General features: G+C 73.6%; 40 protein-coding genes (2 of these 40 cut by a window edge). 11 read left to right on the top strand and 29 right to left on the bottom strand.

Going from position 1 to position 57,671, the window contains the following annotated elements:
- Positions 1–383: the 5' end (the start) of an RNA degradosome polyphosphate kinase gene (locus tag DRB89_RS17800; RefSeq protein ID WP_204357756.1), read on the bottom strand. Its footprint begins 1,948 nt before the window's first position; 383 of the gene's 2,331 nt are visible here — the first part of the coding sequence; the start codon lies at positions 381–383; the stop codon falls past the left edge of the window.
- Between the two features lie 356 nt (positions 384–739).
- Between DRB89_RS17800 and DRB89_RS17790 the strand changes: the two genes are divergently transcribed.
- Positions 740–1,210, top strand: a complete 471-nt coding sequence (locus DRB89_RS17790; RefSeq protein WP_162688624.1) for a hypothetical protein — start codon at positions 740–742, stop codon at positions 1,208–1,210.
- 165 nt (positions 1,211–1,375) lie between these two features.
- Here the strand turns inward: DRB89_RS17790 and mshD are convergent, their stop codons facing one another.
- Complete coding sequence (gene mshD / locus DRB89_RS17785; protein WP_112449312.1) at positions 1,376–2,308, bottom strand: mycothiol synthase; 933 nt, start codon at positions 2,306–2,308, stop codon at positions 1,376–1,378.
- A gap of 225 nt (positions 2,309–2,533) precedes the next feature.
- Between mshD and DRB89_RS17780 the strand changes: the two genes are divergently transcribed.
- On the top strand, positions 2,534–4,357 hold the full coding sequence (locus tag DRB89_RS17780; RefSeq protein WP_112449313.1) for a 5'-nucleotidase C-terminal domain-containing protein: 1,824 nt from the start codon (positions 2,534–2,536) through the stop codon (positions 4,355–4,357).
- 61 nt (positions 4,358–4,418) lie between these two features.
- On the opposite strand, the gene DRB89_RS17775 is transcribed toward DRB89_RS17780, so the two are convergent.
- The 3 genes from DRB89_RS17775 to DRB89_RS17765 form a co-directional block, all read right to left on the bottom strand.
- Entirely contained in the window at positions 4,419–4,679 is a 261-nt protein-coding gene (locus DRB89_RS17775) for a DUF397 domain-containing protein (protein ID WP_112449314.1), read from the bottom strand.
- Positions 4,639–5,487 carry a helix-turn-helix transcriptional regulator gene (locus tag DRB89_RS17770; RefSeq protein ID WP_112449315.1) on the bottom strand — a complete coding sequence of 283 codons (849 nt, stop codon included), beginning with the start codon at positions 5,485–5,487 and terminating at the stop codon, positions 4,639–4,641. Before DRB89_RS17770 ends, DRB89_RS17775 begins: the two co-directional genes overlap by 41 nt.
- A gap of 100 nt (positions 5,488–5,587) precedes the next feature.
- Complete coding sequence (locus DRB89_RS17765; protein ID WP_343234531.1) at positions 5,588–6,472, bottom strand: alpha/beta hydrolase; 885 nt, start codon at positions 6,470–6,472, stop codon at positions 5,588–5,590.
- Positions 6,473–6,544: 72 nt separating this feature from the next.
- Between DRB89_RS17765 and DRB89_RS17760 the strand changes: the two genes are divergently transcribed.
- On the top strand, positions 6,545–7,114 hold the full coding sequence (locus tag DRB89_RS17760) for a TetR/AcrR family transcriptional regulator (RefSeq protein WP_112449317.1): 570 nt from the start codon (positions 6,545–6,547) through the stop codon (positions 7,112–7,114).
- 75 nt (positions 7,115–7,189) lie between these two features.
- Positions 7,190–8,155: a phosphatidylinositol-specific phospholipase C gene (locus DRB89_RS17755; protein WP_239516205.1), complete on the top strand. Its 966-nt coding sequence runs from the start codon at positions 7,190–7,192 to the stop codon at positions 8,153–8,155.
- On the opposite strand, the gene DRB89_RS17750 is transcribed toward DRB89_RS17755, so the two are convergent.
- The 4 genes from DRB89_RS17750 to DRB89_RS17735 all read right to left on the bottom strand — a co-directional run bounded on the left by DRB89_RS17750 (position 8,135) and on the right by DRB89_RS17735 (position 12,339).
- The gene (locus DRB89_RS17750; protein WP_112449318.1) at positions 8,135–9,628 is read right to left on the bottom strand and encodes a HAMP domain-containing sensor histidine kinase; all 1,494 of its coding nucleotides are present in this window, start codon (positions 9,626–9,628) and stop codon (positions 8,135–8,137) included. The two genes, DRB89_RS17755 and DRB89_RS17750, sit on opposite strands and share 21 nt — an antisense overlap.
- Positions 9,625–10,356: a response regulator transcription factor gene (locus DRB89_RS17745; RefSeq protein WP_112449319.1), complete on the bottom strand. Its 732-nt coding sequence runs from the start codon at positions 10,354–10,356 to the stop codon at positions 9,625–9,627. Before DRB89_RS17745 ends, DRB89_RS17750 begins: the two co-directional genes overlap by 4 nt.
- 52 nt (positions 10,357–10,408) lie before the next feature.
- Entirely contained in the window at positions 10,409–11,431 is a 1,023-nt protein-coding gene (locus DRB89_RS17740) for a trypsin-like peptidase domain-containing protein (protein WP_112463337.1), read from the bottom strand.
- 416 nt (positions 11,432–11,847) lie between these two features.
- Positions 11,848–12,339: a DUF1269 domain-containing protein gene (locus DRB89_RS17735; RefSeq protein ID WP_112451093.1), complete on the bottom strand. Its 492-nt coding sequence runs from the start codon at positions 12,337–12,339 to the stop codon at positions 11,848–11,850.
- Between the two features lie 288 nt (positions 12,340–12,627).
- On the opposite strand from DRB89_RS17735, the gene DRB89_RS17730 reads away from it, so the two are divergent.
- Positions 12,628–12,978, top strand: a complete 351-nt coding sequence (locus DRB89_RS17730; RefSeq protein ID WP_239516204.1) for a hypothetical protein — start codon at positions 12,628–12,630, stop codon at positions 12,976–12,978.
- Between the two features lie 101 nt (positions 12,979–13,079).
- Here the strand turns inward: DRB89_RS17730 and DRB89_RS17725 are convergent, their stop codons facing one another.
- The 4 genes from DRB89_RS17725 to DRB89_RS17710 all read right to left on the bottom strand — a co-directional run bounded on the left by DRB89_RS17725 (position 13,080) and on the right by DRB89_RS17710 (position 19,189).
- Positions 13,080–14,339 carry an arginine deiminase gene (locus DRB89_RS17725; RefSeq protein ID WP_112451095.1) on the bottom strand — a complete coding sequence of 420 codons (1,260 nt, stop codon included), beginning with the start codon at positions 14,337–14,339 and terminating at the stop codon, positions 13,080–13,082.
- Positions 14,340–14,448: 109 nt separating this feature from the next.
- Positions 14,449–15,909, bottom strand: coding sequence for a basic amino acid/polyamine antiporter (locus DRB89_RS17720; RefSeq protein ID WP_112451096.1), 1,461 nt, complete (start codon positions 15,907–15,909; stop codon positions 14,449–14,451).
- A 51-nt stretch (positions 15,910–15,960) separates the two neighbouring features.
- On the bottom strand, positions 15,961–17,493 hold the full coding sequence (nhaC, locus tag DRB89_RS17715; RefSeq protein WP_112451097.1) for a Na+/H+ antiporter NhaC: 1,533 nt from the start codon (positions 17,491–17,493) through the stop codon (positions 15,961–15,963).
- A 151-nt stretch (positions 17,494–17,644) separates the two neighbouring features.
- The gene (locus DRB89_RS17710; RefSeq protein WP_239516203.1) at positions 17,645–19,189 is read right to left on the bottom strand and encodes a HEAT repeat domain-containing protein; all 1,545 of its coding nucleotides are present in this window, start codon (positions 19,187–19,189) and stop codon (positions 17,645–17,647) included.
- A gap of 269 nt (positions 19,190–19,458) precedes the next feature.
- Between DRB89_RS17710 and DRB89_RS17705 the strand changes: the two genes are divergently transcribed.
- Complete coding sequence (locus DRB89_RS17705; protein ID WP_162688623.1) at positions 19,459–22,905, top strand: caspase family protein; 3,447 nt, start codon at positions 19,459–19,461, stop codon at positions 22,903–22,905.
- A 94-nt stretch (positions 22,906–22,999) separates the two neighbouring features.
- Here the strand turns inward: DRB89_RS17705 and DRB89_RS17700 are convergent, their stop codons facing one another.
- The 4 genes from DRB89_RS17700 to DRB89_RS17685 all read right to left on the bottom strand — a co-directional run bounded on the left by DRB89_RS17700 (position 23,000) and on the right by DRB89_RS17685 (position 38,423).
- Positions 23,000–26,059, bottom strand: coding sequence for a class I adenylate-forming enzyme family protein (locus DRB89_RS17700; RefSeq protein WP_112463336.1), 3,060 nt, complete (start codon positions 26,057–26,059; stop codon positions 23,000–23,002).
- Between the two features lie 73 nt (positions 26,060–26,132).
- Entirely contained in the window at positions 26,133–29,459 is a 3,327-nt protein-coding gene (locus tag DRB89_RS17695) for a non-ribosomal peptide synthetase (protein WP_112463335.1), read from the bottom strand.
- On the bottom strand, positions 29,456–35,128 hold the full coding sequence (locus DRB89_RS17690; protein WP_112463334.1) for a non-ribosomal peptide synthetase/MFS transporter: 5,673 nt from the start codon (positions 35,126–35,128) through the stop codon (positions 29,456–29,458). The genes DRB89_RS17695 and DRB89_RS17690 overlap by 4 nt, the downstream gene beginning before the upstream one ends.
- A 133-nt stretch (positions 35,129–35,261) precedes the next feature.
- Positions 35,262–38,423, bottom strand: coding sequence for a non-ribosomal peptide synthetase (locus DRB89_RS17685; protein ID WP_112463333.1), 3,162 nt, complete (start codon positions 38,421–38,423; stop codon positions 35,262–35,264).
- A 674-nt stretch (positions 38,424–39,097) separates the two neighbouring features.
- On the opposite strand from DRB89_RS17685, the gene DRB89_RS17680 reads away from it, so the two are divergent.
- On the top strand, positions 39,098–41,209 hold the full coding sequence (locus DRB89_RS17680; RefSeq protein ID WP_239516202.1) for an NB-ARC domain-containing protein: 2,112 nt from the start codon (positions 39,098–39,100) through the stop codon (positions 41,207–41,209).
- A gap of 32 nt (positions 41,210–41,241) precedes the next feature.
- Here DRB89_RS17680 and DRB89_RS44595 read toward each other — a convergent pair whose 3' ends face one another.
- The 4 genes from DRB89_RS44595 to DRB89_RS17660 form a co-directional block, all read right to left on the bottom strand.
- Entirely contained in the window at positions 41,242–41,688 is a 447-nt protein-coding gene (locus tag DRB89_RS44595) for a hypothetical protein (RefSeq protein ID WP_239516201.1), read from the bottom strand.
- A gap of 112 nt (positions 41,689–41,800) precedes the next feature.
- A complete protein-coding gene (locus tag DRB89_RS17670; RefSeq protein ID WP_112451926.1) occupies positions 41,801–42,661 on the bottom strand; it encodes an NAD(P)-dependent oxidoreductase in 861 nt (286 codons plus the stop codon).
- Between the two features lie 130 nt (positions 42,662–42,791).
- Positions 42,792–43,172 (bottom strand): VOC family protein, encoded by a 381-nt coding sequence (locus tag DRB89_RS17665; protein ID WP_112451925.1) that lies wholly within the window; start codon positions 43,170–43,172, stop codon positions 42,792–42,794.
- A gap of 73 nt (positions 43,173–43,245) precedes the next feature.
- On the bottom strand, positions 43,246–45,219 hold the full coding sequence (locus DRB89_RS17660; RefSeq protein ID WP_239516200.1) for an ABC transporter ATP-binding protein: 1,974 nt from the start codon (positions 45,217–45,219) through the stop codon (positions 43,246–43,248).
- 139 nt (positions 45,220–45,358) lie between these two features.
- On the opposite strand from DRB89_RS17660, the gene DRB89_RS17655 reads away from it, so the two are divergent.
- Complete coding sequence (locus tag DRB89_RS17655) at positions 45,359–47,419, top strand: AMP-binding protein (protein ID WP_112451924.1); 2,061 nt, start codon at positions 45,359–45,361, stop codon at positions 47,417–47,419.
- A gap of 53 nt (positions 47,420–47,472) precedes the next feature.
- Here the strand turns inward: DRB89_RS17655 and DRB89_RS44590 are convergent, their stop codons facing one another.
- The gene (locus DRB89_RS44590; RefSeq protein WP_239516199.1) at positions 47,473–49,317 is read right to left on the bottom strand and encodes a GNAT family N-acetyltransferase; all 1,845 of its coding nucleotides are present in this window, start codon (positions 49,315–49,317) and stop codon (positions 47,473–47,475) included.
- Positions 49,318–49,420: 103 nt separating this feature from the next.
- On the opposite strand from DRB89_RS44590, the gene DRB89_RS17645 reads away from it, so the two are divergent.
- Positions 49,421–49,843 (top strand): DUF350 domain-containing protein, encoded by a 423-nt coding sequence (locus tag DRB89_RS17645; protein ID WP_112450635.1) that lies wholly within the window; start codon positions 49,421–49,423, stop codon positions 49,841–49,843.
- Between the two features lie 128 nt (positions 49,844–49,971).
- On the opposite strand, the gene DRB89_RS17640 is transcribed toward DRB89_RS17645, so the two are convergent.
- The 6 genes from DRB89_RS17640 to DRB89_RS17615 all read right to left on the bottom strand — a co-directional run bounded on the left by DRB89_RS17640 (position 49,972) and on the right by DRB89_RS17615 (position 55,717).
- Positions 49,972–51,198: an acyltransferase gene (locus tag DRB89_RS17640; RefSeq protein WP_112450634.1), complete on the bottom strand. Its 1,227-nt coding sequence runs from the start codon at positions 51,196–51,198 to the stop codon at positions 49,972–49,974.
- Positions 51,195–52,238: an alpha/beta hydrolase gene (locus DRB89_RS17635; RefSeq protein ID WP_112450633.1), complete on the bottom strand. Its 1,044-nt coding sequence runs from the start codon at positions 52,236–52,238 to the stop codon at positions 51,195–51,197. The genes DRB89_RS17640 and DRB89_RS17635 overlap by 4 nt, the downstream gene beginning before the upstream one ends.
- 277 nt (positions 52,239–52,515) lie before the next feature.
- Entirely contained in the window at positions 52,516–53,199 is a 684-nt protein-coding gene (locus DRB89_RS17630) for a response regulator transcription factor (RefSeq protein WP_112450632.1), read from the bottom strand.
- Entirely contained in the window at positions 53,196–54,536 is a 1,341-nt protein-coding gene (locus DRB89_RS17625; RefSeq protein ID WP_112450631.1) for a sensor histidine kinase, read from the bottom strand. The genes DRB89_RS17630 and DRB89_RS17625 overlap by 4 nt, the downstream gene beginning before the upstream one ends.
- A 56-nt stretch (positions 54,537–54,592) precedes the next feature.
- Positions 54,593–54,943, bottom strand: a complete 351-nt coding sequence (locus tag DRB89_RS17620) for a MerR family transcriptional regulator (RefSeq protein WP_112450630.1) — start codon at positions 54,941–54,943, stop codon at positions 54,593–54,595.
- Between the two features lie 18 nt (positions 54,944–54,961).
- The gene (locus tag DRB89_RS17615) at positions 54,962–55,717 is read right to left on the bottom strand and encodes an NADP-dependent oxidoreductase (protein WP_343234825.1); all 756 of its coding nucleotides are present in this window, start codon (positions 55,715–55,717) and stop codon (positions 54,962–54,964) included.
- Between the two features lie 218 nt (positions 55,718–55,935).
- Between DRB89_RS17615 and DRB89_RS17610 the strand changes: the two genes are divergently transcribed.
- Together DRB89_RS17610 and DRB89_RS17605 are read left to right on the top strand one after the other, a co-directional pair.
- Positions 55,936–56,916, top strand: a complete 981-nt coding sequence (locus DRB89_RS17610; protein WP_239516198.1) for an AEC family transporter — start codon at positions 55,936–55,938, stop codon at positions 56,914–56,916.
- A 64-nt stretch (positions 56,917–56,980) separates the two neighbouring features.
- Positions 56,981–57,373: a hypothetical protein gene (locus tag DRB89_RS17605; protein WP_112450628.1), complete on the top strand. Its 393-nt coding sequence runs from the start codon at positions 56,981–56,983 to the stop codon at positions 57,371–57,373.
- Here the strand turns inward: DRB89_RS17605 and DRB89_RS17600 are convergent.
- Positions 57,327–57,671: the final stretch of a trypsin-like peptidase domain-containing protein gene (locus tag DRB89_RS17600; RefSeq protein WP_162688622.1), read on the bottom strand. Its footprint extends 597 nt past the window's final position; 345 of the gene's 942 nt are visible here — the last part of the coding sequence; its start codon lies off the right edge, out of view; it ends in the stop codon at positions 57,327–57,329. The two genes, DRB89_RS17605 and DRB89_RS17600, sit on opposite strands and share 47 nt — an antisense overlap.

Genomic DNA, 57,671 nt, shown 5'->3' with positions numbered 1-57,671 from the left:
ATCGCCAGGAAGTTCGCCCGCTCCAGGAGGGGCGTCGTCGGGTCCTCGGCGAGCTCCAGCACCCGCTCGTTGAAGGCGAGCCAGCTGCGCTCCCGGTCGAGGAAGCGGCCCGCGGGCAGCTCACCGGTGTCCTTCTCGTCGTAGGCGTCCAGATCCGCGTCGAGATCCGGTTCCAGATCGACGTGCGGGCGGTGGGCGGCTATGGAGCCGAGGCGCGCGTGTGCGCCCGTGGCCGCGCGCGCGGCGACCGCCTCGGGCGTGGCGGCGGCGGCGGCCACGGACGCGGAGACGTCGGCGGCCGAGGGCGCGGACGGGGACGCGAACTTCTGCGGCGGCTGCTGGGAGGGGACCTCGGTGGGGCCTGCGCTGGGCTTGTGGCTCATGACTCCATTCTTCCGCGCACGCGGCAGGACAGGCGCGTCGGAAGTGTCGGCCGTCAGTCGGAGTCGGGGCTGCATGCGGTCAGCTTCGCGAGCGCGCGTGAATGGGTGGTTAATGGTGTGTGGCTTCCGGGGGCCGGGAGCGTGGCGGGGCCGGGGCCGGGGCCTGTCGGCCCGGGGCCCGCCCCGCAGCCCGGCCCGGGCTGCGCCGGGGCACCTGGGGCTGCGCCGGGGAGTCCCGGGCTGCGCCCGGGCACCTGGGGCTCCGCCCCGCACCCCGCGCCTCACACTCCCCCGGCTACCGCTGGGAGGTGCCCCCTGGCGGGGCTGGATCCGGCCGCGGGCCGGGGTTGGCCGGCGTGGCCGGGCTGGGTTCTGCCGTCGGGTGGAGTGCGGGCCGATCGGCTCGGGCCGCGCGGGGGTGCGGGACGGCAGGGGGTTCGGCGGGCACCGCCCTGCGCAACGCCGCCATCGCCGCGAACAGCACCCCCGCGAGCGACACGCTCAACCTCGCGCCCGGGTGCACGTACGGGCTGACCAGCGAGCTGCCGGCCTTCACGGCGCCGACGGTCGTCAACGGCAGCGGCGCCGTGATCACCCGGGCGGCGGGCACGTTCCGCATCCTGACCGTCGACCGCGGCAGCCTGACCCTGCGGACCACGGTCGTCACCAATGGGGACGCCTCCGGCAGCGCCGTCGCGAACGGCGCCGGCGGCGGGATCGTCGTCACCGGCAACGGCACCCTCACGGTGACGGCGAGCGTGGTCCGCGCCAACGCGGCGGCCTCGCCAACGGAGTGCCGTCCGTCGCCGCCGGGACCGCGGCGCTGAACGCGGCCGGCGTCACCGGCAACACGGCGACCGGCGGGGCCACCGGCGGGATCCACGACAACGGCGGCGCCGTGTCCCTGCGGGCCGCCCGGGTGGTCACGAACACCCCCCGCCGACTGCGTGAGCAGCCCGAACCCGGTACCCGGGGGCCCGCGCGACCGGGTCTCAGCTCTCCGTGCGGTACATCAGGTCGGTCTCGTGGGTGGTGAAGCCCAGGCCCTCGTAGACGGCCAGGGCGGCCGGGTTGTCGGCGTCGACGTAGAGCATCGCCGTCGGCAGGCCGGCCGCCGCCAGGTGGCGCAGGCCGATCGCGGTGAGCGCCTTGCCGAGGCCGCCGCCCTGGGCGCCGGGGCGCACGCCGACGACGTACACCTCGCCGAGCTGCTGCTCGGCGTGGACCTTCGTCCAGTGGAAGCCGACGAGCTCGCCGTCGCGCTCGGCGAGGAAGAAGCCCTTCGCGTCGAACCACGGCTGCGCGATGCGGTCGTTCAGGTCCCGCTGCACCAGCGCGCCCTGCTCCGGGTGGTGGGCGAAGGCGGCCGCGTTGACGGCGAGCCAGGCCGCGTCGTCGGCGCCGGGGACGAAGGTGCGGACCGTCACGCCGGCCGGCAGGGCCGGCTCGGGCAGCGGGGCCGCGTCCGGGCCGAGCGGGCGGCGCAGCTGGCGCAGTTCGCGGAACAGGGTCAGGCCGAGGACCTGCGCGAGGTGGCGGGCGGCGGACTTGCCGCCGTGCGCCCACACCCGGATCCGCTTGCCGGAGGCGGCCAGCAGGGCGCTGCCCAGCGCCCGGCCGTGGCCGCGCCCGCGCATCGAGGGGTGTACGACGAGTTCCGCGGCGGGGGCCTCCACCGGGTCGGTGTCCTCCAGCTGTCCGTAGCCGGCGAGCCGGCCCTTCTCGGTGAGCAGGAAGTGCCGGATCCCCTCGCGCGGGCCGCCGCGCAGCTGGAGGCGGCCCTGCTCGGACACGGCGGTGGTGCCGTCGGTGCGGGCCGCGTCCCCGATCAGGGTGAGGACGGAGTCGGCCTGTTCCTCCGTCAGTTCGTCGAGGGTCTCGATCCGGCGTCCCGGCTCCAGGGCGGCTGCTGCGTCGTCAGTCATGGGGCGAGCCTACGACCACGGCGGGAGCCTGTCCGGGTACGGCCGCCCCGGCCCGCCCGAAGGCCGCCCGCGGGCCGCCCGGCGGCGCTGCGTGCGCGGTCGCGAGGGCGCCGCGTCGTCTGCGTGTAACCAGCTCGATACCCGGTACCCCTGTCGCGCTACGCGCGTTGACTCTAGGCTTCGGCAGACCTCCCAAGATGTATCGCTGTCCACAAAGGGGACTAAATGTCAGCGACGCCACAACGGCACCGCCGAGCCCGCCGGTTGACCCTCACCGCCCTCGCCGTCACGACGGCCGCCGGTGCGATGGTCGCCGCCGCCCTTCCGGCCGGAGCCGCGAGTGGTGGCGGTCACGGCCACGACCACGGCCGTACCGTCGATGTGCAGATGCTGTCGTTCAACGACCTCCACGGCACGCTGGAGCCCCCGCAGGGCTCCTCGGGCACCGTGACCGAGCGTCAGGCCGACGGCACCACCAAGGCCATACCCGCGGGCGGTGTCGAGTACCTCGCGACCGGCCTGCGCGAGGCCCGCAAGGGCCACCCGTACTCCGTCACCGCGGCGGCCGGCGACATGATCGGCGCCAGCCCGATGGTGTCCGGCCTCTTCCACGACGAGCCGACCATCGAGGCGCTCAACGGCCTCGACCTGGACGTCTCCAGCGTCGGCAACCACGAGTTCGACGAGGGCAAGACCGAGCTGCGCCGCATGCAGTACGGCGGCTGCCACCCGGTCGAGGGCTGCTTCGAATACGGCAAGACCTTCGAGGGCGCGGACTTCAAGTACCTCGCGGCGAACGTCGTCGACCAGAAGACGAAGCGTCCGATGATGAACCCCACCTTCATCTGGAAGAAGGGGGACGTGAAGATCGGCTTCATCGGCGTCACCCTGGAGGGCACTCCGGACGTGGTGACCGCCGACGGGGTCAAGGGCCTCACGTTCGGCGACGAGGTCGAGACGATCAACAAGTACGCCAACGAGCTGAACAGGCAGGGCGTGAAGTCGATCGTGGCGCTGGTCCACGAGGGCGGCCTGCCCGCGAGCGGCGCGTACAACTACGACTGCGACGTCCCGGGCGCCGGCGCCGGCATCTCCGGTGCCATCGTCGACATCGCGAAGAACGTCTCGCCGAAGGTCGACGCCCTGGTCACCGGCCACACGCACCAGGCGTACGCGTGCAACATCCCCGACCCGGCGGGCAACCCGCGCACGGTCACCTCGGCCGCCTCCTACGGCCGGCTGTTCACGGACACCACCCTCACGTACGACCGCAAGACCAAGGACATCGTCCGGACGCCGGTCGCCCCGCCGAAGCCGGTGCAGAAGGTCGTCACCCGTGACGTGCCCAAGGCCCCGGACCTGACCGAGCTCATCCAGCGCTGGAACGCGCTGGCCGCGCCGATCGCGAACCGCCCGATGGGCTGGATCGCCGGCGACATCGCGGGCCGCGGCTCGGCGGAGTTCGAGAAGCCGCTCGGTGACGTGATCGCGGACGCGCAGTTGGAGGCCCTGGCCCCGGCGGCGAAGGGCGGCGCGCAGCTGGCCGTCATGAACCCGGGCGGCATCCGCGCCGACCTCGCCTACAAGGCGGCGGGCGCCGAGGGCGACGGTGTCGTGACCTACGGCGAGTCGTACACGGTCCAGCCGTTCACCAACATGATGAACGTGGTCGACCTGACCGGCGCGCAGCTGGTCACCATGCTCCAGCAGCAGGTCAGCGGCACGGTCAACGGCCCGAACCCGAAGATCCTGCAGGTCTCCAAGGGCTTCACCTACACCCTGGACACCACGAAGGCGGGCGCCGACCGCATCGTCGTGGACTCGGTGAAGCTGAACGGCGTGGCGCTCGACCCCGCCAAGACCTACCGGGTCGCGATGAACGAGTTCCTCGCGGGCGGCGGTGACGGCTTCACCGTCCTGAAGGAGCACAAGAACAAGCTGGTGGGCGCGTCCGACCTGGACGTCTTCAACGCCTACCTGGCCGCGCACTCCACGGCCACGGCGCCGCTGGCCGTGCCGGCGGCGGACCGGATCACGGTCGTCAAGTAGTCCGTACGCGCTTACGCGTGAGGGGGGTGGGCCACGGCGGCCCACCCCCCTTCGGCATGTCTCAGAGCGCGCGCACGAACGCCGTGAAGGCGGCCGGGCCGACGGTGAAGGCGGGCCCGCCGGGGTTCTTGGAGTCCCGGACGGCGATCCGGCAGGGCTGGGCGGCGATCTCTACGCAGTCGCCGCCATTGCTGCCGCTGTACGAAGCCTTGCGCCAGGCGGCGGTGCCGAGGGGGGCGCACTCGACGCATTCGCCGCCGTTGCTGCCGCTGTACGAGGACTTACGCCACCGCGCGCCCGTCAGGTTCTGGATGGTGTCCATAGCGTTCCTCCATTACGCGGGCGATCAGCGCGGCCGATTTCCCAGGGGAGAGGGCCTCGGCCTGGAGGCGAGCGTATCCGACGGAACGCTCCCTGATTACTTGAGGATTGGCGGTCATATGCCCGGAGTCGTAGCTCTCGCTGTAGTGAAGGTCCGGGTCGTTCTCGAACCGCAGGACGGTGAATGAACCCATCATTCCCGCGTGCTGACCAGCGGCGAAAGGCAGCACCTGGATGTTCACCCACTGCCGGTCGCGGAGGTCCAACAGGTGCGCGAGCTGGTTCCGCATGACCGCATGGCCACCGATTTCACGGTGCAGGGCGGCCTCGTCCAGCACCACCCACAGCACCGGAGGAGTCCCGCGAGACAGGATGCGCTGCCGGTCGATTCGAGCAGCCACCGGCGCATCGACTGTGTCTGGTTGTTCGACGCCGATGACCGCCCGCGCGTACGCCTCCGTCTGGAGAAGCCCGTACACCAACTGACACTGGTACGTGGAGATGTACTCTGCCTTCGCCTCCATCTCGGCGTACGGCTGGAACCACGTCGGCAGCTGACTGCGCAGGACCAGTCCCACCAGGCGGGAGAACAACCCGCCCGTGTTCAGTGCCGCGTCGAGGCGTTCCGAGAAGTCCCGGGTCGGGACCTTCCGCGCCGTCTCGATCTGGCCGATGAGCGAGCCCGCGCAGAAGATGATGTCCCCCAGCTGCCCCTGTTTCAGCCCGGCGGCCTCCCGCAGGCGGCGCAGTTCCGAGCCGTAGTAGTCCAGCGGGGAGGCGCTGGGATCGAGACTGCGGATGTTGACCATGGAGCGGTCACCCCCAAGTGCACACCGTGCGGCGTTCGTTTCGGTTGTCACCGAGGGTAGTGAGATGACCGCGGCCCGGTGGCGGGAATCCGCAACTCGGTCAGAGGCCCGCGAGGAAGCCGCGGACGGCCGCGGCGAAGCCCTCCGGGTCCTGGAAGGGCACGAAGTGCTCGGTGTCGAGGCCGACGTACGAGGTTCCCGGACGCCGGGAGACCATCGCCTCGGCCTGCTCCGCCGGGAGCACGTCGCTGCGCAGGCCGTGGATCAGTAGCGCCGGGCAGTCGCTCGCCAGCCAGACGTCCCAGCGGTCGCCGTCGCCCTCGGCCACCGTGGCCAGGGTGGCCTGCGGGTGGAACGGCAGCCGCCAGCCGGTGCCTCCCCCGGACTCCGTCCGGGGGGACCCCCCTGGCAGCGGGCGCAGGAACGGCCCGGCCCCCTCGCCGAACGGGCCGAGGGCGGTGATGAGCTCCTCGCGGGTCGGCGCGGTGTACGGCAGGCCGTGCAGGAAGTCCCAGAAGGACGGGCCGTCCTCGCGCGGGCTCCGCACCGGGGCGTCGACGTTGACCAGGGCGGAGACCAGATCGGGCCGGGCGGCGGCGAGGTGGTAGGCGTTGACCCCGCCGAGGGAGAAGCCGAGGACGGGCACCGGGCCGCCGGGGTCCAGGTGTTCGAGCAGGGCCGCGGCGTCGGTGACGTAGCCCGCGCGGCTGTACTCGGAAGCCAGGTCGGAGTCTCCGTGGCCGCGCTGGTCGGGGGCGATGACCCGCCAGTCGTCGCCGAGGGCGGCGGCCAGCGCGGTGAAGTGGGCGCCCTCGGACAGGCCGCCGTGGAGGGCGAGCAGGGGGCGGCCGGCTCCGCCGAAGTCCAGGTAGGACAGGGTGCGGTCGTCGATCTTCAGCTCGTGGCGCATGGCGTCGCTCTCCCCGGTGTGCTGGTCGTTGTGCTGGTCGGTGTGTCGATCATCAGCCTGCCAGGATTTGGGCAAGCGCGCAATACGGTTGTGTAGGGCACTTGCCCAAAAAGAGGGGTCGGACAGAGGCGCGGATACGATCCCGGCATGGGAAATCGCGAGGACCTGCTGGCCGGAGCCCGGCGCTGCCTGGAGGAGACGGGGTACCTCCGCACGACCGTGCGCGACATCGCCACGGCGTCGAAGGTGAGCATGGCCGCGATCGGCTACCACTTCGGGTCCCGCGAGGTGCTGCTCAACCAGGCGCTGTTCGCGGCCATGGACGAGTGGGCCGCCGGCTCCGGCAGGCTCGCGGGGCAGGGCGACACCGCCCGGGAGCGCTACGCCGACACCTGGGACCGCAAGATCCGGGACTTCCGCGAGACGGGCTGGCTGTGGACCGCCTCCGTCGAGGCCTTCGTCCACGCGCAGTCCTCGCCCGAGCTGCTCGCGATCATCGCCGAGGGGCAGCGCCACAACCGCCGCATGGTGGCCGCGCAGCTGCGCGGGGTGCCGCAGGACGAGGTCGCGGAGGAGGACGTACGGGCCCTCGGGTCGGTGCACATCGCGCTGCTGACCGGGGTCATGGTGCAGGTCCTGACCGACCCGGAGCATGCGCCGAACGGGCACGAGATCGCCCAAGGGCTGCGCGCGATGGCGGAGTTGCTCGAAAGCTGAAATCTACCCGTGGGTAGTAATGCGTGGCTCCGCGCGCCATAATCCCGCCACCACTGGGTCGGCAAAGGGGCGGGCATGGGCATGGGCGTGGGTACGGGCGTGGACGCGGGTACGGGCGTGGACGCGGACACGGGCACGGAAGCGCGGCCGGGTCGGGGCGCGGGGCGCGGGGGGCGCGGGTTCCTCGCCGGGGCCGCGGCCGTCGGGGCCGGCGTGGCGCTGGGGGCGGGGGCCGCTCCGGCGTCCGCGTCCACGCGGGCGCTGTCGACCCGGGACTGGATGTCCGGACTCGGCGACTCCACCGCGCTCCAGCGGATGACCATCCCCGGCACCCACGACTCCGGCGCCACCCGGGGCGGGCTCTATGTCGCCTGCCAGAACACCTCCGTCGCCGAGCAGCTCGACTCCGGGATCCGCTTCCTCGACGTCCGCTGCCGGGTGACCGGTGGATCCTTCGCCATCCACCACGGCGCGTACTACCAGAACCTGATGTTCGGCGACGTTCTCGCCGCCTGCTGGAACTTCCTCGCCGCGCACCCCTCCGAGACCGTCCTGATGCGCCTCAAGCAGGAGTACTCGGAAGACAGCAACGCCACCTTCCGGGCCGTATTCGACGACTACCTCGACAACCGGGGCTGGCGGCCGCTGTTCAAGATCGCCGACGCGCTGCCCACCCTCGGACAGGCCCGCGGGAAGGTCCTGCTGCTCCCCGACAACGGCGGCCTGCCCGGCGGCCTGCGCTACGGCGACGGCAACGTCTTCGACATCCAGGACGACTACATGGCGGAGCCCTTCGCCAAACGGGGCAAGATCGAGAACCACTTCCGCAGGTCCGTGTCGCAGCCCGGGAAGTTCTTCATGAACTACACCAGCACGGCCGCGGCCCTGCCGCCTCGCTGGAACTCCGACCGGCTGAACCCGCAGGTGCACTCCTTCGTCGACGGCTCGGAGCTGGCCGGCCGCACCGGGCTCGGGATCGTCCCGATGGACTTCCCCAACACCCGGTCCGGCCTGGTCGCCTCACTGATCCGGCACAACTGACGGCTGCGGCCGGGTCCGCGGCTCGGTCTGCGGGGGCGGCGGGGTCGGGGCTCCCGGGACGCGGAGCACCGCCTCCGTGCCCGGGCCGCCGCGGGCCGGCGCCCGCAGCTCGGCCGTGCCGCCCGCGCGCAGCACCGTACGGGCCACGATGGACAGGCCGAGGCCGCTGCCGGGCAGCGCGCGGGCCGAGGGGGAGCGCCAGAACCGCTCGAAGACGTGCGGGAGGTCCTCGGCCGGGATGCCCGGCCCGTGGTCGCGCACGATCAGCTCGCCCGACCGCAGCGAGACGACGACCGTGCCGCCCGGCGGGCTGAACTTCACCGCGTTGTCCAGGACGTTGACGACGGCGCGCTCCAGGGCGGCCGCCTCGCCGCGCACGTACCAGGGCGCCAGGTCGGAGACGAACTTCAGCTCGGGACCGCGCAGCCGGGCCCGCGACAGCGCCGCGCCCGCGATGTCGTGCAGGGCCACCACGCCCAGCGGGCCGGGCGCGGCCGCGTCCGGCCGCGACAGCTCCTGCAGGTCGCCGATCAGCGAGGCCAGTTCCGTCATCTGCGCCTTGACCGAGGCCAGCAGCTCCCTGCGGTCCTCGGGCGGGATGGCCCGGCCGGTCTGCTCGCTGCGCGCGAGCAGCTCGATGTTGGTGCGCAGCGAGGTGAGCGGGGTGCGCAGCTCGTGCCCGGCGTCCGCGATCAGCTGGGCCTGGCGCTCCTGGGAGGAGGCGAGGGCGGCGGTCATCGAGTTGAAGGAGCGCGACAGCCGGGCGATCTCGTCGTCGCCCTCGTCGGGGATGCGGACCGTCAGGTCCTCGGTGCGGGCGATGTGCTCGACGGCGCCGGTCAGTTCGTCGACCGGGCGCAGCCCCGTACGGGCCACCCACAGGCCGGCGGCGCCGGCGCCGACGACTCCGATGCCGGCGACCAGGACGAGGACCCAGGCCAGGGTGGACAGGGGCTTGTCGATGTCGGCGAGCGGCTTGGCGACCGAGATGCCGAAGAGCGGGGAGTTGGCCGTGACCCGTGCGGGCTGGGTGTAGACGCGCATCTCGACGCCGTCGGCGGTCGTCACGTCGTGGAGCGTGGCGTCGCGGGTGCCCGCGGCGATCTCCTTGTCGATCGCGGTGACCGGCAGGGTCGCGGGACCGCTCACCCAGCAGTGGATGCCCTCGGCCGTCACGATCTGCACGGACGCGTTCAGGTTCCCGGCGATCTCCTGGCCGGGCTGGGTGGTCTGGCCGGGCTGGTTGGTCGGCGCCTTCTCCGGGCACGGGCGGTTGTCGCGGATGACGCGGCTGACCTCCACGGCGGCGTTCGTGGACATCAGGGACCGGTCCAGCTGCTCGCTCAGCTGCGCCCGGACCATCACCCAGGACACGCCGGCGACGGCCGCGACGGCGACCGCCACCGCGACCGTGACCAGCAGGGCGAGGCGCGAGCGCAGGGGCAGCCCGCGGAATCTGGCGGCCGGGCTCATTCGGGGCCGCTCTCGCCCGCGCGCAGGACGTAGCCCACCCCTCGTACGGTGTGGACCAGGCGGGGCTCACCGCCGGCCTCGGTCTTGCGGCGCAGGTACATCACGTAGACGTCCAGGGAGTTGGAGCTGGGCTCGAAGTCGAAGCCCCACACGGTCTTGAGGATCTGCTCGCGGGTCAGGACCTGGCGCGGGTGCGCGAGGAACATCTCCAGCAGGGTGAACTCGGTACGGGTCAGCTCCACCGGGCGGCCGGCGCGGGTGACCTCGCGGGTGGCGAGGTCCATGCGCAGGTCGCCGAAGGTGAGGGCGTCCTCAAGCTCGCCGTCCCCGGGGGCGGGGGCGGCGTAGGAGCTGCGGCGCAGCAGCGCGCGGACCCGGGCGAAGAGCTCGTCCAGCTCGAACGGCTTGACCAGGTAGTCGTCGGCGCCCGCGTCGAGGCCGGTGACCCGGTCGCCGACGGTGTCGCGGGCGGTCAGCATCAGGACCGGCGTGGTGCTGCCGGAGGCGCGCAGTCTGCGGGCCGCCGTCAGACCGTCCATCCGGGGCATCTGGATGTCGAGGATGATCAGGTCCGGGGCGTACGAGGCCGCCTTGTCGAGGGCGTCGAGCCCGTCGACGGCGGTCTGCGTGCCGTACCCCTCGAAGGCCAGGCTGCGGCGCAGGGCCTCGCGCACGGCCGGTTCGTCGTCGACGACGAGGATGCGCTGCTGGTCGCCTTCGGCGGTCATTCAGGTCCCCCAGGGGTGGTGGTCGGTCTCCTACCAGGCTCGCACGGGCGGGCTAGAAGGAGGTCCCGAATCCATTGGTGCCGCTGTTGCCACTGGTGCCGCTGTTGCCGGTGCCGTTGCCCGTGCCGCCGGGGCCGCCCTTGCGCAGGGAGGGCAGGTCGGCCTTGATGGTGTTGACCGGGATGGCGAAGCCGAGGCCGACGCTGCCGGCGGAGCCGCTGTCGCTGGAGGGGGAGTAGATCGCGGAGGGCATGCCCACGATCTCGCCGTTCATGTTGACGAGGGCGCCGCCGGAGTTGCCGGGGTTGAGGGAGGCGTCGGTCTGGATGGCCTTGTAGGAGGTGGTGTCCGTACCGGTGTCCCCGTTGAACTGCTGGCCGCCGTAGGAGAACGGGTAACCGCCCTGCGGGGACTGCTGCTTCTCGGACTTGGGGACGTTCACCTCGCGGTTCAGCGCGGAGACGATGCCGCTGGTGACCGTGCCGGTGAGGCGGTCGGGAGAGCCGATGGCGACGACCTCGTCGCCGACCTTGAGCTTGTCGGAGTCGCCGAGCTTGGCCGGGGTCAGGCCGCTCGCGCCTTCGAGCTTGATGAGGGCGAGGTCCTTGTCCGGGTCGGTGCCGACGATCTTCGCGTTGTACTTCTTGCCGTCGCTCATCGTCACCTGGATCTGGGTGGCGCCGTCGACGACGTGGTTGTTGGTGACGATCTCGCCGTCGGCGGTGATCACGACGCCGGAGCCGGTGCCCTGGCCGGACGAGGTGCGGGTGTCGATGCGGACGACGGAGGGGCTGACGTTCTCGGCGACGCCGGAGACGGTGCCGCTGTTCGACTGCGAGATGGTGCTGCCGTTGACGCCGGTGCCGGTGCCGTTGGTCTTGTTGAGCACCTGCTGGACGGCGGCGGCCGTGCCGCCGCCGATGACCGCGGCGGCGAGGGCGACGGCGGCGAGGAGGGCGACGGGGCGCTTCGCCCTGGCCGGGCCGCGGTGCGGGGGCGGGGCCGCCGGGGCTTCGCCCCAGGTGGCCCAGCCGCCGGTCCCCGCGGGGCTCGCGGGGACGGTCTCGCCCCGGATGACCGGGGGCGATGGCGCTTATACACATCTCCGAGCCCACGAGACAGGCAGAGGAGGCATGGGTGAGGGGGGTGGGGGCACAAGCGTGACGTGCCGCAGTCCCCCCGAGCGGGGCAGGGAAACCAAGGCCTTCAGCCTGCTGCGGCGCGCCAAGCTCCGCGTCGCCACCTTGAGCGACACCGCCTTCGCTTCGGTCGGCGGGAAGCGGGGCGCCCCATCGTGCGCCGCGCCGTGACACATCCGCCCGCGCCCAGTGGGCCGCCATGGCGGACGCCGGCCGTTGCGGCTCTGCAGCGGGACATCGGCCCCCGCATTGCCACCGCCCGACGCCTTCTCCAGCTCGTGGCAGCCGTTCGATGTCGACATCACCTCATGCTCGATGCCGTCCTCACCTGCCGCGACCCGGCAGATCGCACCTATGACTGAGAGCCGGCGAGTTGCTCGGCCAGCTCACTCTCCTCAGCAGTGCCGAGCGAGGTCTTCAACACCGTGCCACCGTGCTGCCGCATGGCCTCGGAGAACCTGTCCTCCGACACGATCATTCCCATGATCGCCACGGCCGCCGATCCAGGATTGAGGAGGTCTTGAACGCGTCGGCGGAATTCCTCATCGACACCTGATTTGCCGAGCTTCCCCAGCAGTCCGCCGACCGCCGCGCCGGCAACGAACCCGACGCCGGGCAGCAGGAACAGCACGCCGAAGACGATGCCCCACACCGCCCCGGCCGCGGCCGACGGACCGATGAGACGGCTCGGCGTGTCCACGTGGGTCTCGCCCCGCACATCCACCGACACCACCGCCAGCCCGCTCACGCTGACGACGTGATCCCGGTGGAGCTCCTGCACGGTGGCGTAGGCCCGCCGGGCCGTCTCGGGGTCCTCGTATCCGATCACCATCAGCTCCGACACGAACGCCTCCCGGTGTGGCGACAGGACCTCAACGCACGCTAAGTCTTCGTGGGGGCTTCAGCATCCCACCACCGCCGTGCGCGGAGACGTCATGGGCCGGAATGCCGATGGAGGGGCGCCGTGGCACGCTGAAACAGGGGATCCAGCCGGTCCGGGGATACCAGGCCGGCTCTGCAACCCAGGGAGATCGAAATGGCCAGTGACGCCGGCGGACCCCGAGCAGGCAGCGCACCCCCGAGTCCCTGGCATGCGCCCACATCCGGGACCACCGTCTTCGCGGCAGCCTTGATGATCTTCGGTGGAGCGATGGCGATCTTCGAAGGGATCGCGGCCATCGCCAAGGACGGCCTGTTCCTCGCGACGCGGCACTACGTGTTCGAGTTCAGCCTCGCGGGCTGGGGCTGGGTACACCTCATCCTGGGTCTGGTCCTCGTCTTCGCCGGCTGCGCCGTCATCAGCGGAGCCCTGTGGGCGCGCTTCTTCGGTGTCTCCATCGCCGGGCTGGGCGCGATCGCCAACTTCCTGTGGCTGCCGTACTACCCCTTGTGGGCCCTTGTGCTCATCGCCGTCAACATCTTCATCATCTGGGCCCTGTGCACGGGTATGCACCGAGAAGCGGACGCGCGCCCGACTGCCTGACCCACCCGGACCCGGCCTTCCCGTCGCGTCCGCTCACGTGGGACCTGCGGTCGGGCGGATCCGACGGGCTGCGCCGCGACGGTGCGACGGTGCCCGGCCCGTCAGAAGGAGACGGCGTCGCGGATGAGCGGGCAGGTCATGCAGTGTCCGCCACCGCGCCCGCGCCCGAGTTCGGCACCGACGATGGTGATGACCTCGACACCGGCCTTGCGCAGCAGCGTGTTCGTCTGCGTGTTGCGGTCGTACGTGAAGACCACGCCGGGCTCCAGGGCGACCGCGTTGTTGCCGCTGTCCCACTGCTGGCGCTCGGAGGCGTACACGTCCCCGCCGGTCTCGATGACCGTCAGCCGGGGGAGCCCGAGGCCCTTGGCCACGACGTCGACGAACGGGCTCGATCCCTCGTCCGTGATCTCTACGCCCACGGGTTTGTCGCTGGGGCGCAGGGAGAAGGTGTGCACCGCGTCCATGATCTTGGGATAGAGGGTGACGATGTCGCGGTCGGCGAACGTGAAGACGGTGTCGAGGTGCATGGCGGCGCGCAGCTTGGGCATGCCCGCGACGATGACGTGCTGGGCGGCGCCGTTCTTGAACAGGGAGGCGGCGACTTGAGTGATGGCCTGGCGGGAGGTGCGTTCGCTCATGCCCATCAGCACGACGCCGTTGCCGACCGGCATGATGTCGCCGCCCTCGAACGTGGCCTGTCCCCAGTTCTGTTCGGGATCGCCCCACCATACGGTGGAGGCCTTGAAGTCGGGGTGGAAGGTGTAGATCGCCTTCATCAGGAGGGTTTCGTCGTGCCGGGCGGGCCAGTACAGCGGGTTCAACGTGACGCCGCCGTAGAGCCAGCAGGTGGTGTCGCGGGTGTAGAGGGTGTTGGGGAGGGGCGGCATCAGGTACTCCCGCGCACCGGTCGCCTCGCGCGCGAGCGCCACGTAGCCGGACCGGAAGTCGTCCGGCAGGTCGGCGGTCGACAGCCCACCGATCAGGAAGTCGGCCAGCTCGCGCGGGGTGAGGGTCTCCAAGAAGGCCCTGGTGTCGTCGAGGAGGCCGAGGCCGACCTCGTTGGCGGTGATCTTCCGGTCGAGGAGCCAGGTCCTGGCCTCGGCAAGGGCCATGGTCTCGGCGAGCAGGCCGTGCAGCTCGACGACCTCGACTCCGCGCTGGGTGAGCTTGTTGACGAAGTCCGCGTGATCGCGCTGGGCGTTCTCCACCCACATGACGTCGTCGAAGAGCAGGTCGTCCGCATTGGTGGGGGTCAAACGGCGGTGCGCGAGCCCGGGTGCGCAGACCAGGACCTTGCGGAGCCTGCCGACCTCGGAGTGGACGCCGAAGGCGGGTCGGGGGGTGCTGTCGGTGCTCAACGCGTTGCGCCTTTCGTTGGATGGACCGGGGATCAGGCAACCTGACCGGGGATCAGGCAACCTGACCGGGGATCAGGCAACCCGATCGGGGACCGGGTTCAGGTGCGGATCACAGCTCGATCCAGCCCACGGCCAGAGCGAGCACTCCCACAAGAGCGCCGGCGATGGAGACGGCACAGATGACGGCCTCGCCGGGGGAGAACAGACGCCGGTTCTGCTCCCGCCGCGCCTTGACGAACAGGAACGTCGCCGGGGCGTAGAGGATGAAGGAGACCAGGACCAACTTGAGCCCGGCGGCGAAGAGCAGGAACGCCGTGTACAGCGTGGCGACCACCGCGATCACCAGTTCCCCGCGCGTGCTCCGCCCGACGGTCTCCTCGCGGCCCGGCCCGAGGGCGACCTTCACGGCGAAGGCCGCGGCGAGCAGGAAGGGGATCAGGCTCAGCGCGCTGGTCAGGTCGAGCGCGAAGTTGAACGCGTCCGCGGAGAACATCGTGACGACCAGGACGACCTGGCTCAGGGACGTGGTCATCAGCAGTGCGGGAACCGGCACGTCCTCGGAGGTGGCCCGCCCCAGGAACCGGGGCATGTCCTTGTCCTTCGCGGCGACGAAGAGCACTTCCGCGGCCATGAGCGTCCAGGCCAGATAGGCGCCGAGGACGGAGACGATCAGGCCGACGCTGACGAAGACCTTGCCCCAGGTGCCGACCGCGTGCTCCAGGACACCGGCCATGGAGGGCTGGCGCAGCTCGGCGATCTCGGCCATCGGCATGATCCCGTAGGACACGATGGTGACCGAGGCGAAGACGGCGAAGACGCTGAGGAATCCCAGGACGGTGGCGCGCCCGACGTCCTCGCGCCGCTTGGCGTGCCGGGAGTAGACGCTCGCCCCCTCGACACCGAGGAAGACGAAGACGGTGGCCAGCATCGTCCCGCGGACCTGGTTGAACAGTGAGCCGGCGTAGTCGGCGCCGCCCCAGTTGGCTGCGAAGACGTCCGTGTCGAGGCAGAACAGCGCGAGGGCGACGAAGACGAGGATGGGCACGACCTTCGCCACGGTCACGATCTTGTTGATCGCGGCCGCCTCTTTGACTCCGCGGCGGATCAGCAGGAAGAACGCCCACAAGCCGACCGAGGAGAGGATGACGGCGAGCAGGGTGTCCCCGTCGCCGAGCGCGGGCCAGATCGCGCCGATCGTCGACATGATGAGCACCCAGTAGGTGACGTTGCCGACGCACGCGCTCGCCCAGTAGCCGAAGGCGGAGAAGAACCCGAGGTACTCCCCGAATCCGGCCTTGGCGTAGGCGTACACGCCCGCGTCGAGGTCGGGCCTGCGCACCGCGAGGGTCTGGAACACGAACGCGAGCATCAGCATGCCCGTACCGGCGATCGCCCAGGCGATCAGGGCGCCCGCAACCCCCGTCTCCTGGGCGAAGCGGCGCGGTAGGGAGAACACCCCGGCGCCGACCATCGAGCCGACCACCATCGCGGTCAGTGTCAGCAGCGTCAACTTGACGGCCGGCTTGCCCGCGGTGGTCGCCGCCGCGTCGTTGGTCTCGGCGTTGCTCATGGCTTCCTTCGTCTACGACTCTCGGTGGTGGGGGCTGCCGCGGGCTGTCGGCTACGGGCCGATGGAGGCCCCGGACCCGGACCCGCCCTCGGAGCCGGTCACCGACCCGGCCTCGGGCGGTGCGATTTTCTCGATCTTGAACCCGGTGATGCCGTAGAGGACGCTCAGGGCCGGGCTGGCGTAGTTGAAGATGGCGAACGGGGCGTAAGTCAGGGTGGGGACGCCGAGCACCGCTCCCATGAACGCGCCGCAGGAGTTCCACGGGACGAGCGCGGAGGTGACCGTGCCGCTGTCGGCGCAGAGACGGGACAGGTTCGTCGGTGCGAGCCCGCGCTTCTCGAACTCCAGACGGAACACCCGCGAGGGCAGAACGAGGGCGATGTACTGGTCACCGGCGACGACGTTCAGGCCGAAGGCGCAGGCGAACACGGTGAGGAACAGTCGGCCGGTGCTCTTCGCCGAGCGGATCAGTGGGTTCACGAGCCGGGCGATGAGGCCGAACTCCTCCAGCACGGCACCGAAGGTGACCGCACCGATGATCAGCCAGAGGGTGAGGAGCATGCTGTCCATGCCGCCACGTGAGAGCAGCTGGTCGATCAGCGGGATGCCGGACTGGATGGAGAATCCGTTCGCCATGGCGAGCCAGATGCCCTTCAGCGACTCGAACACGACGTTTCCGGACCCGGCGACGAAGTCCCGCATCACGGAGGGCTGCAGGAACGCGCCGAGCACGCCCGCGAAGAGGGCCGCGCCGATGAGGGCGAGCGAGGCCGGCACCTTCCTGACCGACAGGAAGGCCAGGAGGGCGAGAGGGAGAAGGTTCAAGGGAGTGATGTGGTAGATGTCGCCGAGGCGGGCGAGCTCGATGTCCTCTCCGACCGGGTTGACCACGTCGGCACCCTTGACCAGGCCGATCACCAGGAAGACCGCGAAGGCGATGACGAACGCGGGCAGTGACGTCCACGCCTGGCGTTTGATGTGCTCGTGGACGTCGACCTTCACCATCTGGGCGGTCAGCACCGTCGTCTCCGACAGGGGGGAGAGCTTGTCTCCGAGGTACGCGCCCGAGATCACCGCACCGGCTGTGATCGCCGTGGACACGCCGATCATGTCCGCGACCCCGACCAATCCCACACCGATCGTGCCCGCGGTCGTCCAGGAACTCCCGATGCTCATGGCGATGACGCCGCAGATGACGGCCGTGGCCGCGTAGTACCAACTCGGTGAGAGCACCTGGATGCCGTAGTACACCAAGGTCGGGATGGTCCCGGAAAGGTTCCACACCCCGATCAGGGCGCCCACCGCCAGGAGGATGAACACCGCGCTGGTGATCGACGAAAGGGCGCGCTGGCCCGCCTGCTGCACCGCACTCCACGGGTGGCCGTTCTTCATCGCCACCAGCGCCGCAGCCATCGCACACAGCACCAGGGCCACCTGGATCGGCCCGTCCAGCGCGTCGAGCCCGAAGAGGGCCAGGGACCCGGCGACCAGTACGGCCAGCACCACCAGGGGCACGATCGAGTCGAGCAGGGACGGCTCGCGCAGCGGAGGGCCCGGTGCTTCGCCTTCTTCCTCGTCCCGCATCCCGGCCCCGTTCGCGCATGGGCATCGGCCATGAGGCCGCACCCCTCCGACGAAGTGGAATATAGCCCCAAATCGGCAGATATCCCGTAACTGGGTGGGTGTCGCGACCTGACGGCCGAAGTCGACCCGCGGGCCTGTCGAGCGAACGGTGCTACAGGCCCGCCCTCGTCAGCAGCCCCTCCATGTGCTTGACGGGAAGGAACGGCGAGGCGGCAGCGGCTTCCGCGACGTCCGCCGTGGAGTCGGTGAGCAACCGCAGCAGAGAGGGGAGCGGGAGGTTGCGGTGGGGCGCGACCGCGTGGCGGACCCGGGGTTCGGGGTCGGAGGCCAGCTTCTCGGCCAGGCCTGGGGGAAGGTCGGGGTCCCGGGGTGCGAAGGAACGGAGCCGGGGTTGAGCGTCAGTGGCGAAGCGGCGCAGGGTTTCTGCGGGGAACGAGAGAACCTCGGCCTTGTCCCACCAGAACGTGTGCTTGTCCCGCCAACGGTAGGCGCGCTCGATCCTCTCGGCGGTCTCGGGATCGACCAGATGGGGGGACGTGCTTGCCATGGTGAGGCGGACGGTCTCCTCCTCGTCGTCGAGCAGTTGAGCCACCGCGTGGACGGGGAGGGTCTCGCTGCCGGCCGCTGAGACTCGGAAGCTGACATAGGGCGAGTCGATGTGCGGAAGCGGATCGGCCGTGACCCAGGGCAGGTCCAGCCTCCGCAGATCCTCTTCGGCCATGCCGTCTCGATGCCACTGCCGGACCGCTTCGGCGTCGGCGTCAGGGCCCGGCCTGGCCATCGAACGCGACAGCTCGTGCACCGAGGCGCAGATCTGCGCGCGCACGTCCTCCGGCGTATCGGGGCGGCCGAAGATGTTCACCCGGACGTTCAGCGCCGGATCGACGGCAAGGGCCTCGAGCACCGACCGGGGCAAGTCGGGATGCCCGGCGAGTTCGGCACGTACCTTGCTGTTCGGATCCTCGGCGAGCTGCCGGAGGGTGTCCGCGCCGAGCGCGGCGTGCATCACCGCGCCCACCCGGGTCGCGGGGTCCGCCAACAGCGCCGGCAGCAGGTCCGACGGCGGTATCGGATGAGGCCAGTCCGCGAAGTAGGTCGAACAGGCCGCGGCGCGGACCTTCGGCTCGGGATCGGTCAGCAGGATCCGGCGGACCGCTTCCGGCGCTTGTGGCCAGTGCGTCGCCAGCGCGGCGCGGATCGCGGGGTCGGAGTCGGAGACGAGGCGGGCCCGGAGGTCGGGCGGCGTGCCACGGCTGTTGGCCAGGTACGTGCGGACCTGCGGATCGGGGTCGTCGATGAGTCGCTCCAGCATCTCCCTCGGCGCGGTGGCGGAGCGGATGACGAGTGCGGACCGCACCGATTTGTCCCGATGGCCGGCCAGAAGGATGCGGAACCGGTCCGGTAGCCGGTCGTTGAGCGCCAGGCTATGCAGGAGCCAGTGGTCGTCGATCGCGATGATCTCGGCGATCAGGTCCTCGGTGAGGTCTGGACGCCCTGCCACTCTCCCGCGATCCCCCTGCCAGGCGAACAGGCGCCGGACCATGGAAGCGGGCAATGCGGGGTTCGCCGCCAAACCGTTCACCACACCGTCGAGGTGGACAGGAGTCAGGTCGTCAGCGTCCATGAAGTCCAGGGTGCCAGGCAGCCGGCCGAGTTGAGGGGTTCCTGGAGCGATTGGCATCCTCGTCGGCTCCATCCGCCAGGACTCCACCCCCGGCGGATGGAGCCGGGAGCGTTCACGACCGCGACCATCAACAGGCTGCGCGGTACGTCCGGCAGCGCCCCGCGCACCTCGCTCTCGTCCAGCACGTAGGCAGGTCGGCCGAAGTCGTCGCCGATTTCGGTGAGGGGAACTCTGTCAACGTGAACGTGACGAACTCCGGCGGACGGCCGGCGTGCTGATCTAGTGTCGATGCGCGGGGAACGGGTGCGCGTACGAGGTTGAGACGGGGAGAGGGGGCGGCCGTGGGCGATGTCGACACGGGGAATGTCGGTGTCGGTTCGGGACGCCGTTACGCGCTCGTGGTGGGCGTCTCGAACTACGCATCGGATCTTCCCGACCTGCCCGGAGCCGTGGAGGACGCCCAGCGGCTGGCCGACCGGCTGGCCTCGATGGGATACGAGCGGGTGCTGGCGGAGATCTCGGCCGATCCCACGTCGGCGGTTCTGCGGCGCGGTATCAGCGAATGGGCCGGCGAGGCCATGCTGGGACCGGACGACGTGGTGGTCGCCTACTTCAGCGGGCACGGCGTCCTGCGCGAGGGCCGGCACTACCTGCTCGGATCCGACGACGAGCCGGACCGGCGGCACTCGGGTCTCGCCGGAGCCGACCTCGTCGGCTTGGTGGCGGACAGTCTGGCGGGGCACTCGCTCACCCTCATCGACACCTGCCACGCAGGCGCCGTGGTGAACGACGTGGCGCAGTGGAGCGCCGAGTTGGGACGTGCCGGGCGTCAAGGAACAGCGAGCTGGGTGCTGACCTCTGCCCGGGGCGCCAAACCCGCATACGGCGGAGTCCTGGTGGACGCGTTGGAGGACGTCTTCGCCAGGCCGTCGGCCGGTCCGCGGCAGCGCTTTCTCGATGTGCGCGAGGTGACGGAACGGGTCAACCGGTACTTCGCCGAGCACGAGGTGCCCCAGCGGGCGGGCCTGGTGGGCCCCGGGGCAGGCGGAGCGGATCCGTTCTTCCCCAATCCCGCCTTCGTGCCCGGGCTTCCGCGCGACGCGCTCGACGTGGCGAGCGTCGTCAGGATCCGGCAGGCGCAGCAAGACCACTTCGAGCCGCGGAGCAGGGGTGTCGCGCATGCCGCGGAACCGGGGGACTTCTTCTTCGGACGCACCGAGGCGTTGACCCGGGTCGCCCAATGGCTACGGTCGCCCCACTCCGGGCGCAGGGCCCTGGTGGTCACCGGAAGTCCGGGTTCCGGCAAGAGCGCAGTGCTCGGCCGGGTGCTGGCGCTCACCGACCCGGACAGTCCCGCCCGCCTGAGCACCGCCCCCGAGGCGCTGCCGCCCCCGGACCTGACCGTCATCCCGCTGCAGGGCCGCGGCAGCACGGCCGAAACCGTCACCGCCGACTTGTCGGCGGTGCTCGACCTGCCGACCACCGACCGGGAAGGCGTCCTCAGGGCGCTGGGTGCGCGGACCGATCCCGTCGTGGTCTTGCTCGACGCCTTGGACGAGTTCGAACCGGACGAGTACCGCCGGGTCGTCGCCGACTTGGTGCGGCCGCTGACCTCCCTGCCGGCGGTCCGGCTGATCATCGGTACCCGCCGGGCTCAACTGGCCGAGCTCGGTGCGCCCGTCGACGTCATCGACCTCGACGCGCCGGAGTTCCGGGACGAGGAAGGCCTCCGGGCGTACGCGTACCACCTCCTGGTCGACGACCGGACCCGACAGAGCGCCGGCCGTCGCCGGGTGTACCGCGAGGCCCCGGCCCGTGCCGCGACCGCCGCCGAGGCCATCGCCCGCGAGGCAGGACCCTCATTCCTCGCCGCGCAGCTGGCGGCACACGCCCTTGTCCATGCAGCGGGCCCGGCGGACTCCGGACCACCGGAGCTGTCACCGGCCCAGCACCTGCCGGATCCCTTCCGTGACGCCCCGGGGTGGTTCGAGAGCTGCCTCGACCGCTTCGGCCCCGACCGGTCGCGGGTCGTACGCCTCCTGCTGCCCCTCTCCTACGCCCAGGGTCCGGGCCTGCCGATGACGCTGTGGCCCGCGATGGCGGAAGCGCTCACGCACGAGCGGTACACGGACGACGATCTGCGCAGGTTTCTCGCACGGGGAAGCGCCCTCGTCACCGAGACCGCGCTCCCGACCGGCACGGTCTACAGGCTCTTCCACCAGTTGCTTGCCGAGCACCTGCAAGGTTCCGGGCAGGACCAGGTCCGGCACCGCCGGATGGTGAGGGCCCTCACGGAACGGGTACCCGTCCTGGCGTCCGGCGAGCGGGACTGGGCCTCCGCGGACCCGTACATCCACGAGCACCTGGCCACGCACGCGGCGGCCGGCCACGTACTGGGCGACCTGCTGCAAGACGCCGGCTACCTGCGCCACGCCGCCCCGGAGCCACTGCTCCGTGCCCTCGCCGACAGCGCGGCCATCGGCCCCGCCCGGCCGCCGGGAGACAGGAGCCCCTCCGCTCCGTCCGGCCCGGACGCTCGCACGGAGGCGGCCGATCAGGCTGCCTCGCACCTCCTGTCCGCCCAGCCGAACGTCCTGGTCGTCGCGACGGAGTGGTTCTCCGCCCACGGCGGCCTGAGCACCCTCAACCGCCATCTCTGCGTGGCCCTCGCCGCCGCGGGCGCCAGGGTCTTCTGCGTCGTCCTCGGCGCCGAGGACTCCGAGGTCGCCGACGCGGCGACGAAGGGCGTCGCGCTCCTGTGTCACCCGGGTGCCCCGGGCGCGCCCGAGTACGGCAGGCTCACCCGCCGCCCCGCACTCCCGCCCGGGGTGGAGCCCGACCTGATCATCGGGCACGCGCGCATCACCGGTCCGGCCGCAGCCCACCTGCATGAGGACTTCTTCCCGGGGGCCCGGCGGCTGCACTTCGTCCACATGGCACCGGACGAGATCGAATGGCACAAGCTCGACGACACCACGGACAAGGCGGATCGAGCGGAGGAGCGCACCGAGATCGAACGCCGGTTGGGCGCTTCCGCCCACCGCGTCGTCGCGGTGGGCCCCCGTCTGCACGCCCGGTTCCGCAACGAACTCTGCGACACCGAAGCGCCGGAGCCCTTGAGGCTCGACCCGGGCTTCGACCTCCCGGGTTCGACCCTGCCGACCGTGCGTACCCCGCCTCCCGGCAGTCCGCACAAGGTGCTGCTGCTCGGCCGGACCGACGACGCCCGGCTCAAGGGAGTCGACCTGGCGGCTCGTGCCTGCGGCTTGGTGCACGACCTGCGCACCAAGGCATCGGCCGAGCCGATCGAACTCGTCGTGCGCGGCGCACCGCGCACGACGGCCGACGTCCAGCAGGACACCATCCGCACGTGGTCGGGCAACCCGGGCCTCCCGGTGGTCGTGCGTGCCTACTCGAGCGAGCCCGGCCGTCTGGAGGCCGACATGATGCGGGCGAGCGTGGTCGTGATGCCCTCACGCTCCGAGGGGTTCGGGCTGGTGGGCCGGGAGGCGATCATCCGCGGCGTACCGATTCTGGTGAGCGCGAACAGCGGACTGGCCCAGCTGCTGCGCGAGCACCTGGGCGACGACGCCGACCACCTGATCGTTCCGATGACCGGGAAGGACGACGAGGACGCCGCGGTGTGGGCCGCACGGATCGAGAAGTGCTTGGTCGACCGGGAAGCCGCCTTCACCCGCATCGCCGCCGCGCGCGGCCGGCTCGCCGCCCGCGTCACGTGGGCCGGCGCCGCCGCGCTCGTACTGGGGGAGGCGCCGCCCCGGGCGTGACGGCGTCGCGGCCACCCCTGCTCCGCAGCTCCCGCCGGAGGCGCCGAAAGCGCGGGGCGAGCGGCGGCTCGCCCGAGGTCGAGTACGTCCCCCGTCAGCCGCAGGCTGTGGTCAGGGCGGCGGTGAACTCCTCGGCCAGTTCGGTGATGACGGGAAGGTCGAAGGCCAGCGCGTTGTACTGCAGCCAGCACCGCAGGGCGCCGTCCGGCTGTTCGACCACGGTCAGCTCGGGCACGCCGCGGTCGCCGCCCGGCAGTGGCCAGGGCACGGTGCTCCCGCGCGGCAGCTCCCAGGGCTCGCAGGCCAGGCCGGGCAGTTGCGCGGGCGCGGCCCACGCCTCGTAGCGGAGCCAGGCCGCGAACGGCACGGACGGGCTGAACTCGGCGAACGGGTACAGCTGGTGGTCCAGGGCCTCGCTGTAGACCGCCCGCAGCCGGTCCACCAGCTCGGCGAAACCGGGTCCCCCGCTCGCGTCCACCCGCAGCAGCAGCGACTGGACGAAGCAGCCCACCGTGCGCTCGGCGTCCGGGCGCGGTCGGCCGGGCACCGGGGTCATCACCACCAGGTCGGGACGGCCGCTGCGGCTCGCCAGCAGTCCGGTCCAGGCCGCCGTGACGGCCAGGAAGGGGGTGGCGCCCAGCTCGGCCGCCCGGGCCCGCAGGGCTTCGGCCAGCGCTGGAGGCACCTCGAACTCGTGGGCCTGGGTGAGTACTTCGTCCACCGTGCGGCGGCCGGCGAACTGCTCGACGGCCTCCGGCGCCCCGGCCAGCGCGGTCCCGAAGTGGGCCCGGGAGGCCGGCCAGTGCGCGTTCGCCCAGTCCACCAACTCCTGGTAGCCCGGGCCCGAGCGGGCCGGCGGGGCCGACCGGCCCCGGCGCAGCGCGGAGTAGAACACCCCGAGGTCGGCCAGCAGCACGCCGACCGACCAGCCGTCGGAGACCATGTGGTGCACCGCGACCAGCACCACGTGGTCGGTCTCCGACCGGCTGACCACCAGGAGGCGCGCCATCGGGTCACGGGCGAGGTCGGTGAGGCGGTCGCGTTCGGCCAGCAGCAGGGCGTCCACCTCCGCGTCCGTGGCCCCCGGGGCCCGGGTCAGCGTGATCCGCACCCGGGGCTCCTCGTCCAGCACCGCCCGTACGACCCCCTCTCCCGCCGCCTCGAACCGGGTCCGCAGCGCCGGATGGCGCCGGACCACCTCGGTGAGCGCCAGGCCCAGGGTCTCCGGTTCCAGCCGGTCGGCCACCCGGAACAGCGCCGTCACCGCGCCGGCGTCCCGCCCGGGGGCCTCGGCCATCCAGCGGAAGAAGTTCTCCTGCTGCGAGGTGAGTGCGACGGCGTGCGGCTGCGCGCGGAGCGCGGTCAGGTAGGGCGTCACCGTCTCCGGTGCGGCAGGCGTTCCGTCCGCGGCAGCCCGCCGCCGGTCGGGGTGGTCGACCCAAGCGGCCTGGGAGCGCAGCGAGGGCCGTTCGAAGACCACGGCGGTGCTCGCCCGGACCCCGAACTCGCCGCTGATGCCCGTGGCGAGCTGGACCGCCCGGAAGGAGTCGCCGCCGAGCGCGAAGAACTCGGCGGCCACGTCGGTGACCGGCCGGCCGAGCAGGCGCCGCCAGAGTCCGGCCAACCGCAGTTCCGTCGGCGTGGCCGGGGCGACCGCGGGACCGTCGGACTCCGCGGGCGCGTCGAACAGCGGGCGGAGCCGGTGCTTGACCACCTTGCCGCTCGGGTTCCTGGGCAGGTCGCCGGCGAGCAGGATCCGGACCGGCAGTTCGGGCCGGCTCAACCGGGCGCTCAGGAACAGCCGGAGCTCGTCCAGATCCAGACCGCCGGGTCCGGCCACCACGACCGCCACCGGGACGGCGCCCATCACGGGGTGCGGCAGGCCGAGCGCGGCGGCGTCGGCGACCGCGGGGTGCTCGTGCAGCGCCTCCTCGATCCGCAGCGTGGAGACCTTCAGCGCACCGCTCTTGATGACGTCGCTCTCCCGGTCGACCAGGTACAGGTGGCCGTCCGCGTCGAGGCGTCCGACATCGCCCATCCGCACCCAGCCGTCCCGGAACACCCGGGCGCTCTCCCCGGCGGCGCCCAGGTAGCCGCGCGCCGGTCCGGGCTGGCGCAACCAGACCTCGCCGACCTGCCCGGCGGGCAGCGGGAGCCCCTCCGCGTCGAGGATCCGTACGTCACGGGGGTCCGCCGGGCGGCCCAGCGAGCCCGGGCGGCGGGTGTCGACCACGGTGGAGATCTGCGCGGGCGAGGCCTCGGCGGAGGTGTAGGTGTTGACCAGCGTCGCGCCCGGCAGCGCCGCGGCCAGCGAGGCCGCCACCGGTACGGGCAGTGCGGCGGCGGATGAGTTGACCAGGCGCAGACTGCTCAGGTCGTACCGCCCGGCGGTGCCCGCGTTGACCAGTTCGATCGCCATCGAGGGCACCAGGAAGGCGGTGCCGATCCCGAACTTCTCGACCGCGATGCCGAACTGGTCCGCGTCGAAGCGCGGCAGGCTGAGCGTGGTGGGCGCGGCGGTCAGTGCGCCCAGCAGCATCACCTGGCCCGCGTTGGTCCCGATCGGGAAGGCGTGCAGGGCGTGCCGCGAGTGCGCGTAGGCGCGGCGGCGGGGGTGGGCGGCCAGGCCGGCGGTCAGGTTTCCGTGCGCGGCGAGCACGCCCTTGGGCGCGCCGGTGGTGCCCGAGGTGCCGATCACCTGGGCCGGGTCGGCCGGGCCGACCCGGTGCGGCGGGCCGGCCGGCGGCTCGGGGTGCGCCGCCAGCAGGGCGTCCAGGCACAGGTCCACCAGGCCCTGGACGGTGCGGAGTTCACCGTCCCGCAGGACCGTGCCGGCTTCGGCCAGCACGGCCAGGGCGGCGACATCGGTCTCGGACAGGTCCTCGCGGACCGGTACGGGCACCCCGCCCGCGTACTGGACGGCGAGGAAGGCGACGGCGTACCGCTCCCAGCGCGCGTTGGAGAACCGCAGCACCACCCGGTCGCCCGGCTCGACCCCGGCGGCGGCCAGCCCGACGGCAGCGCGCAGCGCCTCCTCGCGCCACCGGCGGTAGCTGAGTTCACCGCCGCCGACGACCTGCAGCGCCACGTGGTCCGGGTGTTCGGTGGCCCGCGCGTCGAGGAGCTCCGGGACGGTCGTCGCGGCGGGCGGCATGGTGGTGTCGATGGTGTTCTCCGGTGCGATTCGGTGGGATTCGGTGGGAGGTGGGTAGGGCGGGCGGGCGGAGTCAGTCCAGCCGGTCGGCGGCCTCCTCCTCGCTGAGGGCGTCGATCTCCGCGATCAGCAGTGCCTCGATCCGGGCCGCCAGGGCTGCCGGGGTGGGGCTCTCGAAGACGTCGCGGATCGACACGTCGAGGCCGACGCCCGCCCGGATGCGGGCGGCGACCCTGGTGACCAGGAGCGAGTCCCCGCCGAGGGCGAGGAAGTCGTCCAGTACGCCGACCTTCGGTACGCCGAGCACCTCCTGCCAGAGGTCGACCACCAGGGCCTCGGCATCGGTGCGGGGCGCCAGGTACCCGGCGGCGGCACCCGCCGGGTCCGGGTCGGGCAGGGCCGCGGCATCGAGCTTGCCGTTGGCGGTGAGCGGGAGGGTGTCGAGCAGGACCACGGCGTCCGGCACCATGAAGGACGGCAGGCGCAGCGCCAGGTACTCGCGCAGTTCGCCCGCCCGCGGTGCGGCCGGGCGCGGGACGGCGTAGGCGATCAGCCGGCGGCCGTCGCGGACCAGGACGGCCACCCGGCCGACGGCCGGGTGGGCGGTGAGGGCGGCCTCGATCTCGGCGGGCTCGATCCGGTATCCGCGGATCTTCACCTGGCCGTCGGCGCGGCCGAGGAACTCCAACTGCCCGTCGGTGCGCCACCGGGCGCGGTCGCCGGTGCGGTACATCCGGCCGTCCGGGGCGTCGGCGAACGGATCCGGGAGGAAGGCCTCCGCGGTCAGCTCGGGCCGGGCCAGGTAGCCGCGCGCGAGGCCTTCGCCGCCGATGTACAGCTCGCCCTCGGAGCCGGCGGGCAGCAGGCTGCCGCGCTCGTCCAAGACGTAGAGCCGCACCCCCGGCAGCGGACGGCCGAGCGGCGGGCGCCGCTCGGCGGCGGGCCCGCCACCGAGGCCGCCACCGAGGCCGCCACGGAGTTCGCCAGCGTCACCGCCACCGAGGTCGCCCGCGGTGACGATGACGGTGGCCTCGGTCGGGCCGTAGGTGTTGACCAGCCGGACGGTGTCGCCGTGCCGCTCCCGCCACCGGGCGAGGGTGACGGCGCGCGCCTCGGAACCGCCGAGGACCACCAGGCGCAGGGCCGGCGGCCACGGGGCCTGGTCTCCGAGCGACACCAGCTCCTCCCAGTACGCGGTGGGCAGGTCGAGTACGGTGACGGACCGGCCGGCCTCGCCGCGCAGCAGGTCGGGCAGCATCCGGCCGCCGCCGGGCAGCAGGACGACACAGGCGCCCGCGGTGAGGGCGGGCCAGATCTCCTCGGCGTGGGTGTCGAACCCGATGGAGGCGAACTGGACGATCCGGTCGCCCGGCCGAAGCCGGTAGCCCTCCGGTCCTGCCATCCACCGGACGCGCTCGGCCAGAGCGGCGTGCTCGACGGCGACGCCCTTGGGGGCGCCGGTGGAGCCCGAGGTGTAGAGGACGTACGCGAGGCCGCCCGGGTCGGTCCCGGGCAGCGCGGCCCCCGCGTGCCCCGTGCTCCCGGACGCGATGCCCGCGGCTCCGGCCGGCTCGGTCCCGGCCTGCCCGGGCCCGGTGTCCGGATCGTCGACGGCCAGCACCGGGACCCCCAGGTCCGGATGCTCGCCCGCGGTGAGCAGCAGGGCGGCGTCCGCCTCGCCGAGCATCAGCCGCTGGCGCTCGGCCGGGTGCGCGGGGTCGAGCGGCAGGTAGCCCGCGCCGGCCTTCCAGATCGCCAGCAGGGCGGTGACCAGTTCGAAGGACGGCTCGATCCGGACGCCCACCGCACGGCCGGCCACCGGGCCCAGTCGACCTGCCAACTCATCCGAGGCGCGGTCGAGTTCGGCGTAGGTACGGACGCTCCCCGCGCACTCCAGGGCGGGTGCGTCGGGGCGGGCGGCCACCTGGTCGGCGAAGCCGCGCAGGATCGGGCGGGGGGCCTCGGTGACGGCGGGTCCGGCGCCGAGGGCGAGCAGCGCGGCGCGCTCCTCGACGGCCAACAGCCAGTCACCGTGCAGCGGGACCTCCACGTCCACGACGGCTCGGGCGAGCAGGTCGCGTACCCGGCGCGCCAGAGCCTCGACCGTGGGGCGCTCGAAGAGCTCCCGGTCGAAGCAGAACGAGAGCGTCATCCCGCCGTTCGGGGTGCGCCAACTGTCCAACAGCAGATCGGTCTTGGCCCGGTCGAAACCGGAGTCCATGTCCGCCGTCCGGACGCCCGCGGGCAGCGAGGTCCGCTCGTCGGCGCCGGCCAGCTCGTACTGGCTCTGGTGGACGAACACCGCCTGGTAGAGCGGGCCGACGCCGGGCAGCACGGGCAGCCCCAGTTCGGCGGCCACCCGCTCGACCGGGATGTCCTGATGGCTCAGCGCGGCCATCGTGGCGGAGCGCACCCGGCGCAGCACGGTGCGGAAGTCGGGCTCGCCGGTGAGGTCCGCACGGATCACCCCGGTGCGGGAGAAGTAGCCGAGCAGGGCCTCGTGGGCGGTCTCGTTGCGGCCGGCCAGGGGGGTGCCGACGGCGAAGTCGTAGTCGCCGCTCCAGCGGGCCAGCACGCTCTGGTAGGCGGCGAGCAGCACCATGAACGGGGTGCAGCGCTGCTCGCGGGCCAGGGCGTCGAGCCCGGCGACGAGCCCGGGGTCGAGGGCGAGGTCGGCGAAGCCGGCCGGGTGGGCGGGCTCGGCGGGCCTGGGGTGGTCCAGCGGCATCCGCAGGGCGCTGACCCCGGCCAGCCGTCCGCTCCAGAGCCGGACCGCCTCCTCGGCCGCGCCGCCGTCCAGCCTGGTCCGCTCGGCGAGCGCGAAGTCGCCGAACTGGAGCTTCAGTACGGGCAGTTCGGCCGGACCCTCGCCGATCTCCTCGCGGTAGAGCGCCAGGAGTTCACGCCACAGCACGGTGAACGACCAGCCGTCGGAGACGATGTGGTGGACCACCACGCTCAGGGCGTGCTCGTGCTCGCCGGCGCTGACCAGGACGGCCCGCAGCGGTGGGCGCTCGCCCAGGTCGAAGGGGGCGTTGACGAAGGGGGCGCAGGCCGCGGTGAAGGACTCCTCGGCGGCGTCCGGTATCCGGACCACGGTGACTTGGATGTCCCGTACGGGCTCGACGAGTTGGACGGGCTGCTCGCCGTCCAGGGCGAACCGGGTGCGCAGCACCTGGTGCCGCTCGGTGAGCCGGGTGAGCGCCGCGCCCAGCGCCCGCGCGTCGATCGGCCCGCTCCAGCGCCGGTTCAGATACATGTTGAAGCCCGAGTCCTGGGGTCCCAGTTGCTGGAGGAACCAGAGGCGACGCTGCTCGTCGGTCAGCGGATGGCGGGCGATCGGGGTCGGGCTCGGGGTCGGGCTCGGAGTCGGGCTCGGGGTCGGGCTCGGGGAGGTCATCTGTTCATCTCGCTTTTCGCGCGGGCCTGCAGGGTCTCCAGGCCGATCAGGTCGTCGGACTCGGCGTCCGGGACTTCCCGGTCGAAGCGGGCAAGGACGGGGATGCAGAGGCTGATCAGGACCAGTGCGGCCATGGCGAGGCCGAACACCAGGTAGAGCAGGCCGATGCCGCGCCCGTCGCCGGTGCCGATCAGCGCGCCGATACTGGAGGCCAGTGCGCCGCCCTCGTCCATCAGGGGCTGGAGCAGTTCGGGGCCGGCCGGGGCGACCAGGGCGAAGCCGATCGGCAGGGTGGACCAGGCGACCAGGGTGTTCACCGCGATCACCCGGCCGTGGAAGCGCATCGGCACCTTGGTCTGGATGACCGTGGCGTAGATGCCGTTGAGCAGCGCCAGCCCGTAGGTCATGCCGAACGCGCCGACGGCGACCACGGTCACCGAGGGCCGCAGGCCGGTGACGACGCAGGCGGCGGCGAGGCCGAGGGTGGCGAACAGGACGCCGCGCAGGCGCATCCGGCGCGGGCCTCCCCAGACCACCAGGGTGAGGCCGCCGAGGACGGCGCCCAGGCCGGCCGCGGTGGAGACCCAACCGGCCGCGGCGGTCGAGGAGAAGGAGAGCACCAGCGGGGTGACGAGCAGGAAGAGCGGGGAGAGGAAGATGTTCAGTGCCGCGAACCAGAACAGCATGGCCCTGAAGTGGCGGCTGCCGAGGGCCCGTTGGAAGCCGGCCCGGATCTCGGCGGCGACGCTCTCGCGGCGGGTGGCGGCCATCACGTCGGGGAAGCGCACGGCCAGGGTGACGCCGGTGGCGATCAGGTAGCTGACGACGTCGAAGACCAGGATGCCGCCGAGGCCGATCACGTGCAGGATGCCGACGGCGATCAGCGGAACGAGGAACTGGGCGAGGCCGAGGGCCATTTGGACCACACCGTTGGCGCGGCCGAGGAAGCGCTTGGGCACCAGCTGCGGCACCGCCGAGCCCCAGGCGACGCGCTGGAAGGCGAGCGCGGCGGAGAGCAGGGAGATCATCACGTAGCAGTGCCAGATCTCCAGGGAGTCGCTGAGGTAGAGCACCAGCAGGGCCGCCTGGGTCAGGCCGGCCGCGACGTCGCCCCACAGCATCACCCGGCGGCGGTCGCCGCGGTCGACGATGGCACCGGCCAGCGGGGCGGCCACGATGCCGGGCACCAGGCCGAAGGCGGCGAGCATGCCGAGTTGGAACAGCGAGCCGGTCTGCAGGTAGATCCAGATGGGCAGGGCGAACTCGGTGAGCGCCGAGCCGATCATCGAGAGCTGCTGGCCGGTGGCGATGGCCAGGAAGCGGCCCATGGTCGGCCGGACGGGGCCGCGCGCGCGGGCCTTGCGGGCCGTGCGGGACTTCCCCGGCGTCCCGGACCGCTCCGACACCTCCTGCCGCCCGGGGTCCGAGACGGGTTCCGGCCCGGGGTCCGGCTCCGCCGTCTCGGCGGCGTCGCGGGACAGCCCGGCCAACCACCAGGTGGCGTCGGCGGTGCGTTCGTGGCGCGCCTCCTCGCCGGCGGCGATCGAGCGGTGCACCCCGGTCACGATGCCGGCCAACTCCTCGGCGCGGTACTTGAGGTAGAAGTGCCCGGCTTCGTCCAGGACCACCACGGCGGCGGTCCCGGTGATCCGGTGCCACTCGCGGAACCGCTCCTGGTAGAACTCCGTCGCCGGATCGCGGTCGCCGCAGACGGCGATCACCGGCGCCGTGATGGAGCCGCCCTCGCTCTCGTACAGCTCGCCGAAGTAGCGCTCGGCGCCCTTGGTGCCGACCCGGCGGTTGTGCACGATCAGCCGCAGCTGGTCCTCGTCGACCTCGTCCACGTCCAGGCCCGCCGCGGCCAGGGCGTTGATCATGCCCTGGTCGCTGCGCAGGCGGGCGGACAGCTCGGCGAAGCGCTCGGCCAGCGCCGCGCCGCGGCCCTTCGGGCGGGCGAACGGGAAGATGCCTCCGAGGTGGACGGCGTCGATCTCCCGGCCGGCCGCCTCCACCCGGCGGGCGATCTCCACGGTCAGCCGGACGCCGACCCCGCAGTGCCCGTACAGCACCAGCGGTCCGGCGACGTTGGCGACGATCTCCTCGGCACAGAGCCGGGCGACCTCGTCGATGTCCATCGCCTCCTCGCCCAGCTCGTGGCCGGGGACGGCGATGGAGTGCAGGGCCCAGTCCGCCGGCATGGCGTCGGCGAGCGGCTTGTAGATCAGTGCGCTGCCGCCGCCGTAGGGGGCGCAGACCACTGTGGCGGCCGCCTTGCGGCGCTCGGGGGTGAGCAGGTGCAGCAGCCGGCGCGGGCCGCGGTCGGCCTCGGGGGTGGCCACCAGTTCGGCGAGCCGACGGACCGTCGGGTGCTTGAAGAGGTCCATCACGCCGACGGGGGTGGCCAGTTCGGGGAAGGCCCGGCGCATCCGGGCCACCACCTGGGTGGCGAGCAGGGAGTGCCCCCCGAGCTCGAAGAAGTCGTCCAGCGCTCCGACCCGGGGGAGGTCCAGCAGGTCCGCCCACATGGCGGCGATCGCCTGCTCGGTCTCGCCCTCGGGGTCGACGTGGGCGCCGGCGGCCGGGCCGTCCGCGGGCGCGGGCAGCGACGTGCGGTCGACCTTGCCGTGGGCGAGCAGCGGCAGCCGCTCCAGCACCACGTAGCGGGCCGGGACCATGTAGTCCGGCAGGACCTCGCCCAGGGCGGCGCGCAGTTCGGCGGCGGCCGGCGGTTCACCGCCGGCGGGGCGCTCCAGGTAGGCGACGAGGTTCTGCTTGACGCCCTCGCCGCGGGCCAGGACCACCGCCTGGGTGATGCCGGGCAGGGCGGTCAGCGCGGCCTCGATCTCGCCGGGCTCGACCCGGTAGCCGCGGACCTTGATCTGGTCGTCGCCGCGGCCGAGGTAGTCCAGGGTCCCGTCGGTGCGCCAGCGCGCCAGGTCGCCGGTGCGGTACATCCGCGGGCCGCCGGAGCCCGGGGCGCCCCGGTCGGTGCCGGCCGGGCCGGCGTACGGCGCCGCGCCGGCCGGGTCGGCGTACGGGTCGGGCAGGAACCGCTCGGCGGTCAGGTCCGGCCGCCCGAGGTAGCCCCGGGCCAGCCGGTCCCCGCCGAGGTACAACTCGCCGGTGACGCCCGGCGGAACGGGGTTGCGGGCTTCGTCCAGCACGTAGCAGCGCCCGCCGGCCAGCGGAGTGCCGATCGGGGTGTTGCCCGGCGCGTTCAGGCCGTCGGCGGTGACCTCGTGGACGGTGATCCCCACCGTCGCCTCGGTCGGCCCGTAGTGGTTGAACACGGCGCACCGGCCCAGCGCGGCGATGCCCGCCGCCCAGGACCAGGTGCTGGCCTCGCCGCCGAGGACGAGCGTACGGCGCGGCAGCAGCTGCTCGATCGGTGCGTCGGCGGTCAGCGCGGCCAGGTGGGAGGGCGTCATCTTCAGGTGGTCGATGCCGGCCCGCTCGATCTCCGCGGCCAGTTCCACGCCCGCGATCCGGCGCGGCAGCAGGTGTACCCGGCCGCCGGTGGTGAGCGCCAGGTAGAGCATGGTCATGCTGAAGTCGAAGGCGAGCGACTGGAGCAGCCCGAAGGAGGCCCCGGGTTCGATCCGCAGCCGCTCGCCCGCGCCCGCGAGGTAGTTGAGGATCTGGCGGTGCTGCACCGCGACGCCCTTGGGGGTGCCGGTGGAGCCCGAGGTGTAGATCACGTACGCCAGGTGGTCGGCGCCGGACACCTCCTCCAGCGGAGCCCCGTCCCACTCCGCCCCGTCCCACTCCACCCCGTCCCACTCCGTCGCGTCGCCGCCGTCGCCGGTCAGCAGGTCGACCGCCGGGTGGTCGCCGAACCGCGGCCGCAGCACGCTGTCGGTGATCAGGACCTTGGCTCCGGCGTCGGCGACCAGGTGGGCGAGCCGGGCGGGGGGCTGCTCGGGGTCGAGCGGCAGGTAGCCGCCGCCGGCCTTGAGGACGGCGACCAGGGCGACCGCCAGCTCGGGGGACTGCTCCAGGCAGACGGCCACCCGGTCGTCCGCACCCACGCCCAGCGCCCGCAGGCGCCGGGCCATGGCGTTGGCGCGCCGGTCGAGGTCGCCGTAGGTCAGCGTGCGGCCCTCGAAGACCAGCGCCGGCGCCTCGGGCGTCCGGGCCGCCGTCCGGGCCAGCGCCTCGGTGAGCGTGGCGGGACCGCCCTCCGGTAGCGCGGGACCGGCAGCCCAGGTCCCCAGGACGGCCGTCCGCTCGGCCGCGCTGAGCAGCGGGAGTCGGTCGACCGGCAGCGCGGGGTCGGCGACGGCGGCCGCGGTCAGCAGCTCGAACCGCTCGGCGAGGCGCTCGACGGTGCCGGCGTCGAAGAGGTCGGTGCGGTAGGTGAGCAGGCCGTAGAGGCCGCCGTCCGGCTCCTCGCGCATGTAGAGGGCGAGGTCGGCGTGGGTGGTGGTGGCTTCGTAGCCGAAGCCCTCGGAGTCCAGGCCCGGGGTGGGGGTGGCGGCGCGGTCGCCGTAGTTCTGGAAGGCGAAGGTGGTCTGGAAGACGGCGGCGCGGCTGACGTCGCGTTCCACCGCGAGATCGTTGACCATCTGCTCGAACGGCACTTCCTGGTGCGCGTACGCGTCGAGCGTGGTCTCGCGGACCCGGCTGATCAGTCGGCCGAAGTCGAGGTCGGCGGAGAGCCGGGCGCGGATCGGCAGCATGTTGACGAACGCGCCTACGACGCCTTCGAGTTCACGGTGGAGACGGCCGGCGACGGCGGAGCCGACGGCGAAGTCGCGCTGACCGGCGTGCCGGCCCAGCAGGGCCTGGAACGCGGCCATCAGCACCATGTACGTGGAGGCGCCGTAGGTTCGTGCCACCTCGCCGACCTGGCGGGAGAGTTCGGCGCTCCAGTGGAACTCGGTCGCGGCCCCGTCGAAGGTGAACAGCGGCGGGCGGGGCCGGTCGGAGGGCAGCTCCAGGGCCGGGACGCCGTCGAGTTCGCTGCGCCAGTGCTCACGCGAGGCGGCGAGCCGCCCGTTCTCCAGGCGGTCCCGTTGCCAGGCCGCGTAGTCCCCGAACTGGACGGCGAGGGCCGGCAGTTCACCAGGGGCGCCATGGGCGTGGTGGGCGTAGCGGAGGTCGAGCTCCCGGTTGAGGAGGTCGATCGACCAGCCGTCGCAGATGATGTGGTGCATCACCAGCGCGAGGACGTGGTCGTCCTCGGCGATCCGGACCACCAGGGCGCGCAGCAGTGGGCCGGCCTGGAGGTCGAAGGGTTCGGCGATCAGCGCGCCGAGTTCGGCGGCGGCGCGCGCCTCCGGGTCCGGGTCCGCGCTGGCGTCCAGGTGCTGGGCGGCGAACAGCGCGGGCTCGGCGACCCGGACCTCGGCGGTGCCGGCCTCGGTGGTGCGGAAGGTCATCCGCAGGCTCTCGTGCCGGGCCACCAGGTCGGTCAGCGCGGCGTCCAGTGCGGCGCGGTCGAAGGGGCCTCGGAGCCGGCGGGCCGGCGCCAGCGTGTAGGCCGTGGAGCCGGGAGCGAACTGGTCCATGAACCAGAGCCGTTCCTGGCCGCTGGAGGGCGGCGGCGCGGTGTCCGCCGGGCGGGGGTCCACCACCCGGGCGGGGGCCGCCGTGCCGCGCAGCCGCTGGCTGAGCAGGGCGCGCTTGGCTGCGGACCAGTCGGTGGGCAGGTCCTGGGTATCCGTCATCGGGTTCCTGTTCGGGCGATCGGCGGGGTGATCGGAGGGTGCGGACGCGGCGGGGGCCGGGCACGGCAGAGCGGCCCGTGCCCGGTGTGGGGCACGGCCGGGTGGCCTGCGCCCGGAGTGCCGGGCGCGGGGCCTACTGGCGCTCGCGGACGGCGGCGGCGATGCCGGCCGGGGTCGGGACGTCGAAGAAGACGTCGAAGTCGACTTCCACACCGAGCGCGTCGCGGATCCGGGCGGCGATCTGGATCACCGTCAGCGAGTGCCCGCCGAGGTCGAACAGGTCGTCCTCCGGGCCGACATCGGGCAGGTTCAGCACCTCGGCCCAGATCCGGCGGACCGTTCCGGTCGTCTCGTCGCCGGGATCGGCGGGATCGGCGGGATCGCGGGGATCGGCGGCATCGGCGGGCCGTGGCGCCGGGGCCTCGCGTGGCGGTACCGGTAGGGCCCGCCGGTCCAACTTGCCGTTCGGGGTGAGCGGCAAGCGGTCCACGGTGAGCCAGCGCTGCGGCACCATCGCGGCCGGCAGCGTGCGCGTCAGGTGGTCGCGCAGGTCGGCGGGGGCGGGCGGCCGGGTGCCGGCGGCCGGGACCAGGTAGCCGGCCAGGAAGGGCTCGCCGTCCTCCTCGGTGCGGACGGCAACGGCTGCCTGGGCCAGGGCCGGGTGCTCCAGCAGGGCGGACTCGATCTCGCCGAGTTCGATCCGGTGGCCGCGGATCTTGACCTGGTCGTCGATCCGGCCGAGGAAGTCGAGTTCGCCGTCGGACGTCCGGACGGCGCGGTCCCCGGTGCGGTAGAGCCGGGCGTCGGGCGGGCCGAAGGGGCTCTGCACGAAGCGGTCGGCGGTGAGTTCGGGTCGGCCGAGGTAGCCGTGGGCGACGCCGTCCCCGCCGATCAGCAGCTCTCCGGGGATGCCGAGCGGGGTGGGGCGCAGCTGCTCGTCGACGACGTAGGTCTGGGTGTTGGCGATCGGGCGGCCGATCCTGACCTGCTCGGGATCGGCGGGGAGTTCGGCGCAGGTGGACCAGATGGTGGTCTCGGTGGGCCCGTAAACATTGAACAACCGGGCGGTGCGCGCGCGCAGTTCGCGGGCGAGCGGCAGTGGTAGCGCCTCGCCGCCGGCCAGTCCGGTGACGGCGGTGAGCGCGTCGGCGCCGGTCCCTGCCGTGAGCATCACCCGCCAGCCGGACGGGGTGGCCTGGACGTGGGTGACGCCCTCGGCGCCGATCAGTGCGAGCAGGCCGGGGCCGTCGACGGCGAGGCCGTCCGGGGCCAGGACCAGGCGGCCGCCGGTGATCAGCGGCAGGTAGAGCTCCAGCGCGGAGATGTCGAAGGAGAGCGAGGTCAAGCCGAGCCAGGCGTGCTGGGGGCCGGAGTCGAGCCGGTCGGCGAAGGAGGTGAGCAGGTTGACCAACGCCCGGTGGCCGACCTCGACGCCCTTGGGGCGGCCCGTGGAGCCGGAGGTGTAGAGGACGTACGCCACATCGCCCGGACCCGGGGCGGAGTCGAGGGCGGAGTCGGGGACGGTGTCGGGGGAGGCCCCGGCCGGGTCCTGCGCCGACGGCGCCGGGAGCCGTAGGACCGAGGGCGCGGCGGCGGCGACCGCGGGCGAAGGCTCGCGGTCGGCGAGCACCAGAGCGGCTCCGGAGTCGCGCAGGACGAGGGCGAGGCGCTCGGCCGGATAGCCGGGGTCCAGCGGCAGGTACGCCGCGCCGGTGGCGAGTACGCCGAGCAGCGCGGCGGGCAGGTCGGCGGTGCGGTCCAGGTGGAGGGCGACCAGGTCGCCGGGCCGGACGCCGTTGGCGCGCAGCGCTGCGGCCAACTCGTCTGTACGGGACAGTAGTTCCCGGTAGCTGAGGTGGCGGCCGTTGGCGCTGACCGCGATCGCCTCGGGGGTGGCGGCGGCCTGGGCGCGGACCAGGTCGAGCACGGTCCGGTCGGCCGGGTAGGGCCGGTCGGTGTCGTTCGGCGCGGTGGTGACGTCCCGGAGTTCGGCGGCGTCCATCAGCGGCAGGTCCACCAGCCGGGCGCCGGGCGCGGCGACCGCGCCGGCGAGCAGGGTGCTGTAGTGGCCGGCGATCCGGCGGGCGGCCTCCGGGGCGAGCACGGCCGGATCGTACTGGAGGCTGAAGTCGATGCCGCCGCCCGGGGTGCCGGGGGTACCGGGGGCTTCGACGATCTGGAGGTGGAGGGTGTTGCGGGCGGTGCGGTTGTGCACGGCCCAGGCGATCCGGGCACCGGTGTCGGCGAAGTCCGGGTCCGGGCCGCGCCGGCGGTAGCCGAGGGAGACCGCGGTCAGGCCGACGCGGGGGCCCAGTCCGGCGACGGCGCTCCCGAAGGGCACGCCGCGGTACGGGTAGCCGGCCCGCAGCTCGGCCCGGACGGCGGCGGCGAAGGCGGTGAAGGTCTGTGACGCATCGGCCGCAGGCGCGTGGACGGGCAGCTCATTGACGAACAGCCCTATTTCCCCGGTGAGTTCGGTGGTCCGGGTGGAGAGCGGGACGGACACCGGCACCGCTTCGCCGCCGTAGCGGCGCAGCAGCCCGTGCAGGGCCGAGAGCAGGAACTCGAAGACGGTGACGCCGCCGAGGGCGGCCGCGGCGGCCAACTCGCCCGCCTCGGAGCCGTCGAGGCGCCACTCGACCGCCTCACCGGGCCCGGCGATGGTCGGGGTGCGCGGCGCGCCGGGCAGTACCGGGTCGGTGGCGGCGGCCCAGCGCGGCCCGTACCACTCGGCGGCTCTCCGTACGGTGCCCGGCTCCGCGGTCGGATCGGTCGGCGCGGTCGATGCGGCGGGTGCAGTGGTCGCGGGCAGGGGCGCCGAGCAGCCGTACGCGGCTGCGAGGTCCCGGGTCAGGACGTCCTTGGAGTTGCCGTCGAAGACCGAGTGGTGGGCGGTGACGAGCAGTTCGGCGCTGCCGTCGGCGCGCCGGTGCAGGGTGAAGCGGCTGAGCGGGCCGGTCTCCAGGGCGAACGGACGAGCGGCCTCCTCCTCCAGTCGCTTCTCCAAGTCAGCCTCGTCCACGGGTGCTTCGAGCTGCACCAGTTCGGGCCGCTGTGCCGCGGGTTCCTGCCAGACCTGGCCGTCACGCTCCACAAGCCGGGCGGCGAGGGCCGGATGACGCCCGGTCACAGCTGTCACCGCGCGGGCCAGCGCCGCCGCGTCGATCCGGTCGAAGGAGATCCGCACCGGCATGTGGAACGCCTCGCGGGCCAGCCCCAGCCGATCGGTCAGCCAGACGCCCTGCTGGGCCGGCGAGGCCGGGATGCGGTCGGGCAGGGAGGGGACTTCGGACATCGGCGGCTCACTTAGGACGTCGGAGCAGGATGGACGAGCAGCACGGGTGAACGTGCGGACGCGGCATGGGCACGGGCCACCACACGTGTCGTGGCTTCAGACGCCAACGGCAGGCTGCGGCAACCGGGTTCGGAGTAGGTTCCGGCCATCGCGTGGCGTCCGGCCCACCCCCGGGGACCGGCCGACGGCCGTAAGCGGTCAGGTCCGCCGGATGCCCCGGGATCCCCCGGGGCATCTGGTGACTCGGGCCCCCGCCCGATGAAGACAATTGGTCCAGACCTGTCGAGAGATTCGCACAACCCCCATGTACCGTCAAGAGCCGTCCATAGCCCGGAATCAACCGCCATGTACACGCCGAGCTGTACCGACGTCCACCCAAACATCCGCAGGCATGATCATCTCTGACAGTTCGTCAACGTTTAACCGTCCGGGGGCAGATCAGCCGCAGCCCGGTCCTGCGGGAGGCCGAGGAGCAGGCCGCGGCCCTCGTCCGGGGCGTCTTCGCGGGCTTCGGCGGGGCGTCGACATACAGGACCGGCCGCTCGCCCGGGGCCGGGTCGAGGGCAGTGGTCTCGAAATGGGCGTTGCCGAGGCCGTCTGCGCCCGGCGGGGACACCGGCGGGGACATCAGCGGGGAGGTCGAGTGGCTCCGGGGCGTACGCCACACTGGGCGGGTGCTGGGAGACGGCGAGGGGTACGAACGCGACGGGTCCGCCTCCTTCGTGGGGCGGGCCGGTGAACTGGCCGCCCTGGACAGGGCGTTGCGGGGCGGCGGGCGGTACGGCCCGCCGCCGGGCGGCGGCGGGCGGCTGGTCACGCTGACCGGGCCGGGCGGAGTCGGCAAGAGCCGCCTGGCCCGGCACGCCGCCGACCGCATGGAGGCCGCCGGCCCCGCGGGCCCGTTCCCCGACGGGGTCCACTGGGCCGACCTCTCCCCGCTGCCCGACGAGCGGCTGCTCGCCGCCACTGTCGCCGACGCCCTCGACCTGGCCGACCACACCTCCCGCACCCTGGACGCGGCGGTGCGGGAGTGGATCGGCGAGCGCCGGCTGCTCCTCGTACTGGACTGCTGCGAACACCTGGTGACGGCCGCACGGGGCCTCGTGCGCGAGCTGCTCGACGCGGCCCCGCACCTCGTCGTGCTCGTCACCAGCAGGCAGTCGCTGGCCTTGGGGCGCGAACACGTCCTGGACATCGGCCCGTTGCCGCACGCAGTCGACCCCGGCGGGGCCGAGGAGGCCCTCGCGCTCTTCACCCGGCGGGCCGCCGCGGCCGCCCCCGGGCAGGCGCCCCCCTGGACGGAGGCCCGGCTCGCGGCCGCCCGGGCCGTCTGCGCCCGCCTCGAGGGGGTCCCCCTCGCGCTGGAACTCGCCGCCGCGCAGTTGACGGACCACACCGTCGAGGAGCTCGCCGCCCGGCTCGCCCGCAGGATCGGACGGCTGTCCACCGCCGCCCCCCTCCAGCCGCCCCGCCACCGCGCGCTGCGCACGGCCATCGGCTGGAGCCACGAGTGGTGCGAACCGCGCGAACGGCTGCTGTGGCTGCGGCTGTCCGTCTTCGGCGGATCCTTCGACGCGGCGGCCGCCCGCGCCGTCTGCTCGGCCGCCCCGCTCACCCAGGCGCAGGTCCCGCCGCTGCTGGAGGCCCTCGCCGCCAAATCCGTCGTGCGCCGGTGCGCGGACGGCTCGTACCGCATGCTGGACACGATCCGGGAGTACGGGGCCATGTGGCGCGAAGAGGCCGGCGAAGGCGAGGCGCTGCGCACCGCCCACGCCGCCCACTTCACCGACCTGGTCCGCGCGGCCGAGCGGGACTGGCTGGGACCCGCCCAAAGGCTCGGATACCGGCGCGTCGCGGCGGTGTACGGGGACCTGTGCGCGGCCCTCGACCACTGCCTGGCCACCGCCCCGGTCCTGGCCCTGGACCTGGCGGCCCGGGTCGGCTTCTACTGGGCCTGCTGCGGCCACCTGCACGCTTCCCGCGGCTACTTGGAGCGGGCCCTGGCCGCCGCACGGCCGGAGGACGTGGCCGCGCCGGTCCGCGCACGCGCCCTGTGGGCGCTCGGGGTGACCCTGCTGCTCCAGGGCGAGCAGGACCAGGCCCACCGGATCGCGGTCGGCTGCGAGGCCCTCGCCACCGGACTCGGGGCGCGCCCGGCGCTCGACGCCGCGTACCTGCTGGGCCTGAGCCACCTGCTGGCCGGGCGGCCGCTGGCCGCCCGGATCGTCTCGGACAACGCCCTGGAAGCCTTCCCCGGTTCTCCCTTCGACTCGGGGCCCCGGCTCCGCTGCCACCTCGTACGGGTCTTCGCACTCACCGGCATGGGCCTGCTCGGCGACGCCCGCGAGGAGGCGGAGCACTTGCGTTCGGGCTGCGCCCAGCGCGGGGAGCACTGGACCCGGGCCTACGCCGACTACCAGCTCGCCCTGATCTGTCTGTTCGAGAGCCGCCCCGCCGAGTCCGCCGTGCACGCCCGCGCGATGCTGGAGGGCAAACGGGAGCTGGGCGACAGCTTCGGCACCGCCCTCGGGCTCGACCTGCTCGCGGCGGCCCGGGCCGCGGGTGGCGACGGGGCGGGCGCGGCGCGCGCGTACGGCACGGGCCACGCCTACTGGCAGGCGGTCGGCCACCCGCAGCGCGGTACGCCCGAGCTGGCCTCCGTACGCGAGGAGTTCGAGCGCACCGCGCGCGGGGCACTGGGCGACCAGGCGTACGAGGCGGCCTTCCGGGAGGGCCTGCGGCACGGCCACACGCTGCGCACCCGCCCGCGGCCGTACGAGGACTGAGCGCGGGCGGTGTGGGTGGGAGCCGGGCCGGCCTACTCGGCGGGAGCGTCGGCGAGGCTGACGGCGGGGCAGCCGAAGAGCTCCGCGAGGACCCGGCGCTGGTGGTCCGTCAGCGGATTGACGAAGACGACCGCGTCGGCTCCGACGGCCTCCCGGAGCACCGTCACCTCACGGGCCTTCCCACCGCGGATGAGGGTCCGCGAGGAGAGCGGCCAGGACATCTTGCGCACGCCGCCGTCCGAGACGCCGCGGCGCTGGACGGCGCGGCCCAGGACCCGGATCCCCCGGGCGGCCAGCCCGGCGGCGGCCGCGTCCATGACCGTGGCGAAGTCCTTGCGCTTGCCGGAGAAGAAGCCGACGAGCACCACCCCCGCCCCTTCGGCCGGCAAGGACCCGGCCGGCCCCAGGGGGAGCGGGGAGGACGGGCGCCCGGCCCGCGGCCGGGCCGGGCGGCGGTCACGCGTGCGGGTCCGGTTCATGACCGGACCGTAGCCGGGCGCTCCGGCGGGGCGACAGCCGTTTTCCGCGGCAGCGGGCAGCGGGCAGCGGCAGCGAGACCGGGCCGGGGCCGGGCCGGGGCCCGGGTCAGGCTCAGGGCTGGTCGGGGAAGCTCGCGAAATAGCCGGCGGCCATGTCCTCGGCGCCGTGGCCCAGTTCGTCGGCACGGTGGAAACGGGCCCGCGCGGCGAGCGCCAGGTCCACCGAGATCCCGGCCGCCCCGGCGGCATCGGCGATCAGCCCGGTGTCCTTCTCGGCGCCGCGCACCGTGAAGCTCGGAGTGAAGTCCCGCTCCAGCACGGCCCGCATCTTGGCCTGGAGGTAGGGGCTGTCCATCGGCCCGCCCGTCACGACCCGCGCGAACAGTTCCGTGTCCACCCCGAGCCCCTCGGCCAGCGCCAGGGCCTCGCCCACGGCCGCCGTCACCGTGATCGCGTACCCGACCGTGGCCAGCTTCAGCCGGGTCGCCGCACCCGGCGCGTCCCCGACCGGCAGCACCTTGCTGCCGACGGCCGCGAAGACCGGGTCCAGCCGGGGGTCGGCCGGTCCGGAGACCAGTACCACCAGGGTTCCGGCCTCGGCGGGCTCGCGGGTGCCCTGCACCGGTGCGTCGACGAAGACGAGCCCGCGCTCCTGGGCGAAGACGGCCAGCTCCTCCAGCGAGGCCACGCCGACCGTGCCCATCTGCGCCCAGACCTGGCCGGCGGTGAGCCCCTCCTCGGCCGCGGCCATGGCCCGGGCCACCGCCGCGCCATCGGCCAGCATGGTGATCACCACCTCGGCCCCGGCCACCGCCTCGGCCGGGCTGTCGCAGACCGTCGCACCGTCGGCGGCCAGCGCGGCCGCCTTCTCCCTGGTCCGGTTCCACACGCGGACCTCGAGTCCGGCCTTGAGCAGGTTCCGGGCCATGCCCGACCCCATGATCCCGGTCCCCAGCAGTGCGACGGCGCTCACGGCTTCACTCCCATTCGGTCGTCCCTCGGGTGTTCCCCGGGGGACAGTCTCCACGGGTCCGGGGGCGATCACCCCATCCGAGGCGTTTCGGTCCGAATCCGGCGGGCTCCGTCGCGCCCGCCCGTACCACTCAGCCCGCCGGGGCCGTGCGGGGGGTGGTCTGCTGGACCGCCCAGCCGTTGCCGTCCGGATCGGAGAAGTAGACGAAGGAACCCCAGGGCAGGTCCTGGATCTCCGTCACCTCGATGCCGCGGCCCTTGAGGTCGGCGAACGCCTCCTCGATGTCCGCGACCACGACCTGCATGTTGTCCAGCGAGCCGGGGGTCATCCGGGTGAGGCCCTTGCCGATGGCGATCGAGCAGGCCGAGCCGGGCGGGGTCAGCTGGACGAAGCGGATGTCCTCGCTGACCGTGACGTCGTGGTCGGAGTGGAAGCCGACGCGCTCGTAGAAGGCCTTGGCGCGGTCGATGTCGGTGACCGGGACGGCGACCAGTTCCAGTTTGATGTCCATCGGCTGTTCCTGCTCCCAAGGGTGAGGACGAGGGGTGAGGGGTGAGGGGCGGGCAGTGAGGCCCTGCCGGCCATCATCCGCCGTGCGCGGCCGCCGCGCCGCCCGGCAGGGCTTGCGCCGACGACGTGTCCGACGGCGCGTCCTCCTGGGCGTCCTCCTGGGCGTCCGCCTGAGCGTCTTCCGGGGCGTCCGACGCGAACTGGGTGCGGTACAGCTCCTCGTACCGTCCGCCCATCGCCAGCAGCGCGGCGTGCGTGCCGCGTTCCACGATCCGCCCCTCCTCCACCACCAGGATCAGGTCCGCCGCCTGCACCGTCGACAGCCGGTGGGCGATCACCACGGCCGTGCGGCCCGCCAGGGCCTCGCCGAGGGCTTCCTGGACCGCCGCCTCCGAGGTGGAGTCCAGATGGGCCGTGGCCTCGTCCAGGATCACCACCCGCTGCCTGGCCAGCAGCAGCCGGGCGATGGTGAGCCGCTGGCGCTCCCCGCCGGACAGCCGGTAGCCGCGCTCGCCGACGACCGTGTCGAGCCCGTCCGGGAGCGAGGCCACGAGCCCGTCGAGGCGGGACCGGCGCAGGGCCTCCCAGATCTCGTCCTCTCCCGCCCCCGGGCGGGCCAGCAGCAGATTGGCCCGTACCGACTCGTGGAAGAGGTGGCCGTCCTGCGTGACCATGCCCAGCGTGTCGCGGATGGAGTCGGCCGTGAGGTCCCGTACGTCGATCCCGCCGAGGCGGACCGCACCCTCGTCCGTGTCGTACAGCCGCGGCAGCAGCTGCGCGATGGTCGACTTGCCGGCGCCCGACGAGCCGACCAGGGCGATCATCTGGCCGGGCTCGGCCCGGAAGGACACCTCGTGCAGCACCTGCGTGCCGCCCCGCGCGTCGAGGGTCGCGACCTCCTCCAGGGAGGCGAGCGAGACCTTGTCGGCCGAGGGATAGCCGAAGGAGACCCGGTCGAACTCCACCGCCACCGGCCCGTCCGGCACCCGGCGGGCGTCCGGCTTCTGGGAGATCAGCGGCTTCAGGTCGAGGATCTCGAAGACCCGCTCGAAGCTGACCATGGCGCTCATCACCTCCACCCGCGCCCCGGCGAGCGCGGTCAGCGGCGCGTACAGCCTGGTCAGCAGGAGGGCGAGGGCGACGACGGAGCCCGCGTCCAGGGAGCCGGCCAGGGCGTAGTGGCCGCCGAGTCCGTAGACGAGCGCCAGGGCCAGGGCGGAGACCAGGGTCAGGGCGGTGATGAAGGCCGACTGGGCCATCGCCGTGCGGATGCCGATGTCGCGCACCCGGGCCGCCCGCGCCGCGAACTCCGCCGACTCGTCGGCCGGCCGCCCGAACAGCTTCACCAGCGTGGCGCCCGGCGCGGAGAACCGTTCCGTCATCTGGGTGCCCATCGAGGCGTTCAGCGCCGAGGCCTCGCGCTGCATGCCCGCCATCCGCGCCCCCATCCGGCGGGCGGGCAGCACGAACACAGGCAGGAGCACGAGGGCCAGCAAGGTGATCTGCCAGGAGATGCCCAGCATCACGGTCAGGGTCAGCAGCAGGGTCACGGTATTGGCCACCACCCCCGAGAGGGTGTTGCTGAAGGCCCGCTGCGCACCGATCACGTCATTGTTGAGCCGGCTGACCAGCGCCCCGGTGCGGGTCCGGGTGAAGAACGCCACCGGCATCCGCTGGACGTGGTCGAAGACGGCTGTCCGCAGGTCCAGGATCAGGCCCTCCCCGAGGGTGGCCGACAGTCGGCGGACGAGCAGCCCGAGGCCCGCCTCCGCGACCGCGATCAGCGCGATGAGGAGGGCGAGGCGGGTGACCGTACCGCCTTCGCGGTCCTCGACGATCGTGGTGACCACCCGGCTGGCGAGCACCGGGGTGGCCACCGCGAGCAGGGCGGTCACCACGCTGAGCAGGAGGAAGAGCGTCAGCCCGCGGCGGTGCGGGCGGGCGAAGGCGGCGATCCGGCGCAGGCCGGCCCGCGAGAGCGGGCGGCGGTCCTGCTGGGCGTTGATCGCGCTGTGTAGCGAGGTCCAAGCGGTGACTTCCATGTCCATGTGCGGAACGCTACGACCTCAACCAAGCTTGAGGTCAAGGGATGGGGTGCGGCTCACTCTCCGCAGCGGTCAACTCCCGCTCGTACGGGGGATTTTCCGCGCCCTCGTACCTGTCGGTGCCCGGTGACATCATCGGTCCATGACGCAGGGATCAGAGTCCTCCACGCACTCCGGCCGGCGCACCGACGACACCGTCCTGTCCCGCTTCGAGCGCTGGGCGCGCGACACCCCGGGCGCCCAGGCCGTCGCCGCGGGCACCGGCAGCCTCACCTACGGCCAACTCGACGCCCTGGCCGACCGGTTGGCGCACGACTTGCTGAACTCCGGACTGCCCGACCGGGCCGTCGTCGCCGTGGCCGCCGGCCGGCGGGCCGAACTCCCCGTCGCCCTCCTCGCCGTCCTCAAGGCCGGCGCGGCCTACACCGTCATCGACGTCGAGAACCCCCGCTCCGGGCGGCTCCAACTCGCGGCCGCCGCACCCTTCGCGCTGCTCGCCGACGCCGCGGACCAGGCCCGCCTGGACGGCGTCGGCGACCTGCGGGTGATCCGCCTCGGTCCGCAGGACGCCGCGCCGGGCGGAGCGCCCGCCGATCGACCGGCCCGCACCGTGCGGGATCGCGTCCCGCGGGACGACACCGCCGCCGTCCTGTTCACCGCGGGCGCGGACCGGCGGGCCGTCCGCCTCGGCCACGACCGGCTCCTCGCCGCCCACGACGGCTGGGCCCGGGCGGCCGGGCTCACTCCCGAGGACCGGCACCTGATCACCGCCGCCCCGGACCTCACCGCCTTCGCCGCCGGATGGACGCGGGCCCTGTGCGAGGGCGCCGCCCTCGTCCTGCCCGAGGGCCCGCGTTGGACGGCCGAGTCCTTGCGCCGCGCGGTCGACACCGAGCGGGTCAGCGTCCTGCACACCGACCCGGGCACCGCCGCCCAGCTCCTGGTGCGCGACCGGGAGGCGGGCCTCGCCCGCACCCTGCACCGCCCGGACGACGGCCTGCGCTCGCTGCGCATGGTCACGGTCACCGGCGACCGCCTCTACCTCGACGAACAGTCCGCCCTGCTCGCCCGGCTGCGCTCCGGCGCCCGGCTGCTCAACGTCTACGGGCTCACCGAGACGGCGGGCACCGGAACCTGGTTCGAACTCCCGCAGCTGGCGGGCCCGCTGGACGGATCCGAGGAACTCGTGCTGCTCGGCACGCCCTTCCCCGGCTGCCACGCGACCGTGCGCGACGGGGAGATCCACCTCGGCACGCAGGGCGGTGACGCCGTCCCGACCGGAGACCTCGGGGCGCTGCGCCCCGACGGGCTGCTGGAGTTCCGAGGCCGCGTCCGCGACCGGATCACCGTCGACGGCCGCACCCTCGACCCGCACCCCCTCGAATCCGCGATCCGGTCGCACGAAGGGGTCGGCGGTGTGCTCCTGGCCCGCGTGGAGGGTGCCGGGCAGGGCAAGAACGCGCTGCCGGTGCTCGCCGCCTACCTCGCCCCGGGCGCGGAGGACGACACCTGGCCCCCGGGCACCGGACTCCCCGACGGCGGAGCGGTCCGCCGGCACCTGGCGGGAAGGCTCCCGGACGCCGAGATGCCCCGCACGGTGTTCCGGGTGCACCGGATTCCCCGGGACCGGGCCGGCCGCGAGCAGCGGACCGCCCTTCCCCTGCCCGCGATCCGGGCGCTGGGCGGGTCGACCTACGTCAGCAGCAAGTACCAGCCGCAGTCCACGGCCGGCGGGACGGCCGTGTTCGCGTTCTTCTGCGGGGTCGCGCTGCTCGTGCTGGGGGCCTTCGCCATGGCCTTGGCCTCGGTGCTCTGGCCGGGGTCCATGGACCTCACCGGCGTCCCGAACCCGTACGCGGCGCTCTTCTTCCTCCTCTACCTCTTCGAGTCCTGGGCCTTCGCCGCCGGCTTGCTCTTCCTGGTCGCCGGCCGCTCCCGGATGCGCCGCCACGGGCGCCGCGGTCCCCGCGTCACCGCCGCCGCCCACCTGGCGATCGTCTACCTGCTGGCCGCCTGGTGGCCGCAAGACAACTTCTACCGGCTCGCCGCCAAGCAGGACTGGCCCCAACAGGCGGCCCTCGTCTACGCCTTCAACATCCCGCTGATGATCGCCGCCGGGATCGTGGCGCTCTACGCGTCCCGCCCTCCGCTCAGCGCCTTCGACATGGACCAGGCCCCCGCGGACCAGGCCCCCGCGAACTGAGTTCCCGCGACCGAACCCCCGCGGACCGACCCTCCGCGGACCGAATCCCCGCGTCACAGGGGCGCCCGCTCGAACACCGCCCCGGCGGACAGCGCTTCGGCCCGCACCAGCCGGTCGGCCGCGTCCAGCGCCTCCCTGCCGGTCGCCGCCACCAGGGCGCCCATCCAGGGCGCCGGCTCGAAGGCGCCGGTCGGGATGGCCGGCACGAACACCGCCCCGATCGCGGCACACCGGCGGGCCAGGTGCTCGCACAGATCGTCGAACGCGGCCTCCGGCAGGCGGGCCCCCAGCTCCACCCGGTCGGCGATCCGCACGAGGTGCCCCGCACCCCGCAGCTCGTCGAGGCGGGCCGCCACCATGAAGGCGACGGAGGGTCCGGTCAGGCGCAGGTTGGTCTCGGTCGGGGCGAGCCGTCCCCCGCCGTCGGCGACGAAGTCGACGTCGAACCAGCCCCGGTAACCGGCGGCCGCCAGCTCCCGGCCCACCGCCTTCCCGAAGGCCAGCAGCGGCTCCTGCGCCCATCCGGGCACCACCCCCGGCCCCACCGTCGCCCCGCGGTACCCGCCGTCGGCCACGTCCATCACCGCCCCGCCGACCTCGTGCACCCGGCCCCGCGCGTCGACGAACCCGTCGTACGTGAGGTCCCGCGGCTCCGCCCGGTCCGCCGGGCCCGACACGTACTCCTCCACCAGCAGCGGTCCGCGCGGCAGCGCCCGCAGCACCGCCCGTGCGCCGCCGGCCGCGCGGACCCGCTCGGGGCCCACCACGGTGGTGCCCGAACCCCCGACGCCGTGCTCCGATTTGAGAACGGTGCTCTTCCCCGCCCGGGCCCGGGCCGCCAGCAGCCGGACAGCCGCCCGCCGGGTGTCCGCCCGCCACTGGGCGGGCAGCGTGATCGAGGGGTGCCCGCCCTCCGCGAGGATCCGGCCGAACAGTCCGTGCGCCGCCGACTTCGACTCGTACCGCAGCTCGTCCGGCCGCCAGGGCTTCCCCGCCAGCCGTGCGAAGGGCGCGGTCAGGCCCCACGGTACGAGCGGCGCCCCGGCCCCGGCCTCGCCCCCGGCCCCGGTGAGCCGTGCGGTCAGCGCCGGCCGGGACCGTACGGCGTCCGACAGGCCCGGGCCCCGCTCCGCGAGCCCGTCGTACACCTCCACCCCGGCGGGCCAGCCCAGTTGGCGCCCGACCAGGGCGATCCAGCCCGCCGGCACCGCGCGCGGCAGCACCAGGGCCGCCGGCCGCGGACTGTAGAAGGCGGCCAGGCAGGCGTAGTGGTGCGCGGCCCGCTGCCCGGGGTCCAGGGAGGCGTCGGCGAACTGCGCGTTGTACTCGGCGACGTTGCCCACGTGGACGGCGGCCGCGCCGCCCGTCCAGGCGTGGGCCCAGCCGGCCGGCGGCGCGGGCGCCACCTCGAACCGCACCAGCCCGCCGGGCCCGCCCGTACCGCCGCCGGCCGGGCCCCCGCCGGCCGGGACCCCGTCCGCCGCGGCCCCCTCCGCCGCGCCCACGGCCCGGTAGAACCCGGCGGCGTGCGGATCGGAGTCGATGAGCAGCCGGCGGAAACCGAGCCCGGCGGCGCGCCGCAGCACGTCCCGGTAGAGCAGCCGCCCCACGCCCCGGCCGATGGCGGCCGGCTCCACGAAGAGCAGCCCGAGCCGCCCGAGCGGGGGCTCGCCGTCCAGGGAGGCCAGCCCGAGCACCGGCGCTCCGCGGCCGTCGGCTCCGGCTCCGCCCTCGGCTACCACGATCCGGCGGCGCGCCTCGTCGCCGGGCGCGATCCGCAGCTCGGGCGCGCACGCGGCCAGGAACCCGGCGTCGTAGCCCCAGTGCGCCTTCGAGCGCATGACCAGCCCCGTCAGCGCCTCGGCCTCCGCGGGCAGCGCGGTCCTGAGCTTCGCCACTTCCTGACCTCCCCATGGTCCGGTGCCATGCCGTGCGATAGATTCGGCCACCGCGCCGACAGGCACGCGACGTACTTCCTACCCACCCGGAGACGGCTTCCCAATGAGCGACATCATCAACGGACTTGGCCGCACCACGGCATTCGGCGGCGTGGGTCTGGTGCTGCTCATCCTCGGCATCGTCCTCGTGGACGTGCTGACCCCCGGCAAACTGCCGAAGCAGATCTGGGAGGAGCGCAACCGCAACGCCTCCGTCCTGCTGTCCTCCGCGCTGCTCGGCATCGGCGGCATCGTCTTCACCTCGATCTGGACGACCTACGACGACTTCGGCAAGGGCCTGCTCTCCACGGCGGCGTTCGGCGTCCTCGGCCTCGTCCTGATGGGCGTGGCCTTCCTGGTGCTGGACCTGGTGACCCCGGGCAAGCTCGGCGTCATCGTGGTCGACCCGGAGCCGCACCCCGCGGTGTGGGTGACGGCCTCCTGCAACATCGCGGTGGCCGCGATCGTCGCCGCCTCCATCGCCTGACGGCGGTCCGCGGGCGGTTGACGACGGACAGCGAGAGCGCCGCTCCCCCCGGGGAGCGGCGCTCTCGTTTCGTGGCGGTGCACCGCGCCCGGCGCCCGCAGCTCCGGCGGCAGCCCTTACGCCGGCCCTTACGCCAGCCCCAGCGCGAAGACGGCGAACCCCGCCGACAGCACGCCCGCCGCCGTCCGGCGCACCGCCGTCGCCTTCGTCCACGGCTCCTCGAACCGCCGCGCGTACCGGGCGATGCCCACCAGCAGCGCCGCGAAGACCGGCATCCACGCCAGCCTGGCCGCGATCCACCCCAGGCTGTCCGGAGCCGTCGTCAGCCCCGCCAGCCCGCCCGCGAAGGAGCCCGGCACGGCGGCCGCCAGCATCGCCGTCTGGTGCCAGCACAGGATCGTCATCGCGCACAGGTTGATCACGACCACCGGTGCCCACAGCGCGGGCCGGGCCAGCAGCCGCCCCAGCCGGTCCCGCAGCAGGATCGCCGCCCCCGACTGGGCCGAGGCCAGCGCCAGGACGAGCAGCGACGGCGGATGCGAGTTGGTGCGGGCCTCGCCCGGCACGCCGACCATCGACGCCGGGTAGTGGAAGACCGCCAGCAGCACCGCGAACAGCACGCCCCCGCCCGCCAGCAGCAGCCACGCCCCGCGCCGTCCGATCCGCCCCTCGCCCCACGACACGCCCAGCTGGTAGGCGAACAGCCAGCCCGGGAGGATGTTCACCAGCGCCAGCCAGCCCGGCACCGAGTCCGCGAAGGGCCCGTAGCGCAGGAAGTCGACCACCGCGACCGAGCCGAGCAGCGGAGCCGCCGCCCAGCCGCCGAGCCGGCGGGCGGCCCGTACGCAGAAGGGGGTCAACGCGGTGACCGCCACGTACACCCCGACGAACCACAGCGGCTGGATCACCAGCGTGGCCCCGGTCCGCAGCGTGGCCTCGGGCACCCCGGCCGCGTACAGCACGGGCGCGGCCAGCGCCCACACCGCCGTGACCCCGAGGACCGGTCGCCCCAGCCGGGCGATCCGGCCCTTCAGCCACGCCCCCGTGGTGGCGGTGCGCCGCCGGAAGGAGAGCACCGAGGCGTAGCCCCCCACGAGGAAGAAGATCCCGAGCATCTGCAGCAGCCAGCTCGCCGGGGCCAGGGCGCCGAAGGCGGTGAGCGGACTGGCGTTGTGCAGGGCCCCGTCGGAGTCGAGGGTGAACCCGCCGAGCAGCCAGTGCCCGGTGGGGACGGCCAGCAGGGCCAGCGCCCGCAGTCCGTCGACGGCCCGGTCGCGGTGGGCCGGTGTCTTGGCGTCGATCCGACCGGCGGCGGCCCGTGCCGCGGCGAGGATGCCCGTGCCCGGCGCGCTCATCGGGTGTCTCCCGTCGCGATCGAGGCGAAGGCCTTCAGGGACTGGGTGCCGGGGGTGAGGTAGCCGGTGTGTCCGGCCACGTCGGCGGCGGGGACCCGGCGGGCGCCGAAGGCCGGCGAGGTGGGGTCGGCGCCGTGGCCGAGCCCGGCGAACTCCACGTTGGGCACGTCGGAGATCCAGTCGGAGGGTCCGCGCGCCGCCCATACGCGGGCTCCGGTGCGCAGCCCCGCGACGCTGTCGGCCCGCATTCCGGGAGATCCGAACGCGACGATGTCGGTGGCGTCCGTGTGCCGGGCGGCCAGTCCGCAGACCACCGAGCCGTAGCTGTGGCAGAAGAGCACCGGGTCGGGTGCGCCGACCGCGTCGAGCCCGTCGGTGAAGCGTGCGAGGCGGACCGCGCCCGCCTCGGCCAGCCGGCCCTGCGCCGTGTCCAGTCCCACGCCGACGGGCGTGGAGTAGCCGGTCCACGCGATGACGGCGGCCGCGTCCGAGGTGGCGGCCCGCAGCGAGCGGGCCATGCCCGCCGGGCCGGTGTACGCGGCCCGCCCGCGGTCGTAGGTGGTGGCGTCGTTGTCCGAACCCGGCACGACCACCGAGATGTGCGCGGCCCGCTCCAGGTCCCCGAACACCTCGGCGACCGTGCCCCGACCGCGCGGGTCGAAGGCCAGGATCTGCCGGCCGGGCGCGGCGAGCGAGGCGAAGCGGGCCTGGCCCGAGGCCAGGACGGCCAGCCGGTTGGCCTCGTACCTGAGGGGCGGCGGGGCCCCGTCCAGGTTGCCCACCACCAGCGGGTGGGACCGTACGAGGCCTTGGGCCCGCACGCCGTCCAGCGCGGCGAAGAACCGCGCGACCTCGCGCGGCGTCGCCCGTGCCGGATCCGGCAGCGGCTGCCCGGACACGGTGTCGGCCCGCCAGGCGGCGGCGCCGGGCGGCGGCCCGGTGACGGCCGTCTGGGCGTCGGCGGAGGCCCATCCCGCGGTCCCCGCGACGACGGCCGCCGCGAATGCGGCCGTGGTCAGTGTCCTTGCGAAGCGGCGCATGCCCCTTCTCCTCTCCTCGTGACGAGGAGGAAGGTAGGAAGGAGGTACCCGCGGGGGCGTCGGACCGTGGAGCCAAGTCGGATGTCATACCCCGGTAGGGGGTGGAGGAGAGAGCCGGGCCGCCGAGGCCGGAACGGAGGCCGGAGCGGAGGCCGGACCGAGTCCGGAACGGAGTCCGGAACGGAGGCCGGACCCGAGGCCCGGACCCGAGGCCCGGACCCGAGGCCCGGACCCGAGGCCCGGACCCGAGGCCCGGACCCGAGGCCCGGACCCGAGGTCAGGCCTTCGTGTCGCCCGGCCGCACCAGGCCCGCCTCGTAGGCGAAGATCACGGCCTGGGCCCGGTCCCGCAGGTCCAGCTTGCCCAGCACCCGACCGATGTGGGTCTTGACCGTCTGCTCGGCGAGCACCAGGTGCCCGGCGATCTCCTGGTTCGACAGCCCGCGCGCGATGAGCTCCAGTACCTCGGTCTCACGCGGGGTCAGCCCGTTCAGCCGCAGCGCCGGGTTCCCCCGCGCCGCCGGCCGCCGTTCGACGAAGTCCGCGATGAGCCGCCGGGTCACCGACGGCGCGAGCAGCGCGTCGCCCGAGGCGACCACCCGGACCGCCGCGATCAGGTCCGCCGGCGGGGCGTCCTTCAGCAGGAACCCGGAGGCCCCCGCGCGCAGGGCCTCGTACACGTAGTCGTCGATGTCGAAGGTGGTCAGCATCAGCACCTTCGGCCGGTGCACCACGCCCGGTGGCGGATCGAGGAGTTCACGGGCGGCGCTCAGCCCGTCCATCTCCGGCATTCGGACGTCCATCAGGACCACGTCGGGGTGGACGGTGCGCGAGACCTGGACGCCGGCCCGCCCGTCGGGCGCCTCGCCCACCACGTCGATGTCGGCCTGCGCCGACAGCAGCGCGGCGAACCCCGCCCGCACCATGGCCTGGTCGTCGACGATGATCACGCGGATGGTCAACTCTGTTCCTCTGCCGGGGTGTCCAGGGGTAGGCGGGCGGCGACCCGGAAGCCGCCGTCGGGCAGCGGACCGGTGTCCAGCGTCCCGCCCGTCAACCGTACGCGCTCGCGCATCCCCACCAGACCGTGCCCGGTGCCCGAGGTCTCCAGCGCCACCACCGCGTCCCGCGCCGGGCCGTTGACCACGAGCACGAGGACCTCTTCGGCGTCGAAGGTCACCGACACCCGGGTCGGCGCCCCCGGCGCGTGCCGCACCACATTGGCGAGGGCTTCCTGCACGATCCGGTACGCGGACAGGTCCACGGCCGGGGACGCCGCCTCCGCCGCCCCCGCGGCCAGCGCCAACTCCACCGGCTGCCCCGCCCGTACGGTCGCCTCCACCAGCTGCTGGAGCCGGCCGATCCCGGGCTGCGGGGCCCGGTCGCCACCGCCCGCCTCGTCCCCGCGCAGCACCGTCAGCAGCCGCCGCATCTCGCCCAGCGACTCGCGGGCGCTCGCCGCGATCGCGGCGAACTCCTCCCGCACCGGCTCCGCCATGCCGGGCAGCCGGTAGGGCGCGGAGTCGGCCTGCACCGTGATCACCGACATGTGGTGGGCGACCACGTCGTGCAACTCGCGGGCGATCCGGGCCCGTTCCTCCAGCAGGGTGCGCCGGGCCCGCTCGGCCTCGCTGATGCTCTCCTGCTCCGCGATCTTCTGCCGGGCGTCGCCGAGCCCGCGCAGTGCTCCCGTCAGCGCGAGCACGACACCGGCCAGCACGAACAGCAGGGCGACGGTGTTGGTCGCCCCGTCCGGGTGGAAGGCGCTCAGCAGCGCCCCCACCACCCCGGTCACCAGCCACACCCCGACCAGGGTCCGGATGGACTCGCGCAGCCCCAGACAGGCCATCAGCACCAGGTAGCCGATGATCACCATCGGCGTCCACGGCCAGGAGTGCCCGGACACCTCGTCGGCCCCGGTCAGCACGACGGCCCCGACGGTGTCCGCGAACAGGACCATGCCCCACGCGGGCAGCGGCCGGGTCACGGCGAGCATCAGCGGCACGGTCTGGGCCACGGCCAGGGCGCCGGCCCAGCCGCCGCCCGCCTTGTAGTCGTTGGTCAGCACCACGATCGTCACCGGCAGCAGTGACATCACGCACGCGGCGGTCACGGCGTACGGAAGCATCCGCTGCCAGGCCCTGGGCGCCTGCGCGAACAGCGGCTCGGCGGCCCGCGCGGGCGTGCGCAGCGCCACCGCGAACGCGCGCGGAGCCCGGGCGGCGGCGCCGGAGGCGGCGGCGACGGCCGCTTTGGCGGCGGCCGCGGATCGGGATCGGGATCGGGATCGTTCGCTCATGATCGGTCCAGCCTATGCGCCCCCGGCGACCCGTTCCGGTCACAGCAGTAGACGGCCTAGGAGGCGGCTCCGGCCCGCCGGGCGAGGGCCTCGCGCAGCCGGGTGAGCCGCTCGATCTGCGCGTCGAGCACGGCGAGCCGGTGCCCGACGACCCCGCCGGAGCCACAGGCCGGCGGCGGATCGGCCGCGAGCAGGTGCAGCCGGTCGGCGACGCCGCGCAGATCCTCCACGGTGAACCCGTGGGCCAGCAGATCGCGGATGATCCGGATCCTGGCCACGTCCGCGGCCCCGTACTCCCGCTGGCCGGCGGGGCTGCGCCCCTGCGGGACGAGCAGCCCGCGCTGTTCGTAGAACCGCAGGGCCCTGGGCGTGGTCCCCGCTGCCGCCGCCGCTTCACCGATCCGCATCCCGCGCCACTCCCCGCCCTACCCCCGCAACTCCACCACAACGGCACCGAAGTGCCGTCCTTCGACCAACTCCTGCAACGCCCGCGGAGCCGAATCGATGCCCGGGATCCGCACGTGCGGGAACCGGATGTCGCCGGCGCGCAGCCAGGCGCCGAAGCGCCCGGTCCACTCCTCCTCCACGTCCGGGTGGTCCGCTCCGCTGTACCCGCGCAGCGAGATGCCCTTGACGACCAGGCGGAAGGCGTCGATCTCCACCGGCGCGCTGCCCCCGGCCCGGCCCGCGGCCAGCTGCCCGGAGAGCGCGCCGACGAGCGCGAAGCGCGCGCCCTGCCGGGCGGCGCCGACGGCCGCGGCCAGTTGCTCGCCGCCCACCGTGTCCAGCAGTACGTCGATCCCCCCGGGCGCGGCCCCGGCGAGCCGCTCCGCGAACGGCCGCGCGGCGCCCCGCAGGACGACCGCGTCGTAGCCCAGTTCGGCGACGAGTCGTTCGGCCTTGTCCGGGGACCCGGTGGTGCCGATCACCCGGCCCGCACCCAGCAGCCGGGCCGTCTGGCCCGCCAGCGTGCCCACCGCGCCGGCCGCACCGGTGACCAGGACGCTGTCCCCGGGGCGGATCGCGGCGAGCCGGGTCAGCGCGCCGTACGGGGCCGACCCCTGGGCGAGGTGCGCGACGGGATCGGGCAGCGCGTCGCCCAGCGGGGTGCAGCCGGCCGCGGCCACCAGGGCGTACTCCCGCCAGCCGAGCATGTGCGAGACGAGCTCGCCGGGACGCAACGGGCTGTCGGCCGGCGCGGCGAGGACCTCGCCGACGGCGGGCCCGACCAGCGGGTCACCTCATCGGGCTCCTCGGCACGGCGTGGCCGGCGGCACGAGCGGGCGGCCACCGGGTGGGTGCGCCGACGCCAAACCCTGACCCGCACGTCAGGGTCAAGCCCGCGTGCGGTGCTCCGCGGGGCCCCTGACACGGGCGGCATAGACTGCGCCCGGCCGAGATGATCACGGGAGCGGCGGGGGAGCGGGCACACATGGGCGGGGCAGCCGCACTCGAGAAGCTGATACCGGTCGTACTGGCCTTCGGTGCCGGGGTGCTGCTCGCGCGTCGCAAGGCGGTGCCCGCCGAGGCCTCCAAGGCCTTCGCCGACTACGCCTTCCTCTTCGCCGTCCCGTGCTACCTGTTCGGCAACATCTACACCGCTGACCTCGGCGCCCTCTTCGACTGGCGGGCCATCGGCGGCTACGCGGCCGCCGCCGGCCTCGCGGTCGCGGCCGTCGCCGCCGCCACGGCACTGGCCGGACTGCGGGAGCCGCGCGCCGTGGCGCTGCGGGTGATGGCCGGGGTCCAGGTCAACACCGCCTACTTCGCGGTCCCCGTCTTCATCACCTTCTTCGGGACGGCGGCGCCGATCTTCCCGGTCCTGCTCTTCCAGGTGTGCGTCCTGTCGCTCGTGGTCATCTCCATCATGGAACTGGGCCGCGGCGGCCCGGGCGCCGGCAGCACCGGACAGCGCCTCGCCCGGGCCGTCGGCTCCTCGCTGGTCACCCCGCTGGTGCTCGCCTGCAACGCCGGGATCCTGCTCAACCTGCTCTCCGTGCGCGTGCCCGGAGCCGTCCTGGACGGGGCCGCCTTCGTCGGTGACAGCGCCTCCCCGGTGGCGCTCTTCGCCCTCGGCCTCCACCTCGGCGGCATCGGCCTCGGCCTCCGGGGCACCACGCGCGAGGAACTGGCGCTCATCGGCTTCAAATGCGTGCTCTTCCCGCTGCTGGCCTGGGCGGTGTGCGGGGGGCTGTTCGGGGTCCGGGGCGACTGGCTCACCTACCTCGTGCTGATCGCCGCGATGCCGACGCCGCAGAACACCTTCATCTTCGCCCAGCGCTACGACGTGGGCGTGGACCTCTCCGCCGCCGTCGTGATCAAGAGCTCCCTGGTGTCCCTCCTGCTGCTCCCCCTGTGGCTGCAGGCCGTGCCGCGGTAGACCCCGGCCGCCGATCCGCCGGGGGACCGTCGTTCCCCCGGCGGGCTCCGCTCGTTGACCGGGCATGGAGCTGCCGATCATCGCGGCGCCCGGCGTCGGGGAACGGGCCGACGCCGTGGCCGATGCCGCCTGCCACCTCTACGACACGATCGCGCCCTGGGGGCACGCCGCGCCCGGCGGCTGGAGCCGCGGCGCCGCCGAGGACGCCGCCGAGGCCATCGAGACGGCCGCGCACGCCCTGGCCCACGCCCACCCGCGCGCCGAGGTCATCCTCGGGCCGGTCCACACCGCCCTCGCCGACCTGCGCCGCCAGCTCGGCCTCGCCCCCGCCGAGCCGCTGACCGCGCAGGGGCTGCCGGAGACCCCGCGCACGGTGGGCAACCCGCGCCGCACCCGCTGGGTGCGGGTGCTCACGCCACCCGCGCCCCGGCGAGAGCCGTCTCGTACAACTTCCTGATCTCGGGGCCGAAGTAGGAGCTGTAGGAGGTGTCGGGGGTGTCCCCGCCCGTCTTCCAGCCGCCGATGACCCCGACCACGTCGCCCGTCTCGGTCCGCTCGTCGTAGCCGGTCAGGAACGGACCGCCGCTGGTCCCGCCCGGATAGCCGGTGCAGTCGATCCGCAGGAACGATCCCGGGATCCCCGGATCGGCGCTGGTGAACTTCGTCGTCCGGTTCACGCACAGCCGCGGCCGGGCCGCCGCGGCCGGATAGCCGATCAGCGACACCTTCTTGTGCGCGTACGCGGCTCCGGTGAC

Origin of the sequence: Streptomyces sp. ICC4, assembly GCF_003287915.1 — a bacterium.
Lineage (GTDB): Bacteria > Actinomycetota > Actinomycetes > Streptomycetales > Streptomycetaceae > Streptomyces > Streptomyces tritrimontium.
Note: the sequence above shows the minus strand (reverse complement) of the source record. Positions and strands in the feature narration are given on the sequence as shown.

Bases quoted from the DNA above. Each gene is read 5' to 3' on its own strand.
- mshD (WP_112449312.1), bottom strand. From the start codon at position 2,308: ATGACTGACGACGCAGCAGCCGCCCTGGAGCCGGGACGCCGGATCGAG.
- DRB89_RS17780 (WP_112449313.1), top strand. From the start codon at position 2,534: ATGTCAGCGACGCCACAACGGCACCGCCGAGCCCGCCGGTTGACCCTC.
- DRB89_RS17775 (WP_112449314.1), bottom strand. From the start codon at position 4,679: ATGGACACCATCCAGAACCTGACGGGCGCGCGGTGGCGTAAGTCCTCG.
- DRB89_RS17770 (WP_112449315.1), bottom strand. From the start codon at position 5,487: ATGGTCAACATCCGCAGTCTCGATCCCAGCGCCTCCCCGCTGGACTAC.
- DRB89_RS17760 (WP_112449317.1), top strand. From the start codon at position 6,545: ATGGGAAATCGCGAGGACCTGCTGGCCGGAGCCCGGCGCTGCCTGGAG.
- DRB89_RS17755 (WP_239516205.1), top strand. From the start codon at position 7,190: ATGGGCATGGGCGTGGGTACGGGCGTGGACGCGGGTACGGGCGTGGAC.
- DRB89_RS17750 (WP_112449318.1), bottom strand. From the start codon at position 9,628: ATGAGCCCGGCCGCCAGATTCCGCGGGCTGCCCCTGCGCTCGCGCCTC.
- DRB89_RS17745 (WP_112449319.1), bottom strand. From the start codon at position 10,356: ATGACCGCCGAAGGCGACCAGCAGCGCATCCTCGTCGTCGACGACGAA.
- DRB89_RS17730 (WP_239516204.1), top strand. From the start codon at position 12,628: ATGATCTTCGGTGGAGCGATGGCGATCTTCGAAGGGATCGCGGCCATC.
- DRB89_RS17720 (WP_112451096.1), bottom strand. From the start codon at position 15,909: ATGAGCAACGCCGAGACCAACGACGCGGCGGCGACCACCGCGGGCAAG.
- nhaC (WP_112451097.1), bottom strand. From the start codon at position 17,493: ATGCGGGACGAGGAAGAAGGCGAAGCACCGGGCCCTCCGCTGCGCGAG.
- DRB89_RS17710 (WP_239516203.1), bottom strand. From the start codon at position 19,189: ATGGAGCCGACGAGGATGCCAATCGCTCCAGGAACCCCTCAACTCGGC.
- DRB89_RS17700 (WP_112463336.1), bottom strand. From the start codon at position 26,059: ATGCCGCCCGCCGCGACGACCGTCCCGGAGCTCCTCGACGCGCGGGCC.
- DRB89_RS17695 (WP_112463335.1), bottom strand. From the start codon at position 29,459: ATGACCTCCCCGAGCCCGACCCCGAGCCCGACTCCGAGCCCGACCCCG.
- DRB89_RS17690 (WP_112463334.1), bottom strand. From the start codon at position 35,128: ATGACGGATACCCAGGACCTGCCCACCGACTGGTCCGCAGCCAAGCGC.
- DRB89_RS17685 (WP_112463333.1), bottom strand. From the start codon at position 38,423: ATGTCCGAAGTCCCCTCCCTGCCCGACCGCATCCCGGCCTCGCCGGCC.
- DRB89_RS44595 (WP_239516201.1), bottom strand. From the start codon at position 41,688: ATGAACCGGACCCGCACGCGTGACCGCCGCCCGGCCCGGCCGCGGGCC.
- DRB89_RS17665 (WP_112451925.1), bottom strand. From the start codon at position 43,172: ATGGACATCAAACTGGAACTGGTCGCCGTCCCGGTCACCGACATCGAC.
- DRB89_RS17660 (WP_239516200.1), bottom strand. From the start codon at position 45,219: ATGGACATGGAAGTCACCGCTTGGACCTCGCTACACAGCGCGATCAAC.
- DRB89_RS17655 (WP_112451924.1), top strand. From the start codon at position 45,359: ATGACGCAGGGATCAGAGTCCTCCACGCACTCCGGCCGGCGCACCGAC.
- DRB89_RS17645 (WP_112450635.1), top strand. From the start codon at position 49,421: ATGAGCGACATCATCAACGGACTTGGCCGCACCACGGCATTCGGCGGC.
- DRB89_RS17640 (WP_112450634.1), bottom strand. From the start codon at position 51,198: ATGAGCGCGCCGGGCACGGGCATCCTCGCCGCGGCACGGGCCGCCGCC.
- DRB89_RS17635 (WP_112450633.1), bottom strand. From the start codon at position 52,238: ATGCGCCGCTTCGCAAGGACACTGACCACGGCCGCATTCGCGGCGGCC.
- DRB89_RS17625 (WP_112450631.1), bottom strand. From the start codon at position 54,536: ATGAGCGAACGATCCCGATCCCGATCCCGATCCGCGGCCGCCGCCAAA.
- DRB89_RS17620 (WP_112450630.1), bottom strand. From the start codon at position 54,943: ATGCGGATCGGTGAAGCGGCGGCGGCAGCGGGGACCACGCCCAGGGCC.
- DRB89_RS17610 (WP_239516198.1), top strand. From the start codon at position 55,936: ATGATCACGGGAGCGGCGGGGGAGCGGGCACACATGGGCGGGGCAGCC.
- DRB89_RS17605 (WP_112450628.1), top strand. From the start codon at position 56,981: ATGGAGCTGCCGATCATCGCGGCGCCCGGCGTCGGGGAACGGGCCGAC.